The organism is Paenarthrobacter sp. TAF1 (assembly GCF_052113825.1).
GTDB lineage: Bacteria > Actinomycetota > Actinomycetes > Actinomycetales > Micrococcaceae > Arthrobacter > Arthrobacter nicotinovorans.
The window spans coordinates 55,654-112,648 of sequence record NZ_JBFRDO010000009.1; the positions used below are offsets into that span (position 1 = coordinate 55,654).

Consider the following 56,995-nt stretch of genomic DNA (forward strand, 5'->3'; position numbering starts at 1 on the left):
GAACGAATTGTCAAAAGTTGGAGCAGGCGGTCATACGTTGGGTTCGGTTTACCTAGTTTATCAAGGGGCCAGGACAGTTTTTGGCCACTTTTCCGCTCCGCCCGCTGTTCACCCGGGGTTGTTCACAACGCGGTCTGTCATCCGCGCGCAGCGTTCCCTGCACCTATAGCATTCACACTATGAACGCGGCCGCAGTTCCCGAAGCCTCCCACCCGACATCCGAGCTCGCCACGGGTCCCGTCGCCTCAAAAAAGGGGCAAATCCTGGCGTGGGCTTCCTGGGACTGGGGTTCGGCTGCCTTTAACGCGGTCATGACGACGTTTGTTTTCACGGTTTACCTCACGTCCAATGCGTTCGGCGGAGAAGACGCCGCATCTGCCGCTTTGGGTGCCGCGCTGGCCATTGCCGGCCTGGCCATCGCGTTACTGGCACCGGTCACCGGGCAGCGTTCCGACGCCGGGGGCAGGCGGAAACTCTGGCTTGGAGTCAACACTGCCGCGACGGCGCTGCTCACGGGACTGTGCTTCTTCGTCTTCCCCCGGCCGGAATTCCTGCTCCTGGGTGTCTGCCTGATCGCCATGGGCAATGTGTTCTTCGAGTTTGCCGGCGTGAACTACAACGCCATGTTGGCCCAGATCTCAACACCCCGGAACATTGGCAAGGTCAGCGGCTTCGGCTGGGGCATGGGTTACCTCGGCGGAATCGTGGCGCTTCTGCTGGTCCTGCAGCTCTTTGTCCAGCCTTCCTTCGACTGGTTCGGAGCCTCCACCCAGGACTCGCTCAACATACGGTTGGTCGCCGTTTTCTCAGCCCTGTGGTTCTTTATCTTCGCCCTGCCCGTGATGTTTGCCGTCCCTGAGGTATCCGTGAAGAAGGACACCTCATCCTTGGGCTTCTTCGCCTCCTACAGATTGCTGATCCGGCGTATCGGGGCCATCTACAAGACCAGTCCGCACACCATCTACTTCCTTCTGTCCAGCGCCATCTTCCGCGACGGACTGGCCGCCGTGTTCACCTTTGGCGGCGTGATCGCGGCGGGCACCTTCGGTTTCGAGCTCAAAGAAGTCATCTTCTTCGCCATCTTCGGCAACGTCGTGGCTGCTGTTGGTGCTGTGATCGGCGGTTTCCTGGACGACAGGATCGGCCCCAAGGCTGTCATCATCCTGTCCCTGATAGGGCTGCTGACCGCGGGAACCTTCATCCTGGTCCTCGGCAACGAAGACTATGTCTTCTTCGGCAACCCATGGCCCGGTTCTGCAACGTTCTGGGTCTTCGGGCTTCTGCTCTGCCTTTTCGTAGGTCCCGCCCAGTCCTCTTCCAGGGCCTACCTTGCCAGGCTTGCCCCGGCTGGAGAATCGGGCGAATTGTTCGGCCTGTACGCCACAACGGGAAGGGCCGTCAGTTTCCTTGCCCCCACGCTGTTCACACTCTGCATCACCATCGCCTCACCGCTCGTTGCCGCCGGGCAAGCCCAACGCTGGGGCATCCTGGGGATCATGGTTGTGCTCCTGGCGGGACTCCTTGTCATTCTGCCCGTGAAGCCACCGGCCAAAGTGGAAATAGCAGTCGTACCAGAGCGTTAACTACATAGGGCCGGTTGGGCGTCAACAACGTACCGGACCGGTTCAACAGAGTTTAGGGTGGAGCTATGAACGTGGATGAGACCGAACTTCCGGGCCTTGGCATCCGGAAGGACTTCGTGACGGCCTCCGGCCGCCGTATTGGCGTGGTGGAACTGCGCGAGGGCGAAACCGAGCTTTTCGTCTCGACGTGGGATGACCCGGATACGTGCCAGGCCTCCATCCCGTTGACGGCGGATGAAGCCTCGACTTTGGGGAACCTCCTGGGCGGACAGCACATCGCCATGCGCCTGGCCGAGGCGCACCGCGAGGTCCCCGGTATCGTCACACGACAGTTTTCCATCACGGCTGATTCTCCATTCGTGAACCAGGCCATGGGCAAGGCCCAAATCCGCACACGCAGTGGCGTCTCCATCGTGGCGATCATGCGCGAAGGTGAGGTCGTCCCCTCGCCGGCGCCCGACGTCGTACTTCACACCGGTGATCTGCTCGTAGCGGTCGGCACCCAGGAAGGACTTGACTCGGCAGCCGACATCCTCCGCAACGGCTGACGGGTATGGATCCGCTCGCACTAGCCCTCATTGAACTGGGGGCCGTCGTGTTCTGCCTCGGCCTCCTGGCTCGGTTAGCGGGCAAAATCGGCATGTCCCCCATTCCCCTCTATCTCGTGGGTGGCCTGGCCTTCGGTGCCGGGGGCTTGGTCAAGCTGGATGGCATGCACGAGTTCGCGCATCTCTCAGGCGAGATGGGCGTCATCCTCCTGCTGCTTATGCTCGGGTTGGAATATACCGCTTCAGAGCTGGTCACGGGCCTTCGCCGGTCCTGGCAAGCGGGCGTCATGGACTTCGTGCTCAACTTCCTTCCGGGCGCAGGCCTTGCCGTCCTGCTGGGCTGGGGTCTTGTAGGGGCCATCGTCATGGGCGGTGTCACCTATATTTCGTCTTCCGGCATCGCCGCGAAGGTCATTACCGACCTGGGCCGAATCGGTAACCGCGAAACGCCTGTGGTGCTTTCCATCCTGGTTTTCGAAGACCTCGCGATGGCCATCTACCTGCCCATTCTCACCGCCATCCTTGCCGGCGTCGGGTTCCTGGGCGGACTGCAGACGGTGGGGATTGCACTGGCAGTGGTCACGGTAGTGCTGGTGATCGCCCTCAAGCACGGGCATCGGGTCTCGCAGGCTATTCACAGCGAAAACTCCGAGGTCTTCCTGCTCAATGTCCTGGGACTCGCCCTGTTGGTGGCCGGAATCGCATCGGCCCTTCAGGTATCCGCAGCCGTGGGAGCGTTCATGTTGGGCATCGCCATATCCGGCGCTACCGCCCACAATGCCACCCGCATCCTTGAACCATTGCGCGACCTTTTCGCTGCGATCTTCTTTGTGGCGTTCGGCCTCAACACCGACCCCACCTCAATTCCCCCTGTGCTGGGCTGGGCCCTCCTCCTGGCGGTGCTGACTGCCGCCACCAAGATGCTCACGGGGATCTGGGCTGCCAAAAGGGCCGGTATCGCGATGCCCGGCCGGTTCCGTGCGGGCGCTGCGCTTATTGCCCGTGGTGAGTTCTCCATCGTCATCGCCGGCTTGGCTGTCGCCTCCGGGGCGGTTCCTGGAGAACTCGCCGCACTGGCCACGGCCTACGTCCTCATCATGGCCATCGTAGGTCCGCTGGCCGCCCGCTTCGTGGAACCCGTCGTCAAGGCCATCCGCAGAACCCCGAAAGCTCCACCCCGGACCACGGACCGCGCACCGGCGTAACGTCGCCACCCCTCGCCTCCACCGAGGGGCGACATCCCACCCCAAACCCCTCACCGAGGGGCGACATCCCACCCCAAAACCCTCTGGGAAAGCCTCGAGAGCTACCTCCTCGATGCCCACCCACCCTTTATGAGAGCCTCCCGAATAAGACGGGCAACTCCGTCATAGCCGTGCTCTTGGACATGACTGGCAGTAATGACGACAGAGATCCATCCGTTTGCAGCGAGTGCCGCCTCCCTCCGTAAGTCGGATTCCTGTTGGGCGGCGCTGAGGTGATGCACGCCGTCGTAATTCACCGCAACCTTGTATTCCGGAAAGGCGAGATCCGGCCACGCAACCTCGCGGCCCCACGCATCCAAAACCACGTAACTCAACGTCGGTTCCGGCAGGAAATTGCGGCCGATCGCCAGGCGGAGACGCGTCTCCGGGGCTGAATCTGCGCCAACGCGCGCGAGTTCCAGCGCGGCCCGGGCCTTCCGGATGCCTCGTGCGCCCGCATGTCTGCCTACTTGATTCCTCAGATCCTGTATTGAGCAGAATGGAAGCCGATTGTGTCCAAAGCTTCTGGTCTGGCTGCAGATGAAATGGTCGGCCGCTGCCACCAGGTCTTCGAACGGCAACACGGCGGCGAGATCCAGCCATGTCCGGGAAGGACTCGTCAGCGGAATGCCGTCCATGAATGCGACGTCGAATTCGCCCAGCACCATCCGATGGCCACGAACACCCTTTCGCTGCGGCCTGAAGGCGCCGTCCGTGCGGGTCAGATGAATCAGGAAATCCTGCTGCCGATCCCACGGCAGCGGGCACCCCCACAGCATCGCGGCCGTTTCATGGCAGCAAATCGCGCCATCGCTCACTGCTGTGAGGAGCCTCGCGGTGTGTGCGGGGTCTTGCTCCTCGCCCCAGGGAACACGGATGCCCCTGCTGGCGACCTGGAGATCGCTGTTCCAGGCACGATGATCCGGAAGGCCGGCCGCACGTTGCTCGGCCAGGGTGAACGAGCGACCTTGGAGATGGGGCGGAAGCGGCGGAGACAACCTCATCAGCCATTGTTTGCACGCCTTGGGATGCCTTGGTCGTCCTTTGGGCGGTTACCCACAGTGTGGAGGAATAGTGCCGCACTCAGCGCGCGCCGAGGAGCAAGATCTCAACCGAAAACGCCCCTCACAAAGAGCCCAAAGCTCACCCCTCAGCGCAAAAGGAGCCACCCAAAGAGCCCAAAGCTCACCCCTCAGCGCAAAAGGAGCCACCCAAAGAGCCCAAAGCTCACCCCTCAGCGCAAAAGGGGGCTAGATGGACGTCCGGTGGAAGTTCTGGTGGCTGCGGCTGGCGGTCGGGCCGCGCTGTCCTTGGTAGCGGTTGCCGTATTCGCCGGAGCCGTAAGGGTGCTCAGCCGAGGAAGTGAGGCGGAAGAAGCACAGCTGGCCAATCTTCATGCCCGGCCAGAGCTTGATGGGGAGCGTGGCCACGTTGGAGAGCTCCAGCGTCACGTGTCCGGAGAATCCCGGATCGATGAACCCTGCCGTCGAGTGCGTCAGCAAGCCGAGGCGCCCCAGGGAGGACTTGCCTTCCAGGCGTGCGGCAATGTCATCGGCCAGGCTGACGGTCTCGTAGGTCGAACCCAGCACGAATTCTCCAGGGTGCAGGATGAAGGGTTCGTCACCTTCCACCTCCACGAGCCTGGTCAGCTCGGGCTGCTCCTCGGCGGGATCGATGTGCGCGTATTTGTGGTTGTCGAAGAGCCGGAAGAACCGGTCGATACGCACGTCCACGGAAGACGGCTGCACCATCGCGGGATCGTACGGCTCAAGAACAATCCGTTGGGAGTCTATTTCGGCACGTATGTCGCGGTCAGAGATCAGCACGTCATCAAAAATACCCCAAATACCGAACGCATTGTCCGGACAGCCTCATGGGACTATAGTTCCCGGACAGGTAAAGCCGCGCCCGTACTTGGGGGCAACGAGCATCCGCGGGGTAATTGTGAACAAACTGGCAGCGCCTGCCGCCATTGTGTTGGCTGGCGCGCTGGCGCTTTGCATGGCCGCATCAAGCCAGATCCTGCCGGCAACGGAGGCGGTTCCCGGCGCAAGCACCACAGCATCGTCCAGTGTCCCGTCCGGGTTGTCGGCACCTGAGGAAAGCCCGACGGCGGCTCCCGCACCTGCAGTGGCGACCCCCGCCGTCGATGGGTCCTCCAGTTCCGCAACGCCTGCAGCGCCAGCAACGCTGACACCTCCTCCCGCGCGGGATCCTGCCTCGGATGGCGGGCCGATCGCCGTCGATCCGGTTTTCGAGACACCGCCTCCCGTGCCGGAAATCGGACCGTCATGGGGACCGGACAATCCCTCGGATCCCAGCCCGAGCGCCACTGGTACCACGACCCCGCCGGTCGAAACGCGGCCGACGTCGGAAGAGACGGCAGACAGTGGCGCCGCCGCAACGACGCCGACGGCCGAGGCCGCAGGGCCCTCGCCAACAGCCGCGCCAACACCAACAGCCACGCCAACGCCAACGCCGACGCCGACACCATCGTCAACGCCAACGCAAACCCCCTCGGCCGATCCCGGCGCGACCCCCGCCACCGGCTCCCCCAGCCCGTTCCCCGGCAAGGCTCCGGGCCACGACCCCAATCTCCAAGACGGCGCTTTGGCGCTCCTCCCCGACAACAACAGCGCAGCGATCCTCACGGTGTTCAATGCGATCAACAGCTACCGCGCATCGTTGGGCCTCGCTCCGGTGAAGTACCACGCCACGGTTGCCAACCTGGCGCAGGAGTGGTCAAACAACATCGCTACCCGTGAGGTGATCCAGCACCGGCCCAACTTCTGGACGGACCCGCGGGCGATGAATCCGAACAATGGAGCGGGGGAGGTCATTGCAGTCCGCTGGGACCGCGACGCGGCGCAACTTGTGGAGTGGTGGAAGGGCTCCCCGGGCCACGATGCTTTGCTGCGGGACCCCAGGTTCAATGTGATGGGTATCGGCATCACCTACACGGACGGCAACTGGCAGACGACGCCCACCCGGTACACGCTGTGGGGCGTGGTCAACTTCTTCGGCTACACAACGTTGCCCGCCGGAACCACCACCAGCCCGGGTGGAACGGTGACACCACCCACTGACCCTGTGGCGGTGTGCGAACCAGGGTCCAAGCACCAACCCCCAACGGTCGATTTGAGTGCCGCGGCAATCAGCAGTGCTGCCGACCTGGTGTCCATCGCCGCCGACGGTTCCGTCGTTGCGTACCCGTCCTGGGGTAACGGCAGATTTGGCCTGGGCAAGCGGATTGGTGCCGGATTCGTGGGCCTCAAGGAGCTGTTTGTGGTGGACTGGGACCGCGATGGGGTCTTCGACCTGCTCTATCAACGGCTGGACGGGGCGCTCCTGGTGTATCCGGGCCTTCAAACGGGCGGTTTCAAGGATCCGGTGGTCTTGGGCCAGGGCTGGGGAACCTTGAACATTTCGGTGGGCACGTGGTGCGCCAACAACCGGCTTCCCCAGATCGTCGCCATGGACCAGGGCGGCAACCTGTATCTGTACAAGAACACGGGCTTGGCCTACATCCGCAGCCAGTCTGCGATTGGCACCGGCAACCCGTCTGTCCGGGTGACCATGGTGGATTACAACGCCGATGGCTTCCAGGACCTGCTCAGCACCGAGCCGAACGGCACCTTGCGCCTGTACCGGGGCAGCGGCCTGGGTACACCGAAACAGGAATCACGCCCCGTAGTGGGCAGCGCGTGGACGGACTACACAGGGTTGCGGGCTTTGAGTGGCCTCATGGGACCGGGCTCGGTGGGCGTGGCGGGCCTGGACCGCAATGGCATGGTGGAGTACTGGGACCTGACCTCGGGACGCCTCACTACGCCGGTGACGATTGGCAATGGTTGGGGCGGGCTGAGGTTCGCCAGCTAGGAGCTGGATTCGATCGCGGCCTTCAGCCGTTCCAACTGGCCGACTTCAACCTCCAGGGCCTTCTGGATCATCCCGTTCATGAGCTTGCGCAGACCTTTGGGATGGTATTCAAGGGCAAAGCGCAGCCGGGTGGTATCGCCTTCGGTGCTGAGGTAGTAGCCGCCGGTTGGTCGGGCGGGTCCCGCTACGACGGCGTACCGGACTTCCGCGCCGGGGCGGGCCTCGGTAATGGTGAAATCGGCTGCGATGGGCCGGCCACCAGGTCCGGCGACGGTCTGCTGGTACAACGCACCCTTTTGGCCGCGAACGCCTGATCTAAGCGCGATGCTTCGCACGTCTGAACGCCAGAGTGAGTTGTTCATCCCGTCCATGAGGAAACCGTAAACGGTCATGGCGTCCCGACTGATCACCACTTCATTGGCTGCGAATGCCACGGAAAACCTCTCTCGGCCTACGGTTCAAATGTCGTAGCCGGGTTCCCCATACGCAGCAGCTAACAAGTTCAGAATAGTCAGCCCGGTGCGGTGACGACACACGACTTCCGAGCCTTGACCGAATGGTTACCTGCCGATTTTTTCCCGCGCACTGCTGACACGCCTTCCATGGCCGGGTAGAGTGCCAGCCGCTGGACAATTCCACTGGGGGGGGTCATGCAGGTTCAAGACCGACCGGGAACACCAAGAAACGCCCGACGCCGGGTGGCGGCTTGCGCTGTATTCCTCGCCCTGGTGCTGGCGGCCGCCCTCGCTCCCGCGGCCGACGCGGCAGCCCCGGCCAGCGCGGCACCCACGGCTCAGGCGACCCGGTACGTTTCCGAAGCCGGAGTCACGGCCCACCGCGCCGCCGTCGTGAACGCCGCCGCCGTAAAAGCGCAGGTGCCTTCGACCGCCAATCCGCTGCCTGGCCTCGATCCCGCGGGTGATCCTGCCAACTTGTCCGTCCTTGTGAACAAGTCCCGCCCCCTGAACCCTGCCACCTATGCCCCGGCAGATCTGGTGAACGCGCGTGGCTCGGGACAGTATCTCCGGGCCGAAGCTGCAGCGTGGCTCAATGGGCTTTTCCAGGGTGCGGCGGATGCCGGGACCGGCGGGCTGGCGGTCGTGAGTGGCTATCGTTCTTACGCCCAGCAACAACAGGTGTACTCGTCCTATGTGAACCTTTACGGCCAGGCGCAGGCGGACCTGATCTCGGCAAGGCCGGGCTACAGTGAGCACCAAACCGGTCTTGCCGTGGATGTCGGAAATGCCAACGGTTCGTGTGGGCTCAGCACCTGCTTCGGTGACACTGCCGCCGGCATGTGGGTGGCAGCGAACGCGTACAAATACGGTTTCATCGTCCGGTACCCCAACGGCTACACCAACATCACCGGGTACAGCTACGAACCGTGGCACCTGCGCTACGTCGGAGTGGATCTGGCAACGGATATGAAGCTCCGTGGCTTTGCCACTTTGGAACAGTATTTCTCCGGAAACCCCAGCGTCCATGCCAGCATCACCTCGGGCGCGGACCTGGTGGCCGCGGACGCTGCCGGGCGGCTGCTTCGCTACCCCGCGCTGCCGAGAGGTGGCTACGGCGTTCCTGGACAGATTGGCTCCAACTGGACGGGACTGAAGCAGGCGTTCGTGGTGGATTGGGATTCGGACGGCGTCTATGACCTTCTGGCGCAATGGAACAACGGCACCCTGGGCCTGTTCAAGGGATGGCCCGGCGGCGCTTTCTCGACCCAGATCGTGGTGGGCACGGGCGACTGGGACGCCATGACCATCACTGTGGGCAAGTGGTCCAGCGACCAGGGTTACCCGGGCGTCGTGGGGTATTTCCCCGACGGCGGCCTGCGCTACTACCCCAACACCTCCGGCCGGGCGTTGACTTACCGGGTGGACATCGGAACCGGCTGGGCGGGACTGGGGCTGACCATGGCCGATTGGGACGCGGACGGCGCCAACGACATCCTGGCCACCACATCCTCCGGACTTCTGCTCAGTTACCCAGGCAATGGAGTTGGCGGCTTCAAAGGTCAGCCAAGCACCATCGGCTCGGGGTGGGGAACCATGAAGGCCTTGGTGCCTGGCTTCGGCTTGTCAGGTCCAGGTACACGCAGCATTACCGCCCAGACCGTGGACGGGTATTTGGTGGACTACGGATTGGGACTCGGAGTCTGGGGTCCGCAACGCCAAGTGGGCAACGGCTGGGGCTCAATGAAGCTGTTCAAATGAGGACCTGCCGGGGCACGTTCGGCCGGACGGAGTGGCTGTCCTGGGCGGCGCCGCAACTGCGCTAAGCTAGGACTCGCCCGATTGATTTCCGTCGGGCAGCGCGGGCGTAGCTCAATGGTAGAGCGCTAGCTTCCCAAGCTCGATACGCGGGTTCGATTCCCGTCGCCCGCTCAGCGAACCCCGGATCCTTCTGGATCCGGGGTTCATTTTTCGTGACAATAAGGCCCGACGGCGGCTCCCGCCGCAGCGCGCCCGTGCGGGCAGCGCCGGGGCACCGGAACCCGGGTAGGTGTATCGTCAGGAGTCAGGAGCCATTTCGGTTCCGCTCTAGGGAGCAATCATGGGCGACAAATCACCGCGCCAAACCGCATCAAAGAAATCCAGTAAATCCATCAAGGAAAAACGTGCGGACAAGAGGGCTTCCGAGTCCTCCGCCACTGAGGCCGCAAAGCCTTCCACCGGCAACAAGAAGTGACCGCGGCCAACGGCCAGCTGAGCATAGGCGTCCTCGCTACCTCGCTGAAGCCGAACGAGCGGCGCCTCCCCATCCACCCGCAGCATTTGGAGCGCATAGCCCCGGAAGTGCGCCGGCAACTCCGTTTCGAACATGGCTACGGCGAGCGTTTCGGTGTCCCGGACAGCAAGCTCGAATCGTTGGTGGGCGGACTCGGCACTCGCCAGGAACTGCTCGCCAACAGCGACGTCATCCTCCTGCCCAAGCCGCAGGCCCAGGATCTCGCTGAACTCCGCGACGGCCAGACGCTCTGGGGTTGGCCCCACTGCGTGCAGGACCGGGCCATCACTCAATTGGCCATCGACAAGAAGCTCACACTCATCGCCTTCGAGGCCATGAACCATTGGGCCGGCGATGGCGGTTTTGGCCTGCACGTTTTCCACAAGAACAACGAGCTCGCCGGGTACTGCTCGGTACTGCATGCATTGGCTTTGACCGGTTCAACCGGTGACTATGGCCGCCGGCTCAGTGCTGTGGTGATCGGTTTCGGTGCCACTGCCCGCGGTGCCGTCACGGCCCTGAATGCCCACGGCGTCCATGACGTCCAGGTTCTGACCAACCGGGGCGTTGCCGCCGTCGGGTCCCCCATCCATTCGGTGCGGATCGTGCAGTTCGACCACGACAGCAAGGCTCCGTTCCTCAGCGAGGTCATCACGGACAACGGGCGCAGGCCCTTGGCTCCGTTCCTGGCCGCGGCGGACATCGTGGTCAATTGCACCCTGCAGGACCCGAACGCTCCACTGACGTACTTGCGGACCGAAGACCTGACGGAGTTCCAGCCGGACAGTCTGATCGTCGACGTTTCCTGCGATGAAGGCATGGGATTCAGCTGGGCGCGGACCACCACGTTCGACGAGCCGATGTTCCGCGTCGGCGGTCACGTCAACTACTACGCGGTGGACCACAGCCCGTCCTATCTTTGGAACTCGGCCAGCTGGGAAATCAGCGAGGCCCTGCTGCCCTTCCTGGACACTGTGGTGGCGGGCCCGGACGGGTGGGATGCCAACGAGACCATCTCGCGTGCCATCGAAATCCGCGACGGCGTCATCCGCAATCCGGACATCCTTGAGTTCCAGGGCCGCTCCCCGGAGTACCCGCACCTGCCGGTGGCCCAGCTTCTGGCACGATAGCCCCACGCAGATGAAGCGCCCCCGGTTGCCGGGGGCGCTTCATCTACTTAAGCCGTTTTCTTAAGCCGTCTGCGGTTCCTGCACGATCCGCAGGACCCGCCGCCTGTCGCGCAGGTCCACCTTGATGTGCAGGGAGGACTTCCTGGCAAGTACGACGGCGACCACAGCCGCTGCGATGGCCGGAACCCCACCGGCCACGAGGATGGCCAGATGCGGGCCGAGGTGCTCGGCGAGCCAGCCCATCATGGGACCACCGATGGCCTGCCCGCCGATGAGCACCACGAGGTAGAGGCTCATGACGCGACCCCGGATGCTCATGTTGGAGCTGGTCTGCACCATTTGGTTGGCAGCGGTGAGGAACATGAGGCACCAGAATCCTGCGAAGACCATGGTGACGCTGAACCACACCATGGACGGCATGAGCGAGGACACGCAAAGCATCAGTCCGTACAACCCGGCGGAGGTCACCACCGAGCGCAACCGCAGCTGCCTCCGACGGGTGGATGCCACCGCACCTGTCAGTGCACCAAGCGCAACCATGGCGTTCAGCAAGCCGTAGCCTCCGGCACCGGCGTCGTACACGTGGTCCGCGAAGGCGGCCAGAAGCACTGGCAGGCTCATGGCGAAAACCGCTACGAAACCGGCCATCAACCACGGCCAGTAGATGGTGGGCTTGCTGAGCGCATAGTTGAGGCCTTCGCGCAGCATGCCCTTCTTGCGCGGCGTGGGCCGGCTCAGATGCAGCTGGTCCTTGCGCAGCAGCAGCAACATGGTCACGGTGGAGCAGCAGGCCACAGCATTGGCAGCGAAGGCCCAACCGGCGCCCACGGCAGTGAGCAGCACTCCCGCCAGCGCCGGGCCGATCAAGCCGCCGAGCTGGAAGGTCGTGGAGTTCACACTGATGGCGTTCCGCAGGTACTTGGGTCCGACGAGTTCGTTGACGAACACCTGCCGGGCCGGCTGGTCAAGGACCGTGACGAAGCCAAGCGCCAGTGCGATGACGTAGACGTGCCAGACCTCGACGCGCTGGCTCAGGGAAAGTACGGCCAGCAGGGCCGCCAGGACCGCTGCTGCCGACTGGCAGATGATGAGGATCTTTCGCTTGGCGAAGCGGTCGGCAATCATGCCGCCCCACGGGCCAAGGAAAAGTGAAGGCATGAACTGCAGGGCCACAGTGATACCGACGGCGGTGACGGACCCGGAAAGCTGGAGCACCATCCAGTCCTGCGCGATGCGTTGCATCCAGATGGCGATCACCGCGATGAAGTGGCCGATCGCGAAGATCCTGAAGTTGGGGACCTTCAAGGAGATGAAGGTATGCCGCCAGGGCAGCTTCTCACTCACGACGGCGAGTGGCTGGGTGACGGTGTCCGGCTGGTTTGCGTCCGGCGAGGGACGAGCGGACAGGGAATCGATGACGGGCTGGCTGACATTTGCCGCTGAAGGCGGTGGGGGTGCCAAAAGTAGTCCTCGGATGGGAGTTTCGGTGGGATGCGTTTAACGCTATGGTTGCCAGCAGCAATTATGGAAGCGTATTGCGCCTATAACTAGCATTGCGGAACGCAATGAGCTGCTTGCAGTGCCAGCGAAAACGGCGCGATACTCCGGCCCGGCGCTGACCTGCGCTTAGAGGAGTTCCGTGTTCGATCCCGTCCAGCTCCGCTCCTTTTTGGCTGTCGCAGAGACCCTGAGTTTCACCAAGGCCGCAGAACGGCTTGGGCTTGCCCAACCGACGGTGAGCCAGCACGTCCGCAAGCTGGAAGCCGCCGCCAAGCGTGTCCTCGTAGCCCGCGACACCCGCGAAGTGAGACTCACTGACAACGGTGATGCGATGGCCGGGTTTGCCCGCAGCATCCTTGCGGCCCACGATTCCGCCGCGCGCTACTTTTCCGGCTCGGCCATGCGTGGGCGCCTCCGCTTCGGCACTGCCGACGACCTCGCCATCACCGGCCTGCCCCGGATCCTTCGCGAATTCCGGCAGCTGTACCCGCAGATCAACCTCGAACTCACTGTCAGCCAAAGCGATCAGCTCTATAAACGCCTCAACGCCGGGCAACTGGACCTGGTGTTCGTCAAATGGGTGGCCGGGGCGAAGGAAGGCACCGTCGTCCGGCATGACAACTTCGCCTGGGTCGGCGTGGAGCAGACCGTCCTTGAACCGGGCGCCCCGGTCCCCCTCATCGCCTATCCGGCACCGAGCCTCAGCCGGAAACTTGCCATCGACGCCCTGGAGGCCGAAGGCCGTACCTGGCGGATCACGTGCAGCACCAAGCAGATCAGTGGCGTACTGGCGGCAGTCAGGGCAGGAATCGGCGTTGCCGTGATGCCGGCGTCGCTGGTTCCGGAAGACCTGAAAGTCATCACCCAACGCTTCGGCCTGCCACAGGTTGGCGACGTCGACTTCACTCTGATCCGCAACCCGCTCGCCAACGCGGAGGTCATCGACGCCCTCACCCAGGCGATCATGGGGCGGACGTTGAGCAAGTCGAACTAGTGGCCGGAYCGGTTCGCCCGGCTCCGGCCCCGGCGCCCGTTCCACCACCCCACTACCCTCAGGTCGTCCAGTCCGAAGCGGCCTTCCGGCACGGCAGCCCGGATGCGTTCGTCGTCGAAGGGAAGCCTGGGACGCAGCTCCACGGGAAGCCACGGTGCGTACGGTGAGGGCTCGCTGACCCCCTCGGCGAGCATCTGCGCCTGGGCTTTTGCCACGAGTGGTACCACCATGATCCACTCGGTCAGTTGCGCCAGAGCGCGGATCGACCAGATCGGGGCGCGGACGTAGACGGGGTAGCCACCGGCCACCCGGGCGATCCTGCGGACAGCTGCGCCAAGCTCAAGCTCTTCGGCTCCGACGACGGCGACGGTCGGGGTGGGCACGCGACCTTCAAGCGCCGCGATCAGGGTATCGACAGCCTCTTCCACAGGGAGGGGCCGGACAGTCCGCTCCCGGAAGCCGACCGTTGCGAAGACAGGAAAGCTGCGTACAGCACGCGTTACGTGGTCAACCATGTGGTCGCCGTTGCCGTAGATCATCCCTGCCTTGATGATCGTGTACTCGATGCCCGACTGCCGCAGGAGCTCCTCGGCAGCCCATTTGGTCTCGTGGTAGGCCGACCCACAATCCGGACGGGCCCGGAGGAAGCTCAGCATGACGATTCTTTGGACGCCCGTCCTCCGGGCGGCTTCAATGACTGCCTTGGTTCCTTCAATGTGGACACGCTGAAAGGTCTGGCCATCTATTTCCCGGTTGATCCCCGCGCAGTGGGCTACGACGTCGCACCCCGCGAAGGCCTCTGCCAAGGCATCGACGTCAGTAATTGCGGTCCCCGTCCGCCGCGAAATGATGACGGTGTCCGGCCTGTCGAGCCGCTCCGCGAGGTGACGCCCCACAAAGCCGGTACCGCCGGTAATGGCCACACGCATATTCTTGCTCCTTCGCTTATTAGCAATGAAGCTAAACTGTATATAGCTATTGTGCTATATTGCAAACATGGCAGATGCAGCATCGGATATCTTCGCAGCCTTGGCACACCCCACCAGGCGGCAGATCCTTCAAGACCTCAAGGACGGCGAGTTGGCCGCCGGCGAGATCGCTGCGCGGTTCAACGCCACAGGACCCACCATCTCCCGGCACTTGAGCGTGCTGCGCCAGGCCGGACTGGTCACGGAACGGCGGGATGCCAACCGCATTCTCTACTCACTCGTGGGCGAACGCCTCGCACTGTCAGTGGGGGACTTCCTTTCCACGGTCTGCCCTGAGCAGATCGTGCTGCGGGAGGTCCGGAAACGGAACCCTGCCCGCCCTTCGACCAGGACGCCGAAAGGGGCCACGACCTCCGAGGCCTGAACCCCGGCCGTAGTACGCTCACCCAATGACCCACGCCAAGCTCACTCAGCCGTCATCAAGCTTCCACGCCTCCTGGCTGGAAAGTTACGACGAGTGGGGAACCCTCGACCAGGACGGTTCTGCAGCATTCCTGGCCGCACGGTACGACCTCGACCTCCGCGAAGAGGGCCATTTCTCGCAGTGGGTGGACCTGCTCCATCAAATGCCCAGGGCGGATTTTTCACCGCCCGAAGGGCTGGCAAACCAGACCACCATTTGGGTCACCGACAATACGGAATATTTGGGCGCTGCCAGCCTGAGGCATTCCCTGGCCAGCGAATACCTGACAGAAGTCGGCGGGCACATTGGGTATGGCATCAGGCCAAGCGCAAGGGGGCGCGGCTTGGCCAGGATTGCCCTTGCCGGAGCCATGGACGAGGGGCGAACCCTCGGACTTGAGCGGGTGCTGGTGACCTGCAAGCAACCCAACGTGGCCTCGGCACGCACCATCGAGGCATGCGGCGGAGTTTTGGAGAGTGTCCGCCCTCCCGAGAGCTTCGCCCCCGAACTTGCTGTTACGGAACCGATCCGGCGTTATTGGCTGCATTTGTGAGGGACGGCCCGGCTCTCAACACGCGACAATGCTTAACGGGTAAGCGCATTCCCGGTATCGTGGAGCCATGACCAACCACCCCATACTGGCTGACCTCACGCCTGGCATCTGTTCCGTGACCCTGCGATCCCTCGGGATCGACGAGGTAGTCCGGATTTCCGCCAAAGCGGGCTTGGCCGGGATCGAGTGGGGCACTGACGTACATGTCAGCAACACCGGGTCGGCACTGTACGCCAAGGCCGCAACAGAAACCGCCGGCATGACGGTCCTGTCGCTTGGCTCTTACTATCGATGCGGCGCCTTCGGGGATTTCGGGTCCATTCTCGACCTCGCCGATGCCGCAGGCGCTCCGCGGGTGCGGGTCTGGGCCGGGGAAATCGGCTCTGCTGGTGCCGGCCGGGAGCACTGGGACTCGGTAGTCCGCGACACGCAGCGCATTGCCGACCTCGCCGCGAAACGCGGTGTCACCATCGCTTTCGAATACCACGGCAACACCCTCACGGACTCTCCCGCCACCACCTTGGAGCTGCTGAAGCGTGTAGACCACGCCAACGTCGGCACTTACTGGCAACCCGCCGTCGGACTTTCCGACGAGCAGGCGCTGGAGTCCCTCCACGAAGCCCTCCCCCACGTCGTGGGCGTGCATTGTTTCTCCTGGGGCCCGGCGGCCGAACGCTTTCCGTTGCGGAAACGGTCGCTGCTCTGGCGATCGGTCGCCGACATCCTGCGCGGCAACGGCAAAGACCTGGACATCATGCTTGAGTTCGTCGTCGACGATCTGCCTGACAACGTGCTCAGCGACGCCGCGACCCTGCACACCATCACCTTGGCCGAAGACTAGCCGTCGCTAGGCAAGCCATTCCAGACGCCGGAGCCAGTCAGCGCAGAGCCCGGTCCATTGCCCGGCGCCGGGCGCCCCATCCGCCAGGCCCAGCCCATGGGCGCCACTGGGGAATACATGGAGTTCCACCGGAACACCGGCACGTCCAAGCGCAGCCGCGTAGGAGAGGCTGTGACTGAGCGGTACGACGTCGTCGTCGGCAGTGTGCCAAAGGAAAGCGGGCGGAGTGGCGGCGTCGACGCTCAATTCCGCTGACAACGCACCCCGGGCATCGACGTCCGCGCCCGTTCCGGCGAGGTTGTCCACGGACCCCTGGTGCGCCGCGTCCACAAAGGAAATCACGGGATAGCAGAGAATGCTGAGGTCAGGCACAGCAGCGGAAGCGTCCACCGCAGGATCGCCGGTAGCCACCTGCACCGACAAAGTGGCAGCAAGGTGGCCGCCGGCCGAAAAACCCAGAACCCCTACCCGGCCAGGATCCACCTCCAGCCCATGCGCCCCCTCACGAATCCACGTCATGGCCTGCTTGGCGGCCAAGAGCGGGGCCGGATGCCGGTGCGGCGCGACCGGATAGCGCAGCACAAAGGCATGGATCCCCAGGGAGGCCAGCCATTCGGCCACGGGTTCGGCTTCATGGTCGGCTTGCCTCGCGTAGCCGCCTCCCGGCAGCACCAGAACGGCAGGCGCAGGCGCGCCGGAATGCCCGGCAACTCCGGAACGCCCGACGGCGGGAATCACCGTCAGCGCGGCGGGCACCTGTTCCGCTGGAACCGTCATGGTTGGGATTCCACCGGGGTTTCCGTACTCCGGCGAAGTTTCACCGTGCCGGAGATGGGAGCTGTATCGGGATCTCCGGCTGCGAGCCGGCCAATATCCTCCAGCGGAAGATGGACCGTGGACAAGGCCGGCCGGAAGTCCCGCAGCGTTTCAATGTCATCGAAACCGGCAACCGTGGCATCTCGGGGAATCCATACCCCTTCAGGCCGCAGGGCCGCGGTAACCCCAATGGCCATGACGTCATTCACGGCGAAGATGCAGAGCCTCTCCGGGGACCCTTTGATTCGTTCCGCAAGCGCCTGCCCGGCCTCGAATCCGCCGGCACGGTTGAAACCGGCGCGGATGACCTCGGCAGCCGGCCGTCCGGCGTCGGCCAGTCCGCGCTGGAATCCGCGCACACGGTCATCGGAGGTGTAGAGCCCCGCAGGACCCGCAATGATCACGAAACCGCCCTCGTGGGTGGCGGCCAGTTGTCCGGCCAGGCCGGCAGCGAGTTCCTCGTTGGGAACTTCCACCACGTGGTACCCCTCGGCCGCACTGGCTCCGACCACAGGATGGCCCACTACCCCAACGTGCCCACCGTTGCGGCAGTACCGGTCCAGCTCAGCGGCGAGTTCGGCATTGCCCTGTTTGTCTTCCGCACGCTCCGAGCGTGAACCGGCAATCACGATTGAGTCGGCGCGGCGGGCGGCAAATGCGGCCACCGCTTCTTTTTCCTCCGCGGGAGTCCCCGAGGTGCTGGCCAGCAACACCATACGGTTCTGCCGGCGCGCAGCTTCCTGGACGCCGCGCGCGATGGCCGAGAAGTAGGGGTCGGCAATGTCGTGCACCACCAGGCCGATCAGCCCTGAGCTCGACTTGGCGAGGCCCTGGGCCTGGGCGTTGGGAACATAACCGAGTTTGTCGGCGGCTTCCCGCACACGCTCCGCAATATCCTCGGCAGGCTTGCGCGAGGACCCGTTGAGGACCCGGGAGGCCGTTGCCAGGGAAACCCCGGCCAATCGGGCGACTTCGCTGAGTGTGCTGGCGGCCACGGGGAGACTCCTCTTCGTCAAGCGCCGGACTGGCGCTAAGGAAATTATGGCAGTTCTTCACAGAAAGCGGGAAAGCGCTTGCCAAACCTCCGTGCATTGGTGCATGATCGATGGCAACGGGAATGCGCTTTCCCATCATATCGAGCAAGCACCGGCTTCCACACAGCGACCGGCACACAAGGCACTGGAGAAAACATGGGTTTCGAAACAAAGACGATCCGCATCGCCATGAACGGCATCACTGGACGCATGGGCTACCGCCAGCACCTGCTGCGCTCCATCCTCCCCATCCGTGACGCAGGCGGCTTCACCCTGGAGGACGGCACCAAAGTCCAGGTCGAACCCATCCTGGTAGGCCGCAACGAGGCCAAGATCCGCGAGCTGGCCGAACTCCACAAGGTTTCCGAATGGACCACGGACCTGGACTCAGTCATCGCCGATCCCACCGTTGACATCATCTTTGACGCCTCCATGACCAGCCTCCGCGCCGCCACGCTGAAGAAGGCCATGCGCGCCGGCAAGCACATCTTCACCGAGAAGCCCACGGCCGAGACCCTCCAGGAAGCCATCGAACTTGCACAGATCGGCAAGGAAGCCGGAGTCACCGCCGGCGTCGTTCACGACAAGCTGTACCTCCCCGGCCTGGTGAAACTCCGCCGCTTGGTCGATGAAGGCTTCTTCGGCCGTATCCTCTCCATCCGTGGTGAATTCGGCTACTGGGTCTTCGAAGGCGACGTGCAGGCTGCCCAGCGCCCGTCCTGGAACTACCGCAAGGAGGACGGCGGTGGAATGACCACGGACATGTTCTGCCACTGGAACTACGTCCTTGAAGGCATCATCGGCAAGGTCAAGAGCGTCAACGCCAAGACCGCCACGCACATCCCCGCCCGCTGGGACGAAGCCGGCAAGGAATACAAGGCAACCGCTGACGACGCTTCCTACGGCATCTTCGAGCTCGAAACCCCGGGTGGCGACGACGTCATCGGACAGATCAACTCCTCCTGGGCCGTCCGCGTCTACCGCGACGAACTGGTGGAGTTCCAGATCGACGGTACGCACGGTTCCGCCGTCGCCGGTTTGAACAAGTGCGTTGCGCAGCAGCGCGCCCACACCCCCAAGCCCGTCTGGAACCCGGACCTTCCCGTCACCGAATCGTTCCGCAGCCAATGGCAGGAAGTCCCCGCCAACGCTGAGCTGGACAACGGCTTCAAGCTGCAGTGGGAAGAATTCCTGCGCGACGTCGTCGCAGGCCGCGAGCACCGTTTCGGATTGCTCTCCGCCGCCCGCGGCGTGCAGCTCGCCGAGCTCGGCCTGCAGTCCTCGGCCGAGCGCCGCACCATCGACATCCCGGAGATCACCCTCTAATGACGTCACTGATTCTTCCTACTAACGACGGCGGAACCCGCGAGTACCGCCTCCAGCCCGCCACGGCGTGGGTCAAGCCGACCGCGCCGTTGACTGCCCGCCGCGCCTACGCCGCAGCGCACGTCATCCCCGAGGTAGCTGCAGACAACACCCCCGGCGCTCCGGCGCAGCTCGACTGGGATGCCACCCTGGCTTACCGCCACGAGCTGTGGAGCTACGGCCTGGGCGTCGCCGATGCCATGGACACCGCGCAGCGCGGCATGGGCCTCGACTGGGCCGCAACCCAGCAGCTCATCAAGCGCACGGGCGCCGAGGCCGCTTCCGTGGTGGCAGCCGGTGACGCAGCCATCGCCGGCAAGTCCGTCCGCGACCTCGTCTCCTGCGGTGCGGGCACCGACCAGCTGGACATCGCTGCACTCCCCGAAGGCGCAGCAGGAATCCAGGCCGTCATCGACGCCTACCGCGAGCAGATCGCCGTCGTCAGTGAAGCCGGCCCCAAGGTCATCCTCATGGCGTCCCGCGCGCTGGCCAAGGTCGCCAACGGCGCCGACGACTACCTGCACGTCTACTCGACGCTGCTCCAGGAAGTCGATCAGCCGGTCATCCTGCACTGGCTCGGCACCATGTTCGATCCCGCATTGGCCGGTTACTGGGGTTCCGACGACGTCTCTGTTGCCACCGAGACGTTCCTCAGCCTGATCCGCGAGCACTCGGACAAGGTTGACGGCGTCAAGGTTTCGCTGCTGGACGCTTCCCATGAAGTCGCCCTCCGCGCCGCCCTGCCTTCCGGTGTGCGCTTGTACACCGGCGACGACTTCAACTACCCGGAACTGATCGACGGCGACCAGACGCACCATTCGGACGCGCTGCTGGGCATCTTCGCGGCCATCTACCCTGCCGCTTCGGTCGCCTTGCAGAAGTACGACGCCGGCCAAGGTGCTGAAGGGCGCGCGATCCTGGACTCCACCCGTGAGCTCGGGAAGCACATCTTCAGCGCACCGACGTTCTACTACAAGACAGGCATCGCCTTCATGTCGTGGCTCAACGGCAAGCAGCCCGGCTTCCAGATGGTCGGCGGCCTGCACTCGGGCCGTTCGGTCCTGCATCTGGCCAAGACCTTCGAACTGGCCGACCAGGCGGGGCTGTTGAAGGACCCCTCGCTGGCCGCATTCCGGATGTCCGACTTCCTGCGGATCAACGGGGTGGGCGCATGAGCGACTTCTCACGGCTATCCCTGAACAGTGCAACCACCAAGAAGTGGACCCTGGCCGAAGCTGTGGATGGTTGCGCCCGCGCCGGCATCCCCGCGATCGGTCCGTGGCGTGACCGCGTGGCCGAGGCTGGCTTGGACAAGGCTGCCAAGCTCATCAAGGACGCCGGCCTCCGGGTGTCCTCGTTGTGCCGGGGTGGTTTCCTGACCGCTGCCGACCCCGAGGGCCAGGCAGCCGCACTGGCTGACAACTTCGAGGCCGTCCGGGAGGCCGTTGCCCTGGACACCCAGGAGTTGTTCCTGGTGGTTGGCGGACTCACTCCCGGCGAGAAGGACGTCGTCGCTGCCCGCCAGCGCGTCGCCGACCGCCTTGAGGAACTGGTTCCTTTCGCCTCCGAAAACGGTGTCCGTTTGGTGCTGGAACCCCTGCACCCGATGTACGCCGCTGACCGCGCACTCATCTCCACCCTTGGCCAGGCACTGGACCTCGCCGCGCCGTACGACGCGAAAGCGGTCGGCGTCGCCGTCGACACCTTCCACGTCTGGTGGGATCCGGAACTGAAGGCGCAGATCGACCGCGCCGGGCGCGAAAGCCGCATCGCCTCTTACCAGGTGTGCGACTTCAACCTGCCGATCGCTGCGGATGCGCTGTTGTCCCGCGGCATGATGGGCGACGGCGTCATCGACTTCGCCACCATCGGCACCTGGGTCAGGGACGCCGGCTACAAGGGCGACATCGAAGTCGAGATCTTCAACCAGGAAATCTGGGATGCCGATGGGGACATCACCCTGGAAACCATGAAGCAGCGCTACGCGGAGCTCGTCCTCCCCTACGCGTAACCACGTGATCCTCCCGCGGATGCCCTAAGCTCCGCGGGAGGATCACTCCAAAAACGAGCGGGCTCCTGCCAAGGTCACGGCAGGAGCCCGCTTTTTCGCACGGCAGGGTGGTGAGGGCAGGCGGAAAAGAAGCCACGATCCCTCAACCGGTTTCCACGCGGGTCTTCCGCAGCCCGATCAAGGTGACCGAACCGCCGTCGTGCCCCTGCAGTTCGAGCCTGATGTTCGGCGAATCCTCCTGCGGTTCCACTGTGCTGACCTGGAAGACTTCACCGCCGATCCGCAAGCGGTCGCCGCTCTTGACGGCCTTGAGCTTCTTGTCCTTGCCCGGGGTCATGGCCGCTCCCACTATTTGTCTTTCCTGGCGTCATCGCCGTGGGTTTCGCGGAGCTCCTCGCCGCGTCGCACCACTTCCTCTTCCTTTTCCTGCTGCTTGTCGCTGCGCTTGGTATCACGCGGAGGCAGCTGGAGGCTTTCCTCTGCTTCAATGCCGCCTTGGAGTTGGCGCCCGCGTTCCATTTCGGCATCGAACTCGGCGCCGAACAGCAACGACATGTTCAGGATCCACAGCCACAGCAGCATGATGATGACGCCGGCCAAGGCGCCGTAGGTCTTGTTGTAGTTGCTGAAGTTGGCCACGTAGAAACCGAAGCCCAGCGATGCCAGGGCGAAAATGACCAGCGCGATGAGCGAACCCATGCTCATCCAGCGGAACTTGGGTTGCTTGACGTTGGGGGTGAAGTAGTAGAGCACAGCAATGATGGCCACCACGATCACGATGAGTACCGGCCACTTGGCAATGTTCCACACGGTCAGGAGAGCCTCGGACAAGCCGATTGCCCCACCGATGGCCTCCGCCACCGGGCCGCTGAGGACGAGCATGGCAGCCACCAGCGCAGCGCCCAACACAGCCACGATGGTGACGGCGAGCATGGTGCCGCGCAACTTCACGAAACCACGGCCCTCGTCCACTTCATAGACGCGGTTCATTGCCCGGCTGAAGGCCGTGGTGTATCCGGAGGCGGACCAGAGGGCCACCAGGATGCCGAAGACCAGGGCGAAACCTGCTGCGTTGGAGCGGGTGAGCTCCTCAATGGGCTGGCGCATGGCGTCGACACCCGGACCCGGCGCGAATTGCTGGACGATATCAAGGATGGCCGAGGTGGTCTTGCCGGCATCGCCAAAGAGCCCCAGCAGGGAAACCAACGCCAGGAGCGCGGGGAAGAGGGAGAGCACAGCGTAGTAGGTCAGGCCGGCAGCCGCGTCCGGGCACTGGTCCTTGCTGAACTMACGCAGAGTGCGCTTGGCGATGTAGGTCCACGTGGGCTTGGCGAGGTCGTTGGGACTGTCCGGCTTCCGCGAGTCTTCCGGAGAGGGCGCGGTCCTCGCTTTGTTGGTGCTGGTGTGGGCTGAGTCTTGTGTGGTCATGTGGCACTCGTCCGTGGGTAGTTTGCGCGAACAGCTGACCCATCAATAGTAAGCATACTGATGATTACTATGGAAGAACCCCGCCGGACTTACCGGCGATTCAGGCCAATTTGCTCGCCAGCAGGAACTCGAAAGGTGACTCTATGACAGAGCGGATAACTTGGCCCGCGGCCCCAAGGAGTGTCCCGGAGTGCTCCAAACGGGAGACCGTCAGGTTCTCCGGAGCCAGCAACCCCGGCGCGTAGCGCTCCAGGCTTTCCAGCAGTGACGGCCGGATCCACTCCCCCAGTACGGCGAAATGCCCGCCAAGGACCACAGCTTCAATGTCCATCAACCTCGAGGCCGAGGCGAGGGCGACGCCCAGGGAGCGACCGGCGTCGTGAACCGCCTTTTCGGCCGCGGGTTCCTGCGCAGCCAGAGCCGCCAGCAGCAGCCCGGTCCGCTCGCCCAGTGTGCCTTCGGCGACGCCCGCGGCCTCGAATATGGCCTCCTGGCCCGCGAACGTCTCCAGACAACCCCACCCGCCACAGGAGCAGTGAGGGCCTTCCGGATGCACCACGATATGGCCCAGCTCGCCGGCAGACCCACCTGGGCCCGTATACAGCTCAGATCCGATGATGATGCCGCCACCGACGCCCACCTCACCTGAAACGTAGAGGAAGTCGGGCCGCCCGCCGCCATACCAAAGCTCACCGAGGGCAGCACTGTTGGCCTCATTGGACAGCTTGACGCCAAGCGGCGCACCCTCCAGCAGCGATTGCGGATGCAGCTGCTCGTCCTCCCAATGAAGGTTGGGGGCGGACAGCACTGTATCCCCCTTCCCGTTCACCAGCCCGGGCACGGCCAGGCCACCACCCAGGATGGCAATGTCCTCTGCCGCCGCCGCGGCCTTCGCTTCGGCAGCCAAGCCTGCGAGCTGTTTCATGACCTGCGCTGGCGGCATCCCGCGGTTCCGGGACTCGACGGCCGCATGGAAACGAAGGTTTCCGGCAAGGTCCACCAGGCCCACGGCAAGGTAATCAACGTTGATCTCCATGCCCACAACGCCGCGTCGGGAGTTAAGCTCCAGGCCCTGGCCGGGCCGCCCCCGCTCCCCGTCGCGGTACAGACCTACCTCGGATACCAAGCCGGACTCCACGAGGTCGGCCACCAGGCTGGATACCGCGGCCTTGGTGAGCCCGGTGCCGGCGGCGAGCTGCGCGCGGCTGGGCTTGGCGTCGACGGTTTTGGCGATCGAATCCAGCACCAATGAGAGGTTTCGACGGCGGACGTCACCCACGCGTCCGGGCGCGGTTGGCTCATTCATCAGCAGGGACCTCCTCGCAGATTCAAAAATTCTTGTGGACTTCCATTGACCATGATCCATCATGGCCCATATAGTTCAGATTGAAAACTAATTGGAATGTCTTTTTCCACCTCATTCCCATTGCCTTGCAAAGGAGCAATCATGACCCCGCAGCCCACCCCTGCAGACAAGTTCACCTTCGGCCTCTGGACCGTCGGTTGGACCGGCGCCGATCCCTTCGGCGTGGCAACCCGCCAGGCTCTGGATCCCGTGGAAGCCGTTCACAAGCTCAGCGAACTCGGCGCATACGGCATCACTTTCCACGACAACGACCTCATTCCTTTCGATGCGAGCGCCTCCGAGCGCGATCTCATCCTCAAGAACTTCAAGGCAGCACTGGCCGAGACCGGCCTGAAGACGCCCATGGTTACCACCAACCTCTTCAGCCACCCGGTCTTCAAGGACGGCGGCTTCACCTCCAACGACCGCTCCATCCGTCGCTTCGCCCTGAGCAAGATCCTCCGCAACATCGACCTCGCCGCTGAACTTGGCGCAGAGACCTTCGTGATGTGGGGCGGCCGCGAAGGCAGCGAATATGACGGCTCCAAGGACCTCTCCGCAGCGCTGGACCGCATGAAGGAAGGCGTGGATACCGCCGCCGGGTACATCAAGGAGAAGGGTTACGGCCTGCGGATCGCCCTGGAACCGAAGCCGAACGAACCCCGCGGTGACATCTTCCTCCCCACCGTCGGCCACGGCCTGGCGTTCATCGCGCAGTTGGAACACGGCGACATCGTGGGCCTCAACCCGGAAACGGGCCACGAGCAGATGGCCGGGCTGAACTTCACCCACGGCATCGCCCAGGCACTGTGGGCTGACAAGCTCTTCCACATCGACCTCAACGGCCAGCGCGGCATCAAGTACGACCAGGACCTCGTCTTCGGACACGGCGATCTCACCAGCGCGTTCTTCACCGTCGATCTCCTGGAGAACGGCTTCCCCAACGGCGGACCGAAGTACACCGGTCCCCGTCACTTCGACTACAAGCCTTCCCGCACCGACGGCTACGACGGTGTCTGGGAATCGGCCAAGTCCAACATGTCCATGTACCTGCTGCTGAAGGAACGCGCATTGGCCTTCCGCGCAGACCCCGAAGTCCAGGAAGCACTGACAACCTCGGGCGTGTTCGAACTCGGCGAAAGCACGCTGGGCGCCGGCGAAAGCACTGCGGACCTGCTTGCTGACGCCAGCGCATTCGACACGTTCGACGCCGACAAAGCCGCCGAACGCTCGTTCGCTTTCGTCCGCCTCAACCAGCTGGCCATCGAGCACCTCCTCGGCGCCCGCTAAACCTCTCCAACCCACCGCAACCCCGCCGCCGGGCTTGTTCCAGGATTTCCTGGGCAAGCCCGGCGCGGTTCGCCAAAGGAACAACGCATGCCTCTCGTAGCCGGGATCGACAGCTCCACCCAGTCCTGCAAAGTGGTCATCCGGGACTCAGCCACCGGCGCCCTGGTCCGCCAGGGCCGGGCTTCCCACCCTGACGGCACCGAGGTCCACCCGGATCATTGGTGGACAGCCCTGCAGGAAGCCATCGCGGCGGCGGGCGGCCTGGACGACGTCGATGCCGTCTCCGTTGGCGGACAGCAGCACGGCATGGTGTGCCTGGACGAAACCGGAGAGGTGGTCCGTCCCGCACTGTTGTGGAACGATACCCGCTCCGCGCAGGATGCCGAGGAGCTGATTCTCGACGCCGGACAGGGCGATCCGGCTTCCGGATCCGCGTACTGGGCGAGCAGCACGGGAACAGTTCCGGTGGCATCCCTGACCGCCACCAAGCTGCGTTGGCTGGCACGTAACGAACCCGAAAATGCCCGGCGGACGGCTGCGGTGTGCCTTCCCCATGACTGGCTGTCCTGGCGCCTGGCCGGTCATGGCCCGGGAACGGGACCGGAATCCTTGGAACTCCTGCGCACCGATCGCTCCGATGCATCGGGCACCGGGTATTACTCCGCAACCAACGGCGGGTATCTTCCGGAGGTCCTGGAGAGCACCCTGGGGCATCTGCCCATCCTGCCAGGGGTGGTCGGCCCGCTGGAGGCGGCCAGCAAGACCCCGTCCGGCGCCCTGATTGGTCCGGGAGCGGGCGACAACGCGGCGGCGGGACTCGGCGTGAGCGCCGCCGTCGGGGATGTTGTTATTTCGATCGGAACATCCGGCACTGTCTTCGCGGTTTCGGATGTCCCGTCCCAGGATGCCAGCGGGTTGGTGGCCGGCTTCGCCGACGCCACAGGGAACTTCCTTCCGCTGGCCTGCACGCTCAATGCCACGCGGATCTTCGATGCCACAGCGGCGCTGCTGGGCGTGAGCCTGACAGAGCTCGGCGAACTGGCACTGTCCGCCCCGGAGGGCGCCGACGGACTGACGCTCATCCCCTATTTCGAGGGCGAACGGACTCCAAACCTTCCTGACGCCACCGGTTCGCTCCACGGCCTCACGCTGTCCAATTACAAGCCCGCCAACCTTGCCCGGGCTGCGGTGGAAGGCGTTATCTGTTCATTGGCTGACGGTCTGTCCGCACTTCAGGCCCAGGGCGTGGAGGCCCGGCGCATCATCCTTGTAGGCGGCGGCGCCCAATCCGAAGCCGTCCAACAGGTGGCGGCCTCGGCCTTCGGCCTGCCCGTGTTCGTTCCCCGGCCCGGTGAATACGTGGCCGACGGCGCTGCACGGCAAGCCGCGGGTGTCCTCACGGGCCAGCTGCCCGAATGGCCCTTGGACGGCCTGACCGTGAACCGCGGCGATAGCGCTGGCGTGGCCCCCTTCCTGGAAAGGTACCGCCATTACGCCACCAAGGCTGCCATCGGCTGATCACGGTTGCCGGTGCTCTATCGTGACAGGGTGAGCTCTGAACAATCTGCATCAGCCCGCCCGCCTGTCATGGAGGACGTCGCCCGCGTAGCCGGGGTTTCCCACCAGACTGTCTCCCGCGTCCTGAACAACCACCCCAATGTGAGTTCAAAGACGCGCGAACGCGTGGAGCAAGCCATCACCGAGCTCGGCTACCGGCGCAACACGGCAGCCCGCAGCCTGGTGACCCGGCGGTCCCAAACCATTGGAGTCCTGGGCAGCGAGCTGGCGCAGTACGGGCCGTCCCACACCCTCCTGGGCGTGCAGCAGGCGGCAAGGGACGCCGGCTATTTCGTCAGCGTGGCCGGTTTGCGGGAGGTCACACCGGAGACCATCAAGGACGCCATTGCGCATTTCATGGACCAAGGCGTGGATGGCATCGTGGTGACGGTCCCCCACCCCGGCACGTTCGACGTCCTCCGGGACATCACCGCCCAGGTCCCACTGGTGGCCGTGGGGTCGATCGGGGACGAGCACCTCAGTGGGGCAACCGTTGACCAGCGCCAAGGGGCACAGCTGGCCGTTCAACACCTGCTGGAACTTGGACACCAGGAGATCGGCCACTTATCCGGGCCGGTGGACTGGATTGACGCTGCCGCACGCATCGAGGGCTGGCAGGATGCCCTGGCCCAGGCAGGACTTGAGCCCGCCGCACTGATCGAGGGCGATTGGAGCGCCGAATGCGGGTACAGGGAAGGCCTGAAGATCTCCGCCGAACGTTCCATGACGGCTCTCTTCGTAGCCAATGACCAGATGGCGCTCGGCGTGCTCCGCGCCTTCAACGAAACCGGCGTACGGGTACCGGATGACATCAGCGTGGTGGGCTTTGATGACCAACCGGAGTCGGCCTATTTCATCCCGCCGCTGACCACCGTTGCCCAGGATTTCGAAGAGCTCGGCCAACGATGCATCGATCTGCTGCTGGATCGCATCGAAGGCGGATCCACCGGAATGGCAGCTACGGTAGCTCCCCGCCTCGTGGTCCGGTCCACCACGGCTGCACTCCGCAACTAGCGCAGACAGGGTCAGCCGGCCCCTCTCCTGAAGACCCAAAGCGCACTTACCGGTCCCCGCTTTGGCTTGCTCTTGACATCAATGTTGTGAGCGCTAACAATTGCATCAGACCTTCTTCACTTTCCACCCCGACCCCCGGCAATGAGGCCCTGGCCAGCCGGATGGAGACCCCCATGAATACCTCTGAAAACCGTCCGCTCGATGAGCAGTTTGTCATCGGCGTGGACTACGGCACCCTGTCCGGCCGCGCCGTTGTGGTGCGCGTATCGGATGGCGCCGAGCTCGGAAACGGCGTGTTCGAATACCCGCACGCCGTCGTGACGGAAAAGCTGCCCGGCAGCAGCCGCCGCCTGCCCGCCGACTGGGCTCTCCAGGTCCCCAACGACTACCGCGACGTCCTGCGCAACGCCGTACCGGCCGCCGTCGCCGATGCCGGCATCAACCCGGACAACGTGGTGGGCATAGCCACTGACTTCACCGCCTGCACCATGGTTCCGACGACGGCGGACGGCACCCCGCTGAACGAACTGGAACGATTCGCGGACCGCCCCCACGCGTTCGTGAAACTGTGGCGGCACCACGCCGCGCAGCCGCAGGCGGACCGCATCAACGAACTCGCCGAAGAGCGTGGCGAGGCCTGGCTTCCGCGTTACGGCGGCCTGATCTCCTCCGAGTGGGAATTCGCCAAGGGCCTGCAGCTCCTTGAAGAAGACCCCGATGTCTACGGCGCCATGGACCACTGGGTGGAGGCGGCCGACTGGATCGTCTGGCAGCTCTGCGGCAACTACGTCCGTAACGCCTGCACCGCCGGATACAAGGGCATCTTCCAGGACGGCAAGTACCCCTCCGAAGATTTCCTGGCAGCGCTGAACCCGGACTTCAAGGACTTTGTCAGCAGCAAACTGGAGCACACCATCGGTCGCTTGGGAGATGCCGCGGGCTACCTCACCGAAGAAGCCGCGGGATGGACCGGGCTGCCGGCAGGAATCGCGGTGGCCGTGGGCAACGTCGATGCCCACGTCAGCGCCCCGGCTGCCAACGCCGTTGAACCCGGCCATCTCGTCGCCATCATGGGCACCTCGACCTGCCACGTGATGAACGGCGACGTGCTGCGCGAGGTCCCCGGCATGTGTGGCGTGGTTGACGGCGGCATCGTGGACGGACTGTGGGGATACGAGGCAGGCCAATCCGGAGTCGGCGACATCTTTGGCTGGTTCACCAAGAACGGTGTTCCCCCCGAGTACCACCAGGCTGCAGCAGAAAAAGGCCTGGGGATCCACGAGTACCTCACTGAGTTGGCAGAGAAGCAGGCCATCGGCGAGCACGGCCTGATCGCCCTGGACTGGCACTCGGGAAACCGCTCCGTGCTGGTGGACCATGAGCTTTCCGGCGTGGTGGTGGGCCAGACCCTGGCCACCAAGCCGGAGGACAGCTACCGGGCCTTGCTGGAGGCCACCGCTTTCGGCACAAGGACCATCGTGGACGCCTTCCGCGATTCCGGTGTGCCGGTCAAGGAGTTCATCGTGGCCGGCGGCCTCTTGAAGAACAAATTCCTGATGCAGGTCTACGCCGACATCACCGGCCTGCAGCTCTCCACCATCGGATCCGAACAGGGTCCCGCGCTTGGCTCAGCAATCCACGCGGCAGTGGCAGCCGGCAAGTACAAGGACATCCGCGAAGCAGCCGCTTCCATGGCCGCCGCTCCCGGCGCTGTCTACACGCCCATCCCGGAGAACGTCGCCGCGTACGAGGTGCTCTTCCAGGAGTACAAGACCCTCCACGACTACTTCGGCCGGGGAAGCAACAACGTCATGCACCGTCTCAAGGCGATCCAACGCCAGGCGCAGGGCACCGGTGAGGTGGCCGAACCGGCGTCGAACTCCTCCTCCGATGCCGCAGAGCGGGTGTCCGCATGAGCAACCTCCTTGACACCATCGCCAAAGTCCGCGAGGAAGTCTGCGGGCTCCATGCCGAACTGACCCGCTACGAACTGGTGGTCTGGACCGCCGGCAACGTCTCCGGCCGCATCCCCGGGCACGACCTGATGGTCATCAAGCCGTCGGGCGTTTCCTACGATGACCTCAGGCCGGAGCTCATGGTGGTCACCGATCTTTTCGGCATGCCCGTCCGGGGCATGAACACCGGCAGCGGCGGGACAGTTGACTGGGGCAACCCGGACCTCTCACCGTCCTCGGATACCGCTGCGCACGCCTACGTTTACCGGCACATGCCCGAGGTCGGCGGCGTGGTGCACACCCACTCAACCTATGCCACGGCCTGGGCCGCCAGGGGCGAGGAAATCCCTTGCGTGCTCACCATGATGGGCGATGAATTCGGCGGACCGATCCCTGTCGGACCGTTCGCGCTGATCGGCGACGACTCCATCGGCCAGGGCATCGTTGAGACGCTGAAGAACTCCAACTCACCGGCAGTGCTGATGCAGAACCATGGCCCGTTCACCATCGGCAAATCCGCCCGCGAGGCCGTCAAAGCCGCTGTGATGTGCGAGGAAGTGGCCAGGACCGTCCACATTTCGCGCCAGCTCGGGGAGCCGCTGCCCATTGACCAGGCCAAGATCGAGTCCCTGTACGACCGCTACCAGAACGTTTACGGCCGCTGAGGCGGCCCAGCCAACAAGCCCACGCTTACGTCAAAGCCACCCAGGAGCCCACGAAAATGCCCACCGCCAACAACGCCTCCGCCAACTCCACATCGCTTGACCGGTACGAGGTCTGGTTCCTCACCGGCAGCCAGCACCTCTACGGTGAGGACGTCCTCAAGCAGGTCGCCGCGCAGTCGCAGGAGATTGCCAACGTCCTGAACGCTGCCGGCGATGTCCCCGTGAAGCTCGTCTGGAAGCCGGTCCTCACGGACAGCGACGCCATCCGCCGCACCGCACTGGAAGCAAACTCGAATGACTCTGTGATCGGCGTGACCGCCTGGATGCACACCTTCAGCCCTGCCAAGATGTGGATCCAGGGCCTGGACGCGCTCCGCAAGCCGTTGCTGCACCTGCACACCCAGGCCAACCGCGACCTCCCCTGGGCGGACATCGATTTCGACTTCATGAACCTCAACCAGGCAGCCCACGGCGACCGCGAGTTCGGGTACATCCAGTCGCGCCTCGGCGTGCCGCGGAAGACCGTCGTCGGTCATGTCAGCAACCCTGAGGTCGCCCGCCAAGTGGGTGCGTGGCAGCGGGCCTCGGCGGGCTGGGCCGCCGTCCGCACGCTGAAGCTGACCCGCTTTGGCGACAACATGCGCAATGTCGCCGTCACCGAAGGCGACAAGACCGAAGCCGAGCTGCGCTTCGGCGTCTCGGTCAACACCTGGTCCGTCAACGAGCTCGCCGATGCCGTCCACGGCGCTGAAGAGTCCGACGTCGACGCCCTGGTTGCGGAGTATGAGCGCCTTTATGAGGTGGTTGACGAGCTGAAGGCAGGCGGCGCCCGCCACGAGTCGCTGCGGTACAGCGCCCGCATCGAACTGGGGTTGCGCAGCTTCCTCGAAGCCAACGGTTCCGCAGCGTTCACCACCTCGTTCGAGGACCTCGGCGAGCTGCGCCAGCTCCCCGGCATGGCTGTCCAGCGCCTCATGGCTGACGGCTACGGCTTCGGCGCAGAGGGCGACTGGAAAACCGCCATCCTGGTGCGGGCTGCCAAAGTCATGGGCGGCGAGCTGCCCGGCGGCGCCTCGCTCATGGAGGACTACACCTACCACCTGGAACCCGGCTCGGAGAAGATCCTGGGCGCCCACATGCTGGAGGTTTGCCCTTCACTGACCGCCAGGAAGCCGCGCGTCGAGATCCACCCGCTGGGCATCGGCGGCAAGGAAGATCCCGTCCGCATGGTCTTCGACACCGACGCCGGACCCGGCGTCGTGGTAGCGCTGTCCGATATGCGCGACCGGTTCCGCTTGGTCGCGAACGTGGTGGACGTCGTCGACCTTGACCAGCCGCTGCCCAACCTTCCGGTGGCCCGCGCGCTCTGGGAGCCGAAGCCCGACTTCGCTACCTCGGCCGCCGCGTGGCTGACTGCCGGCGCTGCGCACCACACGGTATTGTCCACGCAGGTGGGCCTGGACGTGTTCGAGGACTTCGCCGAAATCGCAAAGACCGAACTTCTCACCATTGACGAGGACACCACCATCAAGCAGTTCAAGAAGGAACTCGCCTGGAACGCCGCCTACTACAAACTGGCCGGCGGCCTGTGAGCGCTGAATACACGCTGACCGCCGGCGGTTACACGGCTGTTGTGGCCGCCCGCGCCGCAGCATTGCGTGTCCTGCAGTTCGAGGGCCGGGACCTGGTGGTTCCCTTCCCGGAAGGCGGCCCGATCCCGGACTACCGTGGCATCATCGCCGCGCCGTGGCCCAACAGGATCGCTGATGGCAAGTACAGTTTCGACGGCGTCGAGCATCAGTTGCCGGTTAACGAACCTGAGCGGGAAACAGCGCTGCATGGCCTCGCCTTTGTGCTCGATTGGGCCCTGTTGGAGTCCGACGCCGCTTCGCTCACCCTCACCTGCACCGTGGGACCAAGCGAGGGCTACCCGTTCGTACTGGAACTCTCGGCACGATATGAGCTGGACGGGGAGGGCCTGCGCACCACCGTGAACGCACGCAACGTGGCCGACGTCGCTGCACCCTACGGCGTCTGCCCCCACCCGTACCTGGTGGCAGGTCCGTCGCCACTGGATGAATGGGTGCTTGAGTTCGCCGCAGACTCGTTCCTCGAGGTGACACCTGACAGGCTCCTGCCGGTGGGTCTTGCCCCCACGGAGGGCCACGCTTTCGATTTCCGCACCGCCCGGGCCATCGGCAGCACAGAGATCGATCATGCCTTCACGGACCTCTCGTTCGACGGCGGGCTGGCGCGGCTGTCACTGCGTGACCCGGCGGGCACCGGAGTCGGTATGTCCGGTGTTGGTATGTCATGGGACGAAAGCTGCAAGTGGCTGCAGATCCATACCGCCGACAAGCCCGACCCCCTGCCCAACCGGCTGGGCCTGGCGGCGGAGCCCATGACGTGTCCACCCGATGCCTTCAACAGCGGCACGGACCTGGTCCGGCTTGAACCCGGCGCCGAACACACGGCGTCCTGGAGCATCTACGCACTATAGCTGCAACGAGCCCGGCCCCGCACGGAAACACTCCGTGCCGGGCCGGGCTCTTTCGTCGACCAACCGGGAAGGACTCCGGCTTCGCTACCGGACCGAGGGGACGTGTTGCAGGAGCCGCACGTCCGCGTAACCGTCCTCGACGTCGATGCTTGGCTCGTCGAAGACCCGCACCTGGTGGTCACCGGCGTCCCAGGGTGTCCACCCCGGCTGGCCATCCCGGATGAAGGCCACCGCCGCTCCGTGCACGTCCGCAGCCAAAGCCGCGGGCGGTTCGTCGCCGGCTATCGCGGCCACACGTTCGGCCGAGGTCACATCAAAGAAGAACGGGATGTCGAAGCAATGGCCGGCATCCCCGGTGACCGGTGACCGCCAAGCAAAGCGGTAAACCCACGTGGGTGCCGCCGAGCCGGCTCGAGCCTCGGCAACGTTCAGGGTAGGCGTGCGGAAAATCCTGTCGGAAACATATTGGCCCGCCAGGACCTCGCTCGGAAGCCCCCCGTGGCTTGCCAAGTAGGCTTCGGCTATCTCCGGCGAGGCACCCAACCTTTCCAGCAGGGCCGCGTCCGGCTCCTTGGGCAACAACGGGCCGRCACCCGCCGTCGACATGTTGAACTCATGGTCAGTGCAGCCCACCAACAGAGCCTTGTCCGAACCGTTCCCCAGGCGCATGGCCTCAACCGTTGGCCCCGGAATCAGAACGCCGTCAACCACCGGCCCAAATACCAGGCCGTCCCGCATGAGGTCAGCGAGCGACCCGATGGGGTCTGCATGTTGGGGCGTCCCACCCATCCCCGCTACTTCAGCCTGCAGTTCAAGGACGCGTTCTTCGGAAAGTGCCGACAAGCCGGCGCGCGTCGCTTCGACTCCCCCCAACTGGGCCAGGCGGCGGCCGGCGGCCTCCGCCTGGCCCAGCGTCCTCTCGGTGGGGACTCCGGAGAGTGAAATGACCCTCTCGAACAGTGCCCGGGCACGAGACACCGTGAGCAAGGTCATCACTGCTCCCCCTCCAGCGGACTGACCCGCAATCGTCACGCGGGAGGGGTCCCCACCGAAAGCTTCAATGTTGTCGCGGACCCATTCAAGGGCGAGGATCCAGTCCAGAACGCCCCTGTTGTTGGGTGCGTCCGGAATCCAGCYGAATCCGTCGAATCCCAGGCGATAGGAGATGCTGACGGTCACCACACCGTCCCGGTTGAACGAAACACCGTCGTACCAGGGGCTCGCCGGCGAGCCGGCGATGAAGCCGCCGCCATGGATCCAGACCAGCACAGGGAGGCCATCGTCCGGGTTCCTGGAAGGGCTTGGGGTGAAGACGTTCAGGTTGAGGATGGAGTCGCCGGGAATGGAGGGCTCCGGAGTGATGATCAGCTCCGAGTCCGGAAGTTTCCGCTGCGGCGTGGCTCCATAGTCGAGGGCATCCCTGACGCCCTCCCATGGCCGGTGCGGCACGGGCTCAGCGAAACGAAGGTCGCCAATGGGTGGTTCGGCATACGGTATTCCGAGGAAGGCTGCGGAGCCTTCCCGCCAGCGCCCACGTACGGCTCCTGCCGTCGTCGGGACTTCTGCGAACTCCTGGGAAAGTGACGGGGTCATGCGGTGGGGCTCCTATCGGACGCTTTTGATGGGGACAAGCACGACGGCGGCGATCGCCACCGCTGCCATGCCGAAAATGAAGAGGGCGGGGTATCCGCCAAAGGAACTGATCAGCACGCTGGCAACGACCGGACTCATTGCCTGCGGGATGTTGGTGGCAATGTTGAGAATTCCGAGATCCTTTGCGGCGGCGGTACCGCCACCGGGGAGGACTTCGGTCATCAGGGCCGTGTCGCAGGCCATGTAGAGTCCGAAGCCGAATCCGTTGACGACGCCCATGGCGATCATGCCGGAGATGTCCGGCATGATCACCGGCATCAACAGCCCCAGCACCATCAATGCGGACGCTACGTAGACGAACACCTTGCGCTTGCCGATGCGGTCACTCCACCAGCCACCCAGCGAAACGGAGATCAGGGTGCTGCCGAGGCCGGCCAGGCTCAGCAGGCCAATGCTGGCGTTGGCTTCTGCGAGCGCCAGGCCGACGTAGTCCGTCAGGATGTACAGCTGGAAAGTGAAGACCACGAAGTAGCCAAGGGTGAAGAGGAAGCGGGCCGCGAAGGCCCACGCGAAGTCGGGGTGCTGCCGGGGGCTGATGACGAATCCTGCGAGGAACTGCTTCCACTGGAACGGGGGATGCGTCACGTTCCGGCTGGGGAAGTCGCGGTGCAGCAGGACAAACAGCAGCGCGGCCACCAGGACTGCAATGCCGAACACCGTATAGCCCAGGCCTACATTGCCGGCGAGGTTGCCTGCCAGGATCACACCGGCAGTGGAGCCGGCCATCGTGCCCACACCGACCATGGACGAGGCGATCCCCCGGCGTTCCCGGGGAAACCTGTCCGGGACAATCGCAGAGAACGGGCCCTGCAGAGCATTCAGCGACACCTGGATGATCACCCAAAAGCACACTATCCAGAAGATCGATTCGAGGCCGCCGAGTCCCATGAGGAACACCGCGCCAATCGCGGCTCCGATAAGCATCCAGGGCGCCCGCCTGCCGAGCCTGCTCCGTGTCCGGTCACTGAGCGCCCCCACAACGGGTTGGGCGAACAGCGTGAAGAAGAACGAGACCGTGGAAATGGTGGCGAAGTTGGCTACCTTGTTGGCCTCGTCGATGGCGGCCACCTGGTTTGGCAGAAGCACTGCGATGAGTCCGGAGTACGTGGCGAACAGGACCATGGAGGTGATGGCCAGCGACGGCAACAGGCCCCTGCCGGCCGGCCGGCTTGTTGCTGTTGCGGGCGAACGTTCTTCGCTGATCTGAGCGAACGGGGAGAGCTGCGCGGACCCGGTGACCTGCGCAGACCCGGTGACCTGCGCAGGCTCTGCAACCTGCGCAGACGGGGGCATGGAATTGATCTCAGGCAGGGGTGTGGACACGGCTCTCCTCATTGAGAAAGTTACGGCGGGATCATCGAAAACCGATGATCACTTGGGATTGAGTATGCGCCGCATCCATAAATAATTCAAGGGTTAAATTAAACGCACCTCGAGCGGCTCCCGGAGCAACCGTTTTCTCGATTCCCGGATCGCTCCGAGGAGCGTCGCGTCGTTCTCCAGTTGCCCGGCCCGGATAGTGGGCAGGTAGCTGTCCGGCGAAGGAGAGATCGGTGCGTGCTCGGCGAAGGAGCGGGCTATCCGGTCAGCCAGCACGGACCAATATCCGCCCAGCACCACCGTCTGGGGGTCGAGGGTACGGCTGATGACGTGAAGGGCCCGGGCAACCCAGTCCGCCGCGGCGTCGAAAGCCTCGACTGCGCGCGCGTCGCCGCGTGCAATCCGTTCGGTCAGCTCCCCCAAGGCACTGCCCAGGCCCAAGGATTCCAGTTCTTCGCCCAGCCCGGCAGATTTCAGGACAACGTCAGGTCCGGCGACCAGGACCAGGCAACCGCGTTGCCCGCAAACACAGCGTTCCCCTTGATGGTCCATGGGAAGGTGTCCGAAGCCGCCCGCCAGGCTATGGGCTCCCGTGAGGAGCCGGCCGTCGAGAATGACCGCCCCTCCGATTCCTGAATTGCTCTTCAGATAGACCATGTCCTTGACGCCGGGGAGCAGATCGAATTCAGCCATGGCCGCGAATCCGGCGTCCGAATGCAGGGAGAGGCTCTCCGGTAATCCAGGGACCCGCTTTCGAAGCCCGTCAAGGACATCCACTTCGCCCCAGCCCATGTCCGAATCGCCGAAGACCATAGGCGGATTACCAAGCACCGGTGCAAAGACCACGACCGTCACATCCACCACGCGGCGGCCCATTCCCCCGGCCGCTGCCACAGCACGCTCCAGCACTGCCGCCAAGACGTCCAACACAGGCTCCGGGTCCCCCATGGGCCGTCCGTGATGTTCCGAATGGCGGAACAAGACGTCTCCGGCCAAGGAGGCAAGCACTGCGGTGGCCTCATCGGCGTCCAGTTGAAGGGCCACCAGGGCTACGTCATCGGCGGCCAATTCCAGGAGTGTCTGCGGCCGGCCTTTTCCGCCCGCAGAGACCGGTTCAACTTCCCGGATAGTCCCGGCCTCCACCAGCAACCTGGTCAACGCTGTTACTGCGCCACGCGTCAACCCCGTGCCGTCGGCAATCTGGCTGCGGGAACTGGGACCGTGCTCCACGAGGTGTCCAGCCACCAGTTCGAGGTTATGTCGGCGCACGTCACCGCTGACGAGCGAACTGGCGGATTCAAGCCCCGGCGCCCCGGAGCCACGTACGTGGTTGACCATGACGCTAGCCTGTCACACGAACGGCAAGCTCCGCCCGGCACAACCGGCTGGCAGCAGATGCCGCCCTGAACGTTCAAAACGGCATCTGCTGCGACCTGCCTGGGTGGTCAGGCGATCAGCCGTGCCGCCCCGGTGTTGATGGAAGATGCGGGGAAGCCGTTGTTGACCACGATCTTCTCCAGGCTGCCGTCCTTCCGCAGCCCGTCCACATAGGCGTTCAAGGCTGCCAGTAGTCCTGCGTTGTCCTTGGTGACCGGGAGGCAGGTCTGGGGAGGTTCGAGGGAGGCCTTGATGGCACTGTCCGGCTCCATGACCTCGACCTTCAGGCCATTGCTGTTGTTGTGGGCCTCACCGAATCCATCAATCCCAACATCGATCCGGCCGGACTTCAGGTCCTGGAACAGGTCCACAGGGGCCTTGTAGAGCTGGAGGTCGCCACCCAGGTAGTTCTTGGCATCGTCCACCCAGACATTGCCATTGACCGTGCCGACCTTCTTGCCCTTCAGGTCAGAGGCCTTTGTCAGGCCATCCTTGGAAATCAGGACCATCTGGTCGGTGTAGATGGGGTCGGTCAGAGCCAGGATTTCCGCTCGTGCTGCCGAACGCCACCAACCACCGGTTGCGATGTCGGCGCGTCCGCCCTGGACCGTCGGAATGACGGCTGCAGCGGCAGCTGAAACCGTGGCGATGTCCAGGCACTCCTTCTTGGCGAAGCCCATGAGGATATCGCCGTCTACCCCGCCGAGTTCATTGCCCTTGAAAGTCACATACGGCGGCGCCTCATACACGGCCACCGTCAGGGTTCCCTTCTTCATGGTGTTGAACTGGGAGGCCGGCTTGCAGTCGGCTGCAGTCTTGGACCCTGCGGCTTCGGTGCTGCCGCCACAGCCGCTGAGAGCAGCGGCCAGCGTCACGGCGGCCACGGCCGGCGCGATCATTCGTAGTTTCATGGTGGTTCCTTTGCCTAATCGGCGCGTCAACGGTGACGCGCCAAACGATGCTCAACGAAGTTGCTCAGGGAACTCGCGGGAATGGTAATCAAGGCGTACATCAGGCCCGCGAGGGTAAGGATGCTCAGGTAGCGGAAAGTGATGGAACCGATGGAGTAGGCCTGGCTCATCAATTCCGGCATGGCAATGGTGTAGGCCAGGGAGGTTGCCTGGAACACCATGATCGCGAATCCCATGAGCGGCGGGATGGCGATTCTGACTCCTTGTGGAATCACAACAAAACGCAGGATGTCGCGTCGGGCCATTCCCAGCGCATGCGCGGCTTCCACCTCGCCGCCGGGAACAGCCTGCAGGCCCCCGCGAAGGATCTCGCTGGTGTAAGCGGCCGTAGTGAATGCCAGCGCCAACGATGCAGCCACGAAGGACGTCAGCGTCATGCCGGCACTGGGAAGGCCGAAGTAGAACAACTGCAGCACCACCAGGGCGGGTGTTCCACGGCCTATTTCGATCACAGTGATGGTGATCATCCGTAGGACTTTGTTCCGGGAACCGGCACCCAGGGCCAGGAGCAATCCGGCGGGCAGGCCGATCAGCAAAGTGACGAGTGTGAGTTGGAGGCTGACGCCCAGCCCGCCAAGCAGGTCCGGGAAATAGTCCACCCAATCGTTGAAGAATGTCATCGCGCAACCCGCTTCCGGAGCCTGCTGTCCAGCTGCCGGGTGGCCCAGGCGCAGGGAATGGTCATGGCGACATACAGTCCGGCCGCGTAGAGGAACGGAACAATGGCGTCACCACTGACCGTGGACTCATGGCTGGCCCAGTAGATGGTGTCCTGCACCCCGATGACTGATGCCACGGAGGAGTCCTTCAACAAACCAATGGCGAAGGTGGCAGCCGCCGGGATCGAAACGCGAAGGACCTGCGGCCCGATAACGGTGGCCAATGTCGCGCCCCGGGAGAGTCCCAATGCGTCACTGGCTTCMCACTGGCCTTCATGGATGGCGGTCAGGCCGCCGCGGTAGATCTCCGCCATGTAGGCCGAAGCCACCAGCCCGAAACCGATGACGGCAGCGGCGAAGGAGCTCAGTTCGATCACGCCGGTTCCGATGCCGAAGTAGATGATGAACAACCACGCCAGCGGAGGGATGCCCCTCAGCAACTCGATGACGGCGCGGGAAATGAACCGGACCGCTGGTATCCGGGACCGGCGGGCGAGCGCCAAGGGAATTCCTCCGATGGCTCCCAGCAGGAATGATGAGAGGGTCAGCAGGAGGGTCATGGTGACGCCCTGCGAAACCACGGCCAAGGCCTCCACCTCAGCGCTCCAGGACGGCGCGGAGGAACTTCCGCGTTCGGTCCATGGTGGGGGCCGTGAAGACGACGGCGGGATCGCCTTCCTCGAGGATGGCGCCTTCGGCCATGACCACCACCCTGTCGGAGACATCCTTGGCGAACTGCATCTCGTGGGTGACCACCACCATGGTCATCCCTTCGGCAGCAAGCTCACGCATGACGGCAAGGACTTCGAGCCCCACCTCGGGGTCCAGTGCCGACGTGGGCTCGTCGAAGAGCATCACCCGGGGGTCCAGGGCCAATGCCCGTGCAATGGCGATCCGCTGCTGCTGTCCGCCCGAGCACCGGCTGGGATACTGCCGGGCTTTGTCCGCGAGCCCCACCCGCTCAAGCAGTGCCAGCGAGCGCGCGTCGGCGTCCTTGGTGTTGCGGCCGAGGACGCGTTCCTGTGGAAGCGAGATGTTCCGCAGCACGGTCATGTGCGGGAACAGGTTGAACGACTGGAACACCATGCCCACATTGCGGCGCAGGCGGACCAGGTCCTTGTGGCTGATCTGGTGTCCGGCGTCCACGTGGTTTCCTTCCACCGTGATCCTGCCGCTGTCCGGAACCTCCAGCAGGTTGATGCATCGCAGCAGCGTGCTCTTGCCGGCTCCGCTGGGTCCGATGATGGCGATCACCTCGCCCTCCCGCACGGACAGTGACACGTCGTTGATCACCGTATGGTCCCCATACCGCTTGGTGACGGACTCAAGCGATATGGCGATCGGGTCCTGCCGGGTGGCTTCTTGCATGACTGACTCGTTCCTGACTTGTGTCATCGGCTCAAAGCCGGGCCGACAGGCGCCGGAGCCTCGCCGACGTCGAAACCCTTGCCAAGGGCGTTCAGCGCGAAGGAGGCAATATCGAGGATGGGCACACTGGTGTATTTGCGGATTTCCTGGCGGAATTCGGGCAGCAGGGTGCATTCAAGGACCAGCACGCCGATGTTCTCCAAGCGCCCTCCCGGCCCGAACTCCCGCTTCACTACGGACGCAACGCCTTCCTTGAGCATCTCCTGGTCCCAGCCATTGCCCAGTGCGTGGTCGTTGGTCAGCATGGTTGCCCAGCCCGGTTCGCTTTCCATGCCGGCAATGACAATCTGTGGGGACAACGCGTGGTCGGCCAGCAACTTGGCGGCCAGAGTTTCCGAGACAGTCAGCACACCGATGTCTTTGCTGCTGAGCACCGAGGCGATGGGCAGCAGGTCCAGGCCGCTGGTGATCACGTTGGCCGTCCGGCGCGTGTCCTTGCGGGCGTAGAAGAAGAAGCCGCAGTCGGTGATGACCAGCGGACAGTGGGCCAGCTTTTCGCTGGCGGCCCAAAAAGCGTCGATGGCTTCCGGCTCTCCGGCAACCAAGGGCTCAACCCGGGCTCCGCGCGCCACGGCGTAGGCCACGGGGAGGCCCTGCCAGCTGGTGGGATTCTCGAAGAAACCCACGGGGTTGTTGCTGATGCCTGGCGCATCCGGGGTGAGGCATTCGATGTAGTCCACGGGGTAGGAATCGAGGTCGCACAGGATGACGCCAAGTTGGGGCTTGATGTCAGGCATTGGGTGACTCCCCCGCAACCGGAACGTCGAGCGTTGCCTGGGTGCCGTCGTCGAACGCTTCCACGCGGGTGGCGGCACTGCCGACGATGGCGACGGCGTTGACCTCCACGCGGATGCCGGGCAGGTTCAGTTCCTCGCCGATGAGGATGCCCGTTGCCGTGGGGCCGGGGGCCGGGAAGTAGCTGAAACGGATGTCGTAGGTCCGCTGCCATTCTTCGTAGCTGAGCTCGCCGGCGTAGAAGGTATTGAACTGGACGACGTCGCCCATGGTGCCGCCGAGGCTTTCGATGACCCGCTTCAGGGACTCCATGACGTTCTTGCACTGGGCAACGATGTCGCCGGGGTTGTTGACGTTTCCGTCCGCGTCGAGGTCTTCCTGGCCGCCCACGTAAATCATGTCGCCCACGCGGATGCCGTGGCTGTGGTTGATCTTGAAGTGGCCCGGCACCTGCCAGTGTCCGGGAACCTCTGCGAAGCGTCGTTCGAGGGTGGTCATTTTTTCGTTCTCCTTTGTGGTGATCGTCACTGATCACTTCAAGCATGGAACGAAAAAAGGGCTTTTAACCCGGCAACAGTGCGAGGTTTGCTGGCGCTGCCGCAAGAGATTCTTGCGGCGGCGTTAAGGGCCCGACGGCGGCCGCGGCTTAGGCGGCAGCGGCACCCAGGAGGCCGTGGATTTCGTCCAGGACGGCCCTGCCAACAGCTACTTTGGTGGCGAGACCATGGATGTCCAAAAGTCGTTCATGGCCTTGATGGCTTCTTCCTTGCTCATGGCAGCAACTGTGGCCTCAGGGATCTTGGCGGTCTTGGTGAGTTGAATGACAAGTTCCAGCGGCAACGAACTCGTTGGCGCTTCGGGCACACCCCGGTCTGGAAGAATGCCGTCCTTCACGCATCCCCAGAATTCGCCCGGTGCAACTTCGAGCTGGTTCTTCAGAATTTCTCCCCAGAGGGAAGGACCATAAGTGGAACGGTCCACGGGACGCGAGATGCGTGTCCGAAGAATCCGTCCATCGTAGAGGGCGAGTTCATAGGTGGCGTGATGACGGACTTTCTGGCCTTTGGCGTTGTGGACGGGCTGCCATTCCTCATTCCTGCAGAAAGTTTCATGGTCGTCGCGGGTGCCTGGCGGGTATTTTTGACTCACTTCTTACTACGACCGCTCAGCCAATCGRCCAGTTCCTCATCCGTAGAGGAGTCGATAAGCTGAACCAAAGCCCAGTTGCCGCGGTGGTTGGGCGCCGTGCGCAGGTGGTCCTCCCAGTCTTCGGCGTATTCGCGGAGGGCATCAATCAGATCGAGGCTGGCCTCTTCCAGCGTGACACCTTCGGCCGCCAGTGGTAGGCCGGGCAAGAACATCGCCCATGCCCCATCCTCGTTCACTACCTTCACTTGTGCCGGAAGAGTCTCCATAAGGAATTCCCGGAACAGGCCTGTGTTCACTACGGATGCCGAGCTTCCACCCCGCTCAATGATGGACAAGCCGCCACGATCGCTCGTATCAAGGATCGTCTTAAAGGACATGCGGGCGCCGGCATAGCCGAAGGTCCGACGCTCGTGCGTTGGGGTGCTCATACACTCAACATTGGACCATGTACATGATGTACGTCAATGAGAGAAGCGTAACAGTCGGGCCTCGCCACCTTCCTGCCAGGACGGCAGCGTGCTGCGTAATGCCCACGACTGGAGGCCCGACGGCGGTACGCGGCTCAGGCGGCTGCGGCACCCAGGAGGCTGTGGATTTCGTCCAGGACAGCCTTGACGATGGGCCGCCTGGCATCACTGCTGCGCGCCACTGTCAGGACGCGCCTTTGGATGTGCGGCTTGTCGAACGCATGGATTCCCACGGGCGCCACAGTGCTGTCCACGGAGAGCGGAGGGAGCAGGGAGATGCCCCGGCCCCGGGAAATGGACTCCACCAGCAGCAGCAGATCGTCCACTACCCAGCGGATGTTGGGCTCGAAACCCTCATTCCGGCAGGCGTAGCGGACTGCCTGGCCGCATGCTCCCGCGTCCGGGGTCAGCACCCAGGCCTCATTCCTGAGGTCCGACAACTTGAGCCTGGGCGGGACCTCGTAGTCCGGCGGCGTGACCAGCACCAGCGGCTCGCTGAGCACTTCCCTGGTGACCAGATAGTCCGGGAATGCCATGGGCACGTTGTCGTAGAGGTCGACAATCGCGATGTCCAGGGCACCGTTCAGCAACTGCTCGATGCTGTCGACCGGTTCAACCACGTTGACGGTCAGTTCGACGTCGGGAACGGTCACCTCGAGTTTCTCGGCGACCGGCAGGAGCACTGTCCGGGCGAGGGAGGGAATGGAACCGATGCGGACCCTGCCCGAAAGATCGCCGCTGAGCTGGTCCATTTCGGCGCGGGTTGCTTCCAGAAGGCGAACCACGGCCCGGGCGTGCTCCACCAGGATTTCACCGGCACCGGTCAGCCCGACGCCCCGCGATGAACGGTCGAGGAGCTGGACCCCGGTTTCCCGTTCGAGAATGCTGATCTGCTGCGAAACGGCCGAAGACGTAATGCCCAGGACACGTGCCGCACCGGCCAGGGACCCTTGCCGGGCCACCTCGTTGAGAAGGCGCAGCCGGGGCACGTCCGGAAGAGGTTTTTCGGTCATGAAACATTCTTGCACGATTAGCTATTCTTAAGGCAGATATGGATGTATCTTAAGTTAAACCACGAGCCGCCGAGTGGACGACGACGTCCGCAGCAGGCCCCCATCCCCTGAAAGGACGCCACGTGGACATCATGGAGACGTACCCGTCCAAACTCACGCTTACCGGCATACTCGGCGCCCCCGAATCCGTTGCACGAAGCATCACCAACACCATCGAGGACCTTGGCACGGACCTTCGCGAGCTCAGCCACGGAATCCACGGCATCGCAGAGGTGGGCTTCGAAGAGCGCCTCTCGGTCGCTTTCGCCGCCGAATTCCTCAGGTATCGGGGCTATCCCGTGCAGGTGGGCCGATACGGCCTCCGCACCTCACTTCGGGCCGAGGCGGGATCCGGATCCCCGAAAGTGGCTGTCCTGGCCGAATACGATGCCCTTCCCGGCGTTGGCCATGGCTGCGGACACAACGTCATCTGCGCTGCCGCTGTCGGAGCGTTCCTCGGAGTTGCCGCCCAGGTGGAAAAGCTCGGCGGCTCAGTGGTGCTCCTCGGCACGCCTGCCGAAGAAAACGGAAACGGCAAGGAACTCATGGCCCGGGCGGGCGCCTTCGACGACATCGACGCGGTGGTGATGCTGCACCCGTTCACCGGCGAGTACGAGGTCGCCTCGTTTGCCTCCCTGGCGGTCCGCGACGTGGAGGTCACCTTCCATGGCGTTGCGGCCCACGCTTCGTCGGCCCCGCACATGGGCCGCAATGCCCTCGATGCCGTCGTGGCCGCCTACCAAGGCATCGCAGCACTCAGGCAACACATCCCCGCCACGGACCGCCTCCACTGCATCATCACGGAGGGCGGATCAGCGGTGAACGTCGTCCCCCACTTGGCGGGCGCCGTCGTCGAAATCCGCTCCCTGGACCCGGCCGGGCTTGTGGACATTTCGCAGAAAGTGCAGGACATCCTGGAGGGCGCAGCACAGATGACCGGCACGCGGCTGGAGACCACCTGGGACCCGTTCCCGGCCTACCTCCCCGTCCGCAGCAATGACGCCTTGGCCGCGCGCTACCACGGGCACATGGCTGCGCGCGGCCGGGCCATCACCCTTGAGACCGAACTGGTGGGCGGCGGCTGGTCCACCGATCTGGGAAACCTGAGCCTGCGGATCCCCTCGATCCATCCCACGGTGAGCATTTCCCGCGAAACTGCGGTCATGCACACGGTGGAGTTCGGCCAGCATTCCATCAGCCCCGCCGGTGATGCGGCCGTCGTGGACGGCGCGGTGGGGCTGGCACTGACTGCGGCCGACTATCTGGCCGACGCGCGGCTCCGGGAGCAGGTCCGCCTGGACTTCGAAGCGGCCGGCGGCGCCATGGACGTGGAGCGGCTGCTCACGCCGCCTGCAGGGAAGTAGCACGGCCATGCTGAATCCCGTCCATTTGCGCACCCTCACCGTGGTGCTCAGAACAGGCTCCTTCGCTGACGCCGCGCGCGAGATCGGCTACACCGGATCAGCCGTTTCGCAGCAAGTGGCGGCCTTGGAACGCGCAGTGCAGGCACCCTTGGTGGAGCGTGACGCCCAAAGCATCCGCCCCACCGAGGCAGCAAAGTTCCTGGCAGCCCGGGCACATGACATCATCAACGCCCTGGGCAACCTGGAAGACGACATGAAGGGTTTCAGCAAGGGCGACTACGGCCTCATGCGCCTGGGCAGCTTCAGCACAGCAAGCCAACGGCTCCTCCCCGACGGCCTGGCCTCGTACCTGCGCAGGCATCCCAACTCCAGCGTGGACCTGGAAGAGGGCGGTCCCTCCGAGCTCGCGGGCATGGTCCGGGACTCCACGCTCGATGTCGCCGTGGTGTTCCATTACGACCTCGTCCCCCAACAATGGCCGTCGAACGTGGCGGCAACACCACTCCTTGCGGAGGAACTGCTGCTTCTGCTCCCTGAATCCCATCGCCTGGCCGGCGCGGAGAACATCACCCTGCAGGACCTTGCGCAGGAACTTTGGGTCTCGACAAAAGAGGACTCATCCGGCGATGCCTGCCTCAGGCACCTGTGCGCAAGCGGCGGATTCACACCCCGCATTCCGGTGCGCAGCAACAACTACGACGCCCTCCGCGGCATGGTCCGCTCCGGGCTGGGCATAGCGCTGGTCCCGGCCATGGACCATGTACCCACGGACCGGATCGTGGCAACGGGCATCTCCGGCTGCACGGCCCGGCGCCACATCTCAGCACTCAGGCAGAAGTCGCAGGCCGGCGTTTCCATCACGAGTTTCCTGCAGTGCCTGGGCCGTGCTGCGGACAAGCTGGCCGCGTCCCATAGCGGCATCGTCCGTCAGACGAAGCAGCCCGACGCGGTGGCGTCGATGGGCTACCTTGCCGGGCTCCGCGCGTCGTAATCCTGCCAGCTGAACCCTAGTTGGGCGAGCCGGCCGTACTCTGGCGCACTACGAGCTCAGGGGTGAACACGACGGCGCGATGCTTGGTTCCACCGTTTTCCTGCTCTTCGGCGAGGAGCTCGATCGCCGTCCGCCCCAGGGCTTCGGTGGGCTGTCGGATGGAGGACAAAGGAACGACGGCGGAAATGGCGAAATCGATGTCGTCGTACCCGATCAGGGCAATGTCATCCGGGATGCGGACGGTGCGGAGCATGGTCAACGACTGCATGACGCCGAGTGCCAGGAGATCGTTGGAGCAGAAGACGGCCTCGGGCCTGTCAGCGGGATCGCGCTCCACCAACGCGTTTCCCACTTGCCGGCCGGCCAGGACAGTCTGTCCCGCGGAGTCGAGTACCTCCATGGTCGCCTCCGGGACTTCCGCCACAGCACGCTGCGCGCCCTCAAGCCTGCTGGATACCTGGCGGATGGAGGGGCTTCCAACGAAGGCCAGACGACGGCGACCCAGGTCCAGCAAGTGCCGGGCCGCGAGATAACCGCCTTCCTGGTCGTCCACGGAGACTGAGCTGCAGCGTTCCGTGTCGGCGAGCTGATCCACCAGGACCGTGGGGACTCCGCGCTCCCTGAGGGTATCGATCCGCGCTTCGACGTCCCCGACGGGTGACAGGAGCAGGCCCTGGACACGCTGCTCCTGGAAGAGATCCATGTAATGCGCTTCGCGGGTAGCGTCCTGGCCGCTGTCGCCCACCAGCACCACGCTGCCCAGGGCGGTTGCGGCATCTTCGGCAGCACGGGCCACGGAAGAGAAGAAGGGGTTTCCGACGTCGAGGACGATAAGCCCGATGGTCCGGCTTTGACCGGCGCGGAGTTGGCGGGCGGCGTCATTGCGCACGAAGCCAAGTTCGGCGATGGATTTGAGGACGCGTTCTTTGGTCTTTTGGGAAACCCTGTCCGGATAATTCAGCACATTGGAGACAGTTCCCACGGCAACGTGTGCGTGGTTGGCGACGTCCTTGATGCTCGCTGTTTGGGACATGCTTTCCGTTCTCGCTGGTCGAAAATCAAGGACGCTGGAAACGCCTTGACACCCTCTGCTTGCCGAGGGTAATTTGAATCGTAACAAATGAAACGATTCAAAGACGAGTAACCCGGAGAACCGCATGAGGGTATGTTTCCGCTCTTCCGTCCAAGCGGAACTGATGGACGAATACAAGCGCCGCCACGCCGCCGTCTGGCCTGAGATGTTGACGGCCTTGAAGGACGCAGGGTGGAACAACTACTCGCTGTTCCTGGCACCCGACGGTCAATTGATCGGTTACCTGGAATGCGAAGACTACGCGGCAGCACAGGCCCGTATGGCCCTCACGGACGTCAATAACCGCTGGCAAGCGGAAATGGCCACCCTGTTCGCGAACAGCAACCTCCCTCCGGACCAGGGTTTCGAAGTCATCGAAGAAGTTTTCAACCTTGAAGACCAACTGGCCGACGCCGGCAACGTCACAAACGAGGCCACGCCAGTACATACAGACACCACCATCGGACACCAGAAGGAACAATCATGAACACCACAGAATCGGCCCTGGGCCGCCTGGGAGAACTGGCCATTGAAGTGCCGTCCTGGGCCTACGGCAATTCGGGGACCCGGTTCAAGGTCTTCGGCACCCCGGGCACGCCGCGCACCGTGCAGGAAAAGATCGCCGACGCCGCGAAGGTCCACGAGCTCACCGGCCTGGCTCCCACCGTGGCGCTGCACATTCCGTGGGACAAGGTTGACGACTACGCTGCCCTGCGCGGGTACGCCGAGGGCCTCGGGGTGGGACTGGGCACCATCAACTCCAACACGTTCCAGGATGACGAATACAAGTTCGGCTCGCTGACCTCGTCCAACGGGTCCGTCCGCCGCCGCGCGATTGACCACCACCTGGAGTGCATCGAGATCATGCACGCCACGGGTTCGCGCGATCTGAAGATCTGGCTTGCCGATGGCACCAACTACCCGGGCCAGGACGATATCCGCGGCCGCCAGGACCGCCTGGCGGAGTCCCTCCAGGAAATCTACGCGGGCCTGGGCGATGAGCAGCGCCTGGTCCTTGAGTACAAGTTCTTCGAGCCGGCTTTCTATCACACCGATGTTCCGGACTGGGGTACCTCCTACGCCCAGACCCTGGCCCTTGGTGAGAAGGCGTTCGTCTGCCTGGACACCGGCCACCACGCCCCAGGCACCAACATCGAGTTCATCGTGATGCAGCTCCTTCGCCTGGGCAAGCTGGGTTCCTTCGACTTCAACTCCCGCTTCTACGCCGATGACGACCTGATTGTGGGCGCGGCGGATCCGTTCCAGCTGTTCCGCATCATGCACGAGGTCATTCGTGGCGGCGGTTTCGGAAAAGAATCCGGCGTCGCCCTGATGCTGGACCAGTGCCACAACCTGGAGGAGAAGATCCCGGGCCAGATCCGCTCGGTGCTGAACGTCCAGGAAATGACGGCCCGCGCGCTGCTGGTGGACACCGCCGCACTCAGCGAAGCCCAGCGTGCCGGGGACGTCCTGGCGGCAAACGGCATCTTCAACGATGCCTTCTACACCGATGTCCGCCCGGTCCTGGCCGAGTGGCGCGAATCCCGCGGCCTGCCCGCCGACCCGATGGCCGCTTACAAGGCCAGCGGATACCAGAAGAAAATCAACGAGGACCGCGCAGGCGGCCAGCAAGCCGGATGGGGCGCCTAAGCATGACTACCAACACCACTGTTGAAGAACTGATCTCCCGTTCCAACCGCCTCGGTGCGGACAAACGGAACACCAACTTCGCCGGCGGCAACACCTCCGCCAAGGGCACCGAGAAGGACCCCGTCACGGGTCAGGACGTAGAGCTTCTTTGGGTCAAGGGCTCCGGCGGCGACCTCGGCACCCTGAAAGTGGAGAACCTCGCAGTACTCCGGCTGGACCGGCTGCAGGCACTGAAGTCCGTTTACCCCGGCGTCGAGCGCGAAGACGAAATGGTGGCCGCCTTCGATTACTGCCTCCACGGCAAGGGCGGCGCCGCGCCGTCGATCGATACCGCCATGCACGGCCTGGTGGACGCCGCCCACGTTGACCACCTTCACCCGGACTCGGGCATCGCGATCGCAACCGCCGTTGACGGCGAAGCCCTGACTTCCAAGGTCTTTGGCGACAAGGTGGTGTGGGTGCCGTGGCGTCGTCCCGGTTTTCAGCTGGGCCTGGACATCGCCGCGATCAAGGAAGCCAACCCGCAGGCCATCGGCACCATCCTGGGCGGCCACGGCATCACCGCCTGGGGTGCCACCAGCGAAGAGGCCGAGGCCAACTCGTTGTGGATCATCGACCAGGCAGAGAACTACATCAAGGACAACGGCAAGGCCGAGCCCTTCGGTGCCCCGCTCCCCGGCTACGGCGCCCTCCCCGAAGCTGAGCGCAGGGCCAAGGCTGCGGCCCTCGCTCCGGTGATCCGCGGCCTGGCCTCCACTGACAAACCGCAGCTGGGGCACTTCAGCGATGACGCCGTCGTGCTTGAATTCCTTGCCGCGGAAGAGCACCCGCGCCTGGGCGCGCTTGGCACCTCCTGCCCGGACCACTTCCTCCGCACCAAGGTCAAGCCGCTGGTGCTGGACCTGCCGGCCGATGCCTCGATCGAAGAGTCAACCAACCGGCTCAAGGAACTGCACGCCGCCTACCGCGAGGACTACCAGGCTTACTACGACCGGCACGCTGACGCTGATTCACCGGCGCTCCGTGGCGCGGACCCGGCGATCGTGTTGGTCCCGGGCGTGGGTATGTTCTCCTTCGGCAAGGACAAGCAGACCGCACGCGTCGCCGGCGAGTTCTACCTCAACGCCATCAACGTGATGCGCGGCGCCGAGGCCATCTCCACCTACGCCCCGATCGAGGAATCCGAGAAATTCCGCATCGAGTACTGGGCCCTGGAGGAAGCCAAGCTCGCCAGGATGCCCAAGCCCAAGTCCCACGCCACCCGCATCGCGCTGGTGACCGGTGCGGCGTCGGGTATCGGCAAGGCGATCGCCACCCGTCTGGCGTCCGACGGCGCGTGCGTGGTGATTGCCGACCTGAACCTTGAGAACGCGCAAAAGGTCGCCGAGGAACTGGGCGGTCCGGACGTCGCCATCGGCGTCCAGGCCGACGTGACCGACGAAGCCCAGATCGCCGCCGCGATTCAGGAGGCCGTGCTCGCGTTCGGCGGCCTGGACCTGGTGGTCAACAACGCCGGCCTTTCCATTTCCAAGCCGCTGCTGGAAACCACCGAGAAGGACTGGGACCTCCAGCACAACGTCATGGCCAAGGGCTCGTTCCTGGTGTCCAAGGCCGCGGCGAAGGTCATGATCGACCAAGGCATGGGCGGGGACATCATCTACATCTCCTCCAAGAACTCCGTGTTCGCCGGTCCGAACAACATCGCGTACTCCGCCACCAAGGCAGACCAAGCCCACCAGGTCCGCCTGCTCGCCGCCGAACTGGGCGATCACGGTATCCGCGTCAACGGCATCAACCCTGACGGCGTGGTCCGCGGCTCCGGCATCTTCGCCGGCGGCTGGGGCGCAAAGCGAGCAGCCGTGTACGGCGTGGACGAGCAGGAACTGGGCAAGTACTACGCCCAACGCACGCTCCTCAAGCGCGAAGTCCTGCCCGAACACGTCGCCAACGCCGCGTCCGTGCTCACCAGCAACGAGCTCTCCCACACCACCGGCCTGCACATTCCCGTGGACGCCGGCGTGGCAGCAGCCTTCCTCCGCTAGGAGCACCAGTGACCACCGGAACCACCACGGACACCGCCCCGGCACACGCCGGGGCGGTGTCCTCACCGCAGACAGACCAGGTTTTCGCAGCCATCGACATCGGCGCTTCTTCCGGCCGCGTCATGCTGGGCCGCGTCTCCCCCGCCACAGGAGTCTCCCTTGAGACGATCCACCGCTTCCCCAACGGAGTCATAGAGCTCGACGGCGGCCTCCGCTGGGATTTCGACGCCCTCTTCGCTGAGGTGCTCAAAGGCCTGACGGCCGCCGCCGCGACTGCCCGGGGTAACAGCGAGCGCATCGTGAGCATCGGCATCGACACCTGGGCCGTTGACTACGGCTTGGTGAACGACGCCGGCGAACTGACCGCGCAGCCCTACAGCTACCGCGACGAACGCAGCCGGGCCGCCGTGGAGCGCGTCCATGCGGCCGTTTCCCCGGAAAACCTCTATGCCGCCACGGGATTGCAGTACTTGCAGTTCAACACCCTGTATCAACTGGCCGCGGAGCCGAACCTTGAAGGGCTGCAAGCTCTCCTGATCCCCGATCTGATTGCTTTCCTGCTGACGGGTGAGCGCCGGACGGAAGCCACCAATGCCTCCACCACCGGGCTCTTCGACGCCGTCGCCGGAGAGTGGGCCACGGAATTCCTGGACGCCCTCCGCCTGCCCCGTAACGTCTTCCCTCCGCTGATCCAACCCGGCGAAACGGTGGGAACGCTCCTGCCGGAGATCCTTGACCGGACGGGCCTTCCGGCGGACACGAAAGTGGTGGCCGTCGGTTCGCACGACACCGCATCCGCCGTCGCCGCAGTTCCCGCTGCGGACCAGGATTTCGCCTACATCTCCTCGGGCACGTGGTCCTTGGTAGGCGTCGAGCTTCCCCGGCCGGTCCTCAACGAAACCAGCCGGAAAGCCAACTTCACCAACGAACGCGGCGTGGACGGCACCATCCGGTACCTCCGCAACGTCGGTGGCCTGTGGCTGCTCAGCGAATGCCAAAGGGCGTGGGCAGCCGAGGGCCACACGCAAGCGCTCACCGCCTTGCTGGATTCCGCGGCGGCACTGCCTGCCGGTGGACCCCGGATCAACGCCGACGACCCCCGCTTCACAGCACCGGACAACATGCCGGACCGGATCCGCGCAGCCGTGCGCAACACCGGTGCGGTACTCCCGGACCGGCCTGCCGCCGTCGTGCGTTGCATCATGGACAGCCTCGCTGCCGGTTACGCCCGCACGCTGGCCGACGCAGAGCGGCTCACGGGGCGAAGCACCAGCGTGGTGCATATTGTGGGCGGCGGCTCGCAGAACCGGCTCCTGTGCCGGCTCACTGCTGACGCAACGGGCAAACAGGTGGTCGCGGGGCCGGTCGAAGCAACAGCGCTGGGCAATGTGCTGGTGCAGGCGAGGGCCGCAGGCTTGGTCAAGGGTGGCTTGGCTGAGCTGCGCGTACTCGTGGCCGCAGGGACGGAACTGCTGCGATACGAGCCGGCCGGCGCCTTGCAGTCCAGCCGGTCCTGACCCTCTTTGAACCGGATGCGGCCGCGGATCAACCAAGTGAGGTTGATCCGCGGCCATCCTGCATTTGAACAAGGTCAGGAAGCAACAGGCCCCGGTCTCGTGGTTGTGAATCTCCCGCTCTACGGCAGGCTCCGAGTCTGGTACGTCACAGCGCCGGGTGAGGGTCCCGCGCTAAACTGGTCCCACTATGATCCGCACAATGTTCAAGTCCAAGATCCACCGTGCAACGGTGACCCATGCCGACCTCCACTACGTCGGTTCGGTCACTGTCGACCTGGACCTGCTGGATGCGGCCGACATCCTTCCCGGCGAACTCGTGTCCATTGTTGACGTCACCAACGGCGCCCGGCTGGAGACTTACACCATCGCCGGCGAGCGCGGGTCCGGCGTGATCGGCATCAACGGCGCGGCCGCGCACATGGTCCACGTCGGCGATACCGTCATCCTCATCACCTATGCGGAAATGACTACGGAAGAGGCCCGGGCCTACGAACCCAGGGTGGTTCATGTCGGCAAGGACAACAAGATCCTGCAGCTTGGCAACGACCCCGCCGAGGGCCACACCCCCGGGCTCATGCGCCCGCCGCACGCGCTCAGCAACGCAGCGCACCTCAGTTAGGTTCCCACAGCAACGCCCGACGCCGGCACTCACCAGGGTGCCGGCGTCGGGCGCGTTCAGGGTCCAAATATCGGGACGGTCGCCTGAAAACGCTTACTCACGCGGCTGTTCTGGCTAGGCTGTAGTTCGTGATCCAACAAATCCCCGCCGGCACGCCGTCATGATCGGCGTCCTGTCCGGGTTTTTCGTTGTCTGGGCCATCATCCTGGTGGGCATGTTCGTTGGCCGTCGCGGCATCCTCGGTGACAACGCCCGCTCCGTGTTAAGTTCCCTGACGTTCTTCGTGGCTAGCCCCGCGCTCCTCTTCGAGACCTTGAGCAAGGCGAAACTGCATGATGTTTTCGCCGCTCCGTTGCTGGTCACGGCCGTCGGCGCCGTCATCACCGGCCTGCTGTTCTTCCTGATCGTGAAGCTCTGGTTGAAGCGCAGCATGCCCGAAGCGCTCATGTCTTCCATGAGTGCGTCGCTGGCCAATTCAGCCAACCTGGGGATCCCCATCGCCGTGTTCGTCCTGGGCGATGCGAGCTATGTGGCACCGCTGTTGATCTTCCAGTTGGCGTTTTTCACCCCCATGTACCTGATGGCCCTCGATGCCAGTACCAGTTCACATCGGACCACTCCCCTGCGCTTCGTCCTGATGATCGTGCGGAACCCCATGATCGTGGGCTCAGCGTTGGGCCTTCTGGTGGCGGGCACCGGTTTCCAGGTGCCAACGCTTATTCTCGAGCCGATCCACCTCATTGGCGGGGCCGCGATTCCTGCGATGCTGATGGCGTTCGGGATGAGCCTGAACGGTTCCAGGCCCCTGCAGAAGGCCGCAGGACGCCGGCTCGACACCCTGTTGGCCAGCGGCTTCAAACTGGTCGTGCACCCGTTGGTGGCTTATCTTTTCGCCCGCTTCGCCCTCGGGATGGACGGCCATGCGCTGTTCGCGGTGGTGGTGACCGCGGCGCTGCCCACAGCCCAGAACGTGTTCGTGGCCGCCAACCGTTACCAGGCGGGAATTACCGTCGCCAAGGACACCGTGCTCATCACCACGATCGTGGCAGTGCCGGCGATGATCGCCGTCGCACTGCTGCTTACCTGACCCAACCAGCGTTACTCCACGTCGGCGCTGGCCAGGTAGTGGTCCAGGAGCTGCGCGCAGCGGATGAAGCCGAGGTGTGAGTAGGCCTGGGGATGGTTGCCGAGGTGCGTTTCCGTGCCCGGATCGTACTCCTCGGGCAGCAGCCCGGTGGGACCGAACAGGGCCACCAACTGGTTGAACAGTTCCAGCGCATCGTCCAGTCGCCCCACCGCGAGGTACGCCTCAATCAGCCAGGTGGTGCAAATGTGGAAGCCGCCCTCCAGGCCCGGCAGGCCGTCGTCGTACCTGTACCGGAAGACGGTAGGGCCGACGCGCAGCTCCCGCTCCACCGCAGTCACGGTATCCAGGAACCGCTGGTCCTGGACGTCCAGGAGGCCGGACAGTCCGACGTGGAGAACTGCGGCGTCGAGGTCCGGGCTGTCGTAGGCCACGGTGTAGGACCGCGCCGACGAATCCCAGCCCTCGCGAAGGACTTCCTCACGGATCGTCGCCGCCGTGGGTGCCCAGTCCGCGTGCGGCGTCCGGCCGTGCAGGGCAGCAGCACGCAGCGCCCGGTCCAGCGTGACCCAGCACATGACCTTGGTATAGACGTGGTGGCGAGGCGGGCGGCGCGCTTCCCAGATCCCGTGGTCGGGCTCATGCCAGCGGGCCAGCACCGCATGCGCCATTTGCTCCATCAGGAACCAGTGCTCGTCCGGCAGGAATCCGCGCCGCTCCGACAGATCATGGATCAGCTCGGCGATGGGGCCGAACACGTCCAGTTGCACCTGGTGGTCCGCTGCGTTCCCGATCCGTACAGGCCTGGACCCCGCGTACCCCGGCAGGCTCTCCACGATGGCCTCCGTAGACAACGGTGAGCCCGTCACCGAGTAAAGGGGGTGCAGCCATTCCGGGCCGGGGGCGTTGTCCAGGATACGGCCCAACCACCGCAGGAACCCGTCCGCTTCATCCGTGGACCCCAAGGACACCAGCGAGTTCACGGTCATGGACCCGTCGCGCAGCCAGCAGTACCGGTAATCCCAGTTCCGGGTTCCGCCGATTCCTTCCGGCAGGGACGTGGTGGGCGCAGCCAGCACGGCACCGGTGGGCTCGTGGACCAGCGACTTGAGGACCAGCGCGGAGCGCCGCACCAGTGACGTTTTGATGGTGGGCAGCTGCAGTGCTTTGACCCACTCACGCGCAACCTGCCCGACGGCGGCACGACGGTGGGGCTCGCCGGCAGGGTCCGGGGGCGGCGGCTCGGTATCCCCACAGCGCATATTGAGGACCACAGGCCCGTCGCTGAGGGCGACTTCAGCTGTGGCAGTGGCGTAGCGGCCGTCGCTGGTGATGGAGAACGCAACCCCGGGAGCGGACAGGATGATCGGATCCGAGGTGCCCAGGATATGGACCTCGTCGCCGCGGATTTCCATGCTGAACGGTGCGTTGGCGTAGTCGGGCCGCGGAGCGAAGACCACGCGGGCCGACCCCGTTCCGGACAACACCCGGACCAGGCTGGTGATCCCCTCCGGGGCGGGTTCCAGGTAGTCCGTCACGGTAACGTCTGCCCAACGGGTTTCCACGATCATGGTGTTGTCCACGTAGCGCTGGGCCAGCACCTGCGACGGTTTCACCGGTTCGATACTAAAGTGGCCGGCCGGATCCCCGCCAAGGATATGGGCGAACAGAGAGCCCGAATCGGGCAGCGGGTGGCTCATCCAGCAGACCTTGGCATCCGGCGTAAGCAAGGCCGTGGAGCTTCCGTTGCCGATCATCGAGTGTCGTTCCAGGCCCACCGCGTCTTCGCCGAAGAGCCATGCCCGCCGCAGCTCGAACAGCAAGGCCAGCACGTGTGCAAAGGCTTCCGGATCCGGAAGGGTGTGTGCCGCCGTCGTGCTTCCGGGCCCCACATGCAAACCGAGGTCCGGCCCCCGCAAAGTGGCCAGCGCTTTTTCGTCGCTCTCGGCATCGCCCGCATACAGTGCCGCGCTGACGCCCAACCGGGCGCGGAGCTGCTCCAGGGCTTGGCCCTTCGCCGGCTCCTCCACCGTGAGGTCCAGCACCGTTCCGTCGATGATGAAGTAGAGGCCGAATTCGATCGCGATCTTCTGCGAGGCGTACACCGCCCGGTCCACAACCTCGGGCGTGGCCGGCCGGGTGTGGACAGCAACGCCTACGGGCTTTCGGACAACGCTGATGCCCTTCTCGAATCCCACGGCCTCGGTCAACGCCGTAGCTACCTGTTGGAGCAACTGCTCCGTGGCGAGGGAAAGCGTGTAGGCGTAGCCCATGTCGAACTCCACCCCGTGGGAACCCACCAAATGGACCTCGGCCGGAAGCCGGGACACTGCTGCCAGGTCCCGCAAAGACCTGCCGGAAATGATGGCTGCGTGGGTGTTGGGGAGGGCTGCGAGAGCACGGAGCGCCACCGCCGCGCTGTCCAAGGGCAGCGTCTCGGTGGATACTCCCTCCGCCGAGCAGAGCGTCCC

The 56,995-nt window shown here is 64.4% G+C and carries 53 protein-coding genes and 1 tRNA gene (1 of these 54 cut by a window edge); 30 read left to right on the forward strand and 24 right to left on the reverse strand.

Annotation, left to right across the window (positions count from 1 at the left end):
- Positions 1-179 precede the first annotated feature (179 nt).
- From AB4Y81_RS13325 to AB4Y81_RS13335, 3 genes are all read left to right on the forward strand, one after another.
- Positions 180-1,583 (forward strand): MFS transporter, encoded by a 1,404-nt coding sequence (locus tag AB4Y81_RS13325; RefSeq protein ID WP_441996070.1) that lies wholly within the window; start codon positions 180-182, stop codon positions 1,581-1,583.
- Between the two features lie 65 nt (positions 1,584-1,648).
- A complete protein-coding gene (locus AB4Y81_RS13330) occupies positions 1,649-2,131 on the forward strand; it encodes a cation:proton antiporter regulatory subunit (protein WP_018778177.1) in 483 nt (160 codons plus the stop codon).
- A 5-nt stretch (positions 2,132-2,136) separates the two neighbouring features.
- The gene (locus AB4Y81_RS13335; protein WP_039243100.1) at positions 2,137-3,336 is read left to right on the forward strand and encodes a cation:proton antiporter; all 1,200 of its coding nucleotides are present in this window, start codon (positions 2,137-2,139) and stop codon (positions 3,334-3,336) included.
- 101 nt (positions 3,337-3,437) lie between these two features.
- Here AB4Y81_RS13335 and AB4Y81_RS13340 read toward each other — a convergent pair whose 3' ends face one another.
- Together AB4Y81_RS13340 and dcd are read right to left on the reverse strand one after the other, a co-directional pair.
- Complete coding sequence (locus AB4Y81_RS13340) at positions 3,438-4,193, reverse strand: hypothetical protein (RefSeq protein ID WP_318257123.1); 756 nt, start codon at positions 4,191-4,193, stop codon at positions 3,438-3,440.
- Between the two features lie 432 nt (positions 4,194-4,625).
- Complete coding sequence (gene dcd, locus AB4Y81_RS13345) at positions 4,626-5,201, reverse strand: dCTP deaminase (RefSeq protein ID WP_011776299.1); 576 nt, start codon at positions 5,199-5,201, stop codon at positions 4,626-4,628.
- 175 nt (positions 5,202-5,376) lie between these two features.
- Here dcd and AB4Y81_RS13350 point away from each other — a divergent pair, with 175 nt between their 5' ends.
- Complete coding sequence (locus tag AB4Y81_RS13350; RefSeq protein ID WP_441996071.1) at positions 5,377-7,254, forward strand: CAP domain-containing protein; 1,878 nt, start codon at positions 5,377-5,379, stop codon at positions 7,252-7,254.
- Here AB4Y81_RS13350 and AB4Y81_RS13355 read toward each other — a convergent pair.
- Positions 7,251-7,688 carry an SRPBCC family protein gene (locus AB4Y81_RS13355; protein ID WP_018778172.1) on the reverse strand — a complete coding sequence of 146 codons (438 nt, stop codon included), beginning with the start codon at positions 7,686-7,688 and terminating at the stop codon, positions 7,251-7,253. The genes AB4Y81_RS13350 and AB4Y81_RS13355 overlap by 4 nt on opposite strands.
- 216 nt (positions 7,689-7,904) lie before the next feature.
- Between AB4Y81_RS13355 and AB4Y81_RS13360 the strand changes: the two genes are divergently transcribed.
- The 4 genes from AB4Y81_RS13360 (at position 7,905) to AB4Y81_RS13375 (ending at position 11,114) form a co-directional block, all read left to right on the forward strand.
- Positions 7,905-9,470, forward strand: coding sequence for a M15 family metallopeptidase (locus tag AB4Y81_RS13360; RefSeq protein ID WP_441996072.1), 1,566 nt, complete (start codon positions 7,905-7,907; stop codon positions 9,468-9,470).
- Between the two features lie 100 nt (positions 9,471-9,570).
- Positions 9,571-9,641, forward strand: a tRNA-Gly gene (locus AB4Y81_RS13365).
- A gap of 169 nt (positions 9,642-9,810) precedes the next feature.
- Complete coding sequence (locus AB4Y81_RS13370; protein WP_011776304.1) at positions 9,811-9,945, forward strand: hypothetical protein; 135 nt, start codon at positions 9,811-9,813, stop codon at positions 9,943-9,945.
- On the forward strand, positions 9,942-11,114 hold the full coding sequence (locus AB4Y81_RS13375) for a N(5)-(carboxyethyl)ornithine synthase (protein WP_441996073.1): 1,173 nt from the start codon (positions 9,942-9,944) through the stop codon (positions 11,112-11,114). The genes AB4Y81_RS13370 and AB4Y81_RS13375 overlap by 4 nt, the downstream gene beginning before the upstream one ends.
- A 60-nt stretch (positions 11,115-11,174) precedes the next feature.
- Here the strand turns inward: AB4Y81_RS13375 and AB4Y81_RS13380 are convergent, their stop codons facing one another.
- The gene (locus AB4Y81_RS13380) at positions 11,175-12,575 is read right to left on the reverse strand and encodes an MFS transporter (RefSeq protein WP_354627552.1); all 1,401 of its coding nucleotides are present in this window, start codon (positions 12,573-12,575) and stop codon (positions 11,175-11,177) included.
- 178 nt (positions 12,576-12,753) lie between these two features.
- On the opposite strand from AB4Y81_RS13380, the gene AB4Y81_RS13385 reads away from it, so the two are divergent.
- A complete protein-coding gene (locus tag AB4Y81_RS13385; RefSeq protein ID WP_018778168.1) occupies positions 12,754-13,608 on the forward strand; it encodes a LysR substrate-binding domain-containing protein in 855 nt (284 codons plus the stop codon).
- Here AB4Y81_RS13385 and AB4Y81_RS13390 read toward each other — a convergent pair.
- Entirely contained in the window at positions 13,605-14,537 is a 933-nt protein-coding gene (locus tag AB4Y81_RS13390; RefSeq protein ID WP_193590123.1) for an SDR family oxidoreductase, read from the reverse strand. The two genes, AB4Y81_RS13385 and AB4Y81_RS13390, sit on opposite strands and share 4 nt — an antisense overlap.
- A 67-nt stretch (positions 14,538-14,604) precedes the next feature.
- Between AB4Y81_RS13390 and AB4Y81_RS13395 the strand changes: the two genes are divergently transcribed.
- The 3 genes from AB4Y81_RS13395 (at position 14,605) to AB4Y81_RS13405 (ending at position 16,394) form a co-directional block, all read left to right on the forward strand.
- Positions 14,605-14,961, forward strand: coding sequence for a metalloregulator ArsR/SmtB family transcription factor (locus tag AB4Y81_RS13395; protein WP_018778166.1), 357 nt, complete (start codon positions 14,605-14,607; stop codon positions 14,959-14,961).
- Positions 14,962-14,986: 25 nt separating this feature from the next.
- Positions 14,987-15,553 (forward strand): GNAT family N-acetyltransferase, encoded by a 567-nt coding sequence (locus tag AB4Y81_RS13400; RefSeq protein ID WP_039243108.1) that lies wholly within the window; start codon positions 14,987-14,989, stop codon positions 15,551-15,553.
- A gap of 67 nt (positions 15,554-15,620) precedes the next feature.
- Positions 15,621-16,394, forward strand: a complete 774-nt coding sequence (locus AB4Y81_RS13405) for a sugar phosphate isomerase/epimerase family protein (protein ID WP_039243109.1) — start codon at positions 15,621-15,623, stop codon at positions 16,392-16,394.
- Positions 16,395-16,400: 6 nt separating this feature from the next.
- On the opposite strand, the gene AB4Y81_RS13410 is transcribed toward AB4Y81_RS13405, so the two are convergent.
- Positions 16,401-17,171, reverse strand: coding sequence for an alpha/beta hydrolase (locus tag AB4Y81_RS13410; protein WP_441996074.1), 771 nt, complete (start codon positions 17,169-17,171; stop codon positions 16,401-16,403).
- On the reverse strand, positions 17,168-18,205 hold the full coding sequence (locus AB4Y81_RS13415; protein ID WP_441996075.1) for a LacI family DNA-binding transcriptional regulator: 1,038 nt from the start codon (positions 18,203-18,205) through the stop codon (positions 17,168-17,170). Before AB4Y81_RS13415 ends, AB4Y81_RS13410 begins: the two co-directional genes overlap by 4 nt.
- Before the next feature lie 195 nt (positions 18,206-18,400).
- Here AB4Y81_RS13415 and AB4Y81_RS13420 point away from each other — a divergent pair, with 195 nt between their 5' ends.
- Genes AB4Y81_RS13420 through AB4Y81_RS13430 form a run of 3 tightly spaced genes read left to right on the forward strand, consistent with a single transcriptional unit; the run spans position 18,401 to position 21,620 of the window.
- Positions 18,401-19,570 (forward strand): Gfo/Idh/MocA family protein, encoded by a 1,170-nt coding sequence (locus tag AB4Y81_RS13420; RefSeq protein ID WP_018778161.1) that lies wholly within the window; start codon positions 18,401-18,403, stop codon positions 19,568-19,570.
- Positions 19,570-20,784 (forward strand): dihydrodipicolinate synthase family protein, encoded by a 1,215-nt coding sequence (locus AB4Y81_RS13425; RefSeq protein WP_055972893.1) that lies wholly within the window; start codon positions 19,570-19,572, stop codon positions 20,782-20,784. Before AB4Y81_RS13420 ends, AB4Y81_RS13425 begins: the two co-directional genes overlap by 1 nt.
- Positions 20,781-21,620 (forward strand): sugar phosphate isomerase/epimerase family protein, encoded by an 840-nt coding sequence (locus AB4Y81_RS13430; RefSeq protein WP_441996076.1) that lies wholly within the window; start codon positions 20,781-20,783, stop codon positions 21,618-21,620. Before AB4Y81_RS13425 ends, AB4Y81_RS13430 begins: the two co-directional genes overlap by 4 nt.
- A gap of 142 nt (positions 21,621-21,762) precedes the next feature.
- Here the strand turns inward: AB4Y81_RS13430 and AB4Y81_RS13435 are convergent, their stop codons facing one another.
- The 3 genes from AB4Y81_RS13435 to AB4Y81_RS13445 all read right to left on the reverse strand — a co-directional run bounded on the left by AB4Y81_RS13435 (position 21,763) and on the right by AB4Y81_RS13445 (position 24,354).
- Positions 21,763-21,957, reverse strand: coding sequence for a hypothetical protein (locus tag AB4Y81_RS13435; protein WP_035733800.1), 195 nt, complete (start codon positions 21,955-21,957; stop codon positions 21,763-21,765).
- 11 nt (positions 21,958-21,968) lie between these two features.
- On the reverse strand, positions 21,969-23,048 hold the full coding sequence (locus AB4Y81_RS13440; protein WP_441996077.1) for a YihY/virulence factor BrkB family protein: 1,080 nt from the start codon (positions 23,046-23,048) through the stop codon (positions 21,969-21,971).
- 100 nt (positions 23,049-23,148) lie between these two features.
- Entirely contained in the window at positions 23,149-24,354 is a 1,206-nt protein-coding gene (locus AB4Y81_RS13445) for an ROK family transcriptional regulator (RefSeq protein WP_441996078.1), read from the reverse strand.
- A gap of 141 nt (positions 24,355-24,495) precedes the next feature.
- On the opposite strand from AB4Y81_RS13445, the gene xylA reads away from it, so the two are divergent.
- From xylA to AB4Y81_RS13480, 7 genes are all read left to right on the forward strand, one after another.
- Positions 24,496-25,683, forward strand: a complete 1,188-nt coding sequence (xylA, locus tag AB4Y81_RS13450) for a xylose isomerase (RefSeq protein WP_018778155.1) — start codon at positions 24,496-24,498, stop codon at positions 25,681-25,683.
- 87 nt (positions 25,684-25,770) lie between these two features.
- The gene (locus AB4Y81_RS13455; protein WP_210077552.1) at positions 25,771-27,201 is read left to right on the forward strand and encodes an FGGY-family carbohydrate kinase; all 1,431 of its coding nucleotides are present in this window, start codon (positions 25,771-25,773) and stop codon (positions 27,199-27,201) included.
- Between the two features lie 69 nt (positions 27,202-27,270).
- The gene (locus AB4Y81_RS13460; RefSeq protein ID WP_055972905.1) at positions 27,271-28,254 is read left to right on the forward strand and encodes a LacI family DNA-binding transcriptional regulator; all 984 of its coding nucleotides are present in this window, start codon (positions 27,271-27,273) and stop codon (positions 28,252-28,254) included.
- A 173-nt stretch (positions 28,255-28,427) separates the two neighbouring features.
- Entirely contained in the window at positions 28,428-30,170 is a 1,743-nt protein-coding gene (gene araB / locus AB4Y81_RS13465) for a ribulokinase (protein WP_441996079.1), read from the forward strand.
- Positions 30,167-30,874 (forward strand): L-ribulose-5-phosphate 4-epimerase, encoded by a 708-nt coding sequence (locus tag AB4Y81_RS13470; protein ID WP_039243122.1) that lies wholly within the window; start codon positions 30,167-30,169, stop codon positions 30,872-30,874. The genes araB and AB4Y81_RS13470 overlap by 4 nt, the downstream gene beginning before the upstream one ends.
- A gap of 56 nt (positions 30,875-30,930) precedes the next feature.
- Positions 30,931-32,466, forward strand: a complete 1,536-nt coding sequence (araA, locus tag AB4Y81_RS13475; protein ID WP_039243124.1) for an L-arabinose isomerase — start codon at positions 30,931-30,933, stop codon at positions 32,464-32,466.
- Positions 32,463-33,374, forward strand: coding sequence for an aldose epimerase family protein (locus tag AB4Y81_RS13480; protein ID WP_018778149.1), 912 nt, complete (start codon positions 32,463-32,465; stop codon positions 33,372-33,374). The genes araA and AB4Y81_RS13480 overlap by 4 nt, the downstream gene beginning before the upstream one ends.
- Before the next feature lie 84 nt (positions 33,375-33,458).
- On the opposite strand, the gene AB4Y81_RS13485 is transcribed toward AB4Y81_RS13480, so the two are convergent.
- From AB4Y81_RS13485 to AB4Y81_RS13540, 12 genes are all read right to left on the reverse strand, one after another.
- Positions 33,459-34,967: a carboxylesterase/lipase family protein gene (locus AB4Y81_RS13485; protein WP_441996080.1), complete on the reverse strand. Its 1,509-nt coding sequence runs from the start codon at positions 34,965-34,967 to the stop codon at positions 33,459-33,461.
- A 12-nt stretch (positions 34,968-34,979) separates the two neighbouring features.
- Positions 34,980-36,350, reverse strand: a complete 1,371-nt coding sequence (locus AB4Y81_RS13490) for an MFS transporter (RefSeq protein ID WP_441996081.1) — start codon at positions 36,348-36,350, stop codon at positions 34,980-34,982.
- A 93-nt stretch (positions 36,351-36,443) separates the two neighbouring features.
- Positions 36,444-37,685 carry an ROK family protein gene (locus tag AB4Y81_RS13495; RefSeq protein WP_018778146.1) on the reverse strand — a complete coding sequence of 414 codons (1,242 nt, stop codon included), beginning with the start codon at positions 37,683-37,685 and terminating at the stop codon, positions 36,444-36,446.
- 107 nt (positions 37,686-37,792) lie between these two features.
- On the reverse strand, positions 37,793-38,635 hold the full coding sequence (locus AB4Y81_RS13500; RefSeq protein WP_441996082.1) for a substrate-binding periplasmic protein: 843 nt from the start codon (positions 38,633-38,635) through the stop codon (positions 37,793-37,795).
- Between the two features lie 26 nt (positions 38,636-38,661).
- Entirely contained in the window at positions 38,662-39,315 is a 654-nt protein-coding gene (locus AB4Y81_RS13505) for an amino acid ABC transporter permease (protein ID WP_039243131.1), read from the reverse strand.
- Entirely contained in the window at positions 39,312-39,935 is a 624-nt protein-coding gene (locus tag AB4Y81_RS13510; RefSeq protein ID WP_441996097.1) for an amino acid ABC transporter permease, read from the reverse strand. The genes AB4Y81_RS13505 and AB4Y81_RS13510 overlap by 4 nt, the downstream gene beginning before the upstream one ends.
- Positions 39,936-39,951: 16 nt before the next feature.
- The gene (locus AB4Y81_RS13515) at positions 39,952-40,722 is read right to left on the reverse strand and encodes an amino acid ABC transporter ATP-binding protein (RefSeq protein WP_018778142.1); all 771 of its coding nucleotides are present in this window, start codon (positions 40,720-40,722) and stop codon (positions 39,952-39,954) included.
- Between the two features lie 23 nt (positions 40,723-40,745).
- The gene (locus AB4Y81_RS13520; protein WP_416429637.1) at positions 40,746-41,519 is read right to left on the reverse strand and encodes a hypothetical protein; all 774 of its coding nucleotides are present in this window, start codon (positions 41,517-41,519) and stop codon (positions 40,746-40,748) included.
- On the reverse strand, positions 41,512-42,015 hold the full coding sequence (locus AB4Y81_RS13525) for a RidA family protein (protein ID WP_144027654.1): 504 nt from the start codon (positions 42,013-42,015) through the stop codon (positions 41,512-41,514). Before AB4Y81_RS13525 ends, AB4Y81_RS13520 begins: the two co-directional genes overlap by 8 nt.
- Before the next feature lie 207 nt (positions 42,016-42,222).
- The gene (locus AB4Y81_RS13530) at positions 42,223-42,666 is read right to left on the reverse strand and encodes a hypothetical protein (RefSeq protein ID WP_064722463.1); all 444 of its coding nucleotides are present in this window, start codon (positions 42,664-42,666) and stop codon (positions 42,223-42,225) included.
- Positions 42,663-43,094, reverse strand: coding sequence for a hypothetical protein (locus AB4Y81_RS13535; protein ID WP_441996083.1), 432 nt, complete (start codon positions 43,092-43,094; stop codon positions 42,663-42,665). The genes AB4Y81_RS13530 and AB4Y81_RS13535 overlap by 4 nt, the downstream gene beginning before the upstream one ends.
- A gap of 134 nt (positions 43,095-43,228) precedes the next feature.
- Positions 43,229-44,146: a LysR family transcriptional regulator gene (locus tag AB4Y81_RS13540; RefSeq protein ID WP_441996084.1), complete on the reverse strand. Its 918-nt coding sequence runs from the start codon at positions 44,144-44,146 to the stop codon at positions 43,229-43,231.
- Between the two features lie 131 nt (positions 44,147-44,277).
- On the opposite strand from AB4Y81_RS13540, the gene AB4Y81_RS13545 reads away from it, so the two are divergent.
- Positions 44,278-45,549, forward strand: a complete 1,272-nt coding sequence (locus tag AB4Y81_RS13545) for an amidohydrolase (RefSeq protein ID WP_110505290.1) — start codon at positions 44,278-44,280, stop codon at positions 45,547-45,549.
- 7 nt (positions 45,550-45,556) lie between these two features.
- Positions 45,557-46,540 (forward strand): LysR family transcriptional regulator, encoded by a 984-nt coding sequence (locus AB4Y81_RS13550; RefSeq protein WP_441996085.1) that lies wholly within the window; start codon positions 45,557-45,559, stop codon positions 46,538-46,540.
- 16 nt (positions 46,541-46,556) lie between these two features.
- On the opposite strand, the gene AB4Y81_RS13555 is transcribed toward AB4Y81_RS13550, so the two are convergent.
- Positions 46,557-47,573 (reverse strand): LacI family DNA-binding transcriptional regulator, encoded by a 1,017-nt coding sequence (locus AB4Y81_RS13555; RefSeq protein ID WP_416429640.1) that lies wholly within the window; start codon positions 47,571-47,573, stop codon positions 46,557-46,559.
- Positions 47,574-47,697: 124 nt separating this feature from the next.
- On the opposite strand from AB4Y81_RS13555, the gene AB4Y81_RS13560 reads away from it, so the two are divergent.
- The 6 genes from AB4Y81_RS13560 (at position 47,698) to AB4Y81_RS13585 (ending at position 54,527) form a co-directional block, all read left to right on the forward strand.
- Complete coding sequence (locus AB4Y81_RS13560; RefSeq protein ID WP_039243139.1) at positions 47,698-48,099, forward strand: L-rhamnose mutarotase; 402 nt, start codon at positions 47,698-47,700, stop codon at positions 48,097-48,099.
- Positions 48,096-49,262 carry an L-rhamnose isomerase gene (rhaI, locus tag AB4Y81_RS13565; RefSeq protein ID WP_354627570.1) on the forward strand — a complete coding sequence of 389 codons (1,167 nt, stop codon included), beginning with the start codon at positions 48,096-48,098 and terminating at the stop codon, positions 49,260-49,262. The genes AB4Y81_RS13560 and rhaI overlap by 4 nt, the downstream gene beginning before the upstream one ends.
- A gap of 2 nt (positions 49,263-49,264) precedes the next feature.
- Entirely contained in the window at positions 49,265-51,304 is a 2,040-nt protein-coding gene (locus AB4Y81_RS13570) for a bifunctional aldolase/short-chain dehydrogenase (protein WP_441996086.1), read from the forward strand.
- An 8-nt stretch (positions 51,305-51,312) separates the two neighbouring features.
- On the forward strand, positions 51,313-52,821 hold the full coding sequence (locus AB4Y81_RS13575; RefSeq protein ID WP_441996087.1) for a rhamnulokinase: 1,509 nt from the start codon (positions 51,313-51,315) through the stop codon (positions 52,819-52,821).
- 187 nt (positions 52,822-53,008) lie between these two features.
- Entirely contained in the window at positions 53,009-53,440 is a 432-nt protein-coding gene (gene panD / locus AB4Y81_RS13580; protein ID WP_026267226.1) for an aspartate 1-decarboxylase, read from the forward strand.
- Between the two features lie 160 nt (positions 53,441-53,600).
- Entirely contained in the window at positions 53,601-54,527 is a 927-nt protein-coding gene (locus tag AB4Y81_RS13585; protein ID WP_441996088.1) for an AEC family transporter, read from the forward strand.
- A gap of 11 nt (positions 54,528-54,538) precedes the next feature.
- On the opposite strand, the gene AB4Y81_RS13590 is transcribed toward AB4Y81_RS13585, so the two are convergent.
- A protein-coding gene (locus AB4Y81_RS13590; protein ID WP_441996089.1) for a trehalase-like domain-containing protein crosses the window boundary here: on the reverse strand, positions 54,539-56,995 show its 3' portion. Its footprint extends 180 nt past the window's final position; the window shows 2,457 of its 2,637 coding nt (coding positions 181-2,637); its start codon lies off the right edge, out of view — the gene reads right to left on this strand; its stop codon occupies positions 54,539-54,541.

Bases quoted from the DNA above. Each gene is read 5' to 3' on its own strand.
- AB4Y81_RS13325 (WP_441996070.1), top strand. From the start codon at position 180: ATGAACGCGGCCGCAGTTCCCGAAGCCTCCCACCCGACATCCGAGCTC.
- AB4Y81_RS13330 (WP_018778177.1), top strand. From the start codon at position 1,649: ATGAACGTGGATGAGACCGAACTTCCGGGCCTTGGCATCCGGAAGGAC.
- AB4Y81_RS13335 (WP_039243100.1), top strand. From the start codon at position 2,137: ATGGATCCGCTCGCACTAGCCCTCATTGAACTGGGGGCCGTCGTGTTC.
- AB4Y81_RS13350 (WP_441996071.1), top strand. From the start codon at position 5,377: ATGGCCGCATCAAGCCAGATCCTGCCGGCAACGGAGGCGGTTCCCGGC.
- AB4Y81_RS13360 (WP_441996072.1), top strand. From the start codon at position 7,905: ATGCAGGTTCAAGACCGACCGGGAACACCAAGAAACGCCCGACGCCGG.
- AB4Y81_RS13370 (WP_011776304.1), top strand. From the start codon at position 9,811: ATGGGCGACAAATCACCGCGCCAAACCGCATCAAAGAAATCCAGTAAA.
- AB4Y81_RS13395 (WP_018778166.1), top strand. From the start codon at position 14,605: ATGGCAGATGCAGCATCGGATATCTTCGCAGCCTTGGCACACCCCACC.
- AB4Y81_RS13400 (WP_039243108.1), top strand. From the start codon at position 14,987: ATGACCCACGCCAAGCTCACTCAGCCGTCATCAAGCTTCCACGCCTCC.
- AB4Y81_RS13405 (WP_039243109.1), top strand. From the start codon at position 15,621: ATGACCAACCACCCCATACTGGCTGACCTCACGCCTGGCATCTGTTCC.
- AB4Y81_RS13410 (WP_441996074.1), bottom strand. From the start codon at position 17,171: ATGACGGTTCCAGCGGAACAGGTGCCCGCCGCGCTGACGGTGATTCCC.
- AB4Y81_RS13420 (WP_018778161.1), top strand. From the start codon at position 18,401: ATGGGTTTCGAAACAAAGACGATCCGCATCGCCATGAACGGCATCACT.
- AB4Y81_RS13425 (WP_055972893.1), top strand. From the start codon at position 19,570: ATGACGTCACTGATTCTTCCTACTAACGACGGCGGAACCCGCGAGTAC.
- AB4Y81_RS13430 (WP_441996076.1), top strand. From the start codon at position 20,781: ATGAGCGACTTCTCACGGCTATCCCTGAACAGTGCAACCACCAAGAAG.
- AB4Y81_RS13435 (WP_035733800.1), bottom strand. From the start codon at position 21,957: ATGACCCCGGGCAAGGACAAGAAGCTCAAGGCCGTCAAGAGCGGCGAC.
- AB4Y81_RS13445 (WP_441996078.1), bottom strand. From the start codon at position 24,354: ATGAATGAGCCAACCGCGCCCGGACGCGTGGGTGACGTCCGCCGTCGA.
- xylA (WP_018778155.1), top strand. From the start codon at position 24,496: ATGACCCCGCAGCCCACCCCTGCAGACAAGTTCACCTTCGGCCTCTGG.
- AB4Y81_RS13455 (WP_210077552.1), top strand. From the start codon at position 25,771: ATGCCTCTCGTAGCCGGGATCGACAGCTCCACCCAGTCCTGCAAAGTG.
- AB4Y81_RS13460 (WP_055972905.1), top strand. From the start codon at position 27,271: ATGGAGGACGTCGCCCGCGTAGCCGGGGTTTCCCACCAGACTGTCTCC.
- araB (WP_441996079.1), top strand. From the start codon at position 28,428: ATGAATACCTCTGAAAACCGTCCGCTCGATGAGCAGTTTGTCATCGGC.
- AB4Y81_RS13470 (WP_039243122.1), top strand. From the start codon at position 30,167: ATGAGCAACCTCCTTGACACCATCGCCAAAGTCCGCGAGGAAGTCTGC.
- araA (WP_039243124.1), top strand. From the start codon at position 30,931: ATGCCCACCGCCAACAACGCCTCCGCCAACTCCACATCGCTTGACCGG.
- AB4Y81_RS13495 (WP_018778146.1), bottom strand. From the start codon at position 37,685: ATGGTCAACCACGTACGTGGCTCCGGGGCGCCGGGGCTTGAATCCGCC.
- AB4Y81_RS13500 (WP_441996082.1), bottom strand. From the start codon at position 38,635: ATGAAACTACGAATGATCGCGCCGGCCGTGGCCGCCGTGACGCTGGCC.
- AB4Y81_RS13505 (WP_039243131.1), bottom strand. From the start codon at position 39,315: ATGACATTCTTCAACGATTGGGTGGACTATTTCCCGGACCTGCTTGGC.
- AB4Y81_RS13515 (WP_018778142.1), bottom strand. From the start codon at position 40,722: ATGCAAGAAGCCACCCGGCAGGACCCGATCGCCATATCGCTTGAGTCC.
- AB4Y81_RS13520 (WP_416429637.1), bottom strand. From the start codon at position 41,519: ATGCCTGACATCAAGCCCCAACTTGGCGTCATCCTGTGCGACCTCGAT.
- AB4Y81_RS13525 (WP_144027654.1), bottom strand. From the start codon at position 42,015: ATGACCACCCTCGAACGACGCTTCGCAGAGGTTCCCGGACACTGGCAG.
- AB4Y81_RS13540 (WP_441996084.1), bottom strand. From the start codon at position 44,146: ATGACCGAAAAACCTCTTCCGGACGTGCCCCGGCTGCGCCTTCTCAAC.
- AB4Y81_RS13545 (WP_110505290.1), top strand. From the start codon at position 44,278: ATGGAGACGTACCCGTCCAAACTCACGCTTACCGGCATACTCGGCGCC.
- AB4Y81_RS13550 (WP_441996085.1), top strand. From the start codon at position 45,557: ATGCTGAATCCCGTCCATTTGCGCACCCTCACCGTGGTGCTCAGAACA.
- AB4Y81_RS13555 (WP_416429640.1), bottom strand. From the start codon at position 47,573: ATGTCCCAAACAGCGAGCATCAAGGACGTCGCCAACCACGCACACGTT.
- AB4Y81_RS13560 (WP_039243139.1), top strand. From the start codon at position 47,698: ATGAGGGTATGTTTCCGCTCTTCCGTCCAAGCGGAACTGATGGACGAA.
- rhaI (WP_354627570.1), top strand. From the start codon at position 48,096: ATGAACACCACAGAATCGGCCCTGGGCCGCCTGGGAGAACTGGCCATT.
- AB4Y81_RS13570 (WP_441996086.1), top strand. From the start codon at position 49,265: ATGACTACCAACACCACTGTTGAAGAACTGATCTCCCGTTCCAACCGC.
- panD (WP_026267226.1), top strand. From the start codon at position 53,009: ATGATCCGCACAATGTTCAAGTCCAAGATCCACCGTGCAACGGTGACC.
- AB4Y81_RS13585 (WP_441996088.1), top strand. From the start codon at position 53,601: ATGATCGGCGTCCTGTCCGGGTTTTTCGTTGTCTGGGCCATCATCCTG.